Below are 57,671 nucleotides of genomic sequence, written 5' to 3' on the forward strand. Positions count from 1 at the left end.
ATCGTGGAGGGTGAGAGAACATGATGGTTCCACCGTTGTCCGAGCGGCCCGTCACTGAGGAGGACGAGGAGCAGTTCCGCCGCGAATCCATGCCGCGCAAATACACGCTGCGTCAGCGGTGGGCCGACTATCGAGCCGAGGCGAGAGCCAACCGCCCCAAGGACGTAAAGGCCAGGGTGCGGGCCTGGCTGCACGTTGAGCCGTTCTATTGGGGGATGCGCGTCACCTACGTTGTGCTTGTCGTTGGAGCAGTCTTCGCCGTCTACATCAACGGCGTCGCAGAGGGGTGGTGGCACGCGTGGGGTGAGAAACCCACCGTCGCAGCCACAACGACGCCCGCCGCCAGGCCCGCACCATCCGCGTCGAGTCCCACCGAGGCAGCCATGTCGGGCGGCTACCAGATCGGACCCGACGGCATCCTCGTGCGCCCCGCCGAACACGCCGCATCCACCTACACCAAACCAAAACTACCCGAAGAAGCCAAAGAAAACACCGAACGAGGAGCAGAACTCGCAGCCGAGTACTACCACGCGCTGATGGGATACTCCTGGAACACGGGCGACACTTCAGCACTTTTGGGCATTTCAGATCCCGACTCAACTTTTGCAACCTCTTACGCCGATGACGTTGCCGAGCTGTACTCGAACGGCTGGGCTTACGGGAGTGAATCAGAAATCTCTCACATCGTTCGTGTTGAACCCATTCCTGAGAACGGAAACGATGTACGCCCAAACACGATCGCAGTTGTCTTTCAGCTTTCCTCAAGGACTGGGGTCATGTGCCAAGGTCAGAAGATAGTGAAGAGAGATCGAGAGTATCAGTCACTACTAACGCTATATATGACATGGCAAAACGATCATTGGATCGAAACTCAAGGAAGCTTGATCGCTGATGCTAGCAAATAAGTCAATTCACGCTGTGTTCGCAAGCCTCCTGTCTCTATGCATTCTAGTCAATACAACTTCTACTGCTAACGCATTCTTTGATGATGATCTGCCAGATCCATACGCTCAGCGTTCCGATGCATCCGGACGATCAGTAACAACTTATGCGCAATTGATCGAACAGCAGATTGAAAACGCACTCCCGCAAGCTGCAGACTCATCCGTTGGTGACGAGAGGGCCTGGAGCACGGCTCAATCTGCGCATGCCTCAGACCCAGATTCTGATATTGACTGGGAACATTGCGGTTTCGACATTATCGACCCTTCACAGCCATTGAAGTTGCAGGTGGCAGTATGCGCCTATCCACCACCAGAATCTCCTGAATCACCTCTGCCCGAAAAGCTGCCTACAACGAGGGACATTCTCTATTCAGCCGCAGCCGTGATCCACGCTGACGGGGCCGGGTTGTATAAGCGACCGTTGGGGGTCTCCTACACGAACAAGTTCATCCCCACGATTGTCGCGGTCACCAGCCCCACCCAAACACACGTCATCAACCTGCTGGGACGCGACATCACGATCACGCTCACCGCCACGAACTACGAATGGAACTGGGGAGATGGCACCCCCAACCTGGTCACCACCTCCACAGGATCAGTGTGGTCCGAGGGCATGGATTTAAACACCGACCCGAACCTGATCCGCCACTACTACACACCACCCCAAGGCTGGCGCTCCATGTTGGACGGTCCCTACCCCCACGAAGACCGCGACATCACCCTGACCACCACGTGGAGTGGAACCGCCACCAACCCCTTCACCGGAGAAACACAAACCATCAACGGCCTCGTCACCACCACAGAAACAACCGGCAAATTCCCCCTGTCCCACCTGGTCATCAACAACACCGACACCTGGGAAGAAAAACAAGGCCACTAACAGGGCGCTCAAGGGAGGAAAGAATCGTGAGCGACTCGCAGTTTCACCAACGCAATGCGCATCCCTGAATCATCACGGTCATCACCGTCGCCACAGTCATCGCAGCATCCCTGCTTGGGTTCCAGGCATTCAACACCAAGGCGAATGCCGAGGCCAAGGATCGCCCGCAATCAGCACAATCCGACACCTTACAATCCACCGACAGTCAGTCTGTAGACCTACAGCCAAGAGGTACACCATCCCCGGCACAAATACCGATTGAGATCACCAAGCCCACTCCCCCAAGTGCGAACAGCCCGCCAACACCAGAATGTTTCACGTGAAACAATCCCCGCATCAACCTCGTCACCGACGACGACACGGGCATCAATCCGAGAATCACTCCCCCAGATCACCACCGCAGCTATCCCGGCATCCTAAGGCCACCGAACAGCATCACACCACGGTCACGGTTTCACAGCGAGCTCGTAACGCACCCAGCGGCGCTGACCCGTGAACGTCACCAGGCCTCTTGACACGAGGTCGCGCAGCTCCGAGCGCGCTTCCTCAGCGGTCACACCAAAATGCTCCCTATATTCCCCATTGCTCCAGGTACGCCCATGACGCATGTCAACCAGTGCTTCCTTCTGACGCCTATTCAAACCCGTCGCCGCCTCCAGCCCGAGACCGCCAAGCCACGTCAAGTCCCCACCCGGAATCAGCGCAGCATTCGGGAAACGCACCGTGAAGGACACCCGATGCGATCACAGCGCAATCCGCGTCAACCATGGATTCAACCCCGCCACTCACTTCAGTTCATAGAAGCATCTTTCTATCTCATAGAACCCCATTTCTATGACATAGAAGGGGGTTTCTATGTCATAGAGGCCCCTTCATAACTCATAGACGCCCATTTTTGCGCCATAGAACCCCATAGAGGGACATCTTCGATTCATAGAATCAAGCGACACCCCAACCTCGAGGCTACAACGGGAACAGATACCATCCCCATGAACATGTGTTTCACGTGAAACAATCACTCCACGCCTAACAGTCTCACCACTCGCTCGACGGGCAGCACAAGCAATGCCGCACACCACCCGAGCAACCGCATAAGCCCAGGTTCAAGCCCGCTCACCCGCCCACGCCTCGGCTCAAATCGGCCGTCATCCTCGAATTGTTTCACGTAAATCATTCGGCGCCTGCACCTACAGGCACCCCCGCACGCCCGCAAACGCGCAACCACACACCAAGCACGCACTCAACCACGGCGAACAACAAGCGGGGTGCCGCCCCTCGGCAGCACCCCGCTCAATGAGTCACGCGCACCTGCGCCGCGCAACCAACAGCAATACCTCACCCCCGTCTCTCCCGCAGGGTGCGCGCGAGGACCCCATGCCTCGGCGCGAAGACCCAGGCAAGCACGAAGCATGCGGTGAGCACCAGGACGATCGTGGCACCCGTGGGAACGTCCAGCGACCACGACAGGTACAGGCCCACCAGGCCGCCCGACGCCCCCAGGGCCGGCGACAGGATCATCATCGTCCATAGGCGGTCGCACAGGAGCCGCGCGGTCGCCGCGGGGGTCACGAGCAGTGCCAGCACCAGCACGTTACCGATCGTCTGCACGGAAATCACGACGGCCAGGGCCACGGCGACATACAGGGAAAGGTCCGCGAGCAGCACGTGCACGCCCGCCGCCCGCGCGCTCTCGCGGTCCAAGGTCACGGCCACAATGGGTCGGTGCGCCAGGAACAGCATGAGCAGCACGAACAAAGCGCCGCCCATCACCACGGGCACATCCGACGCCGGGATGCCCGTGATCGACCCGAACAGGAAGTCCTGCAGGCTCCCCGCGTACCCGGGTGCCCGCGCGATGATCGCGACACCGAGCGCGAAGGCGCCCACGAAAAGCACGCCGATGACGGAGTCCTCCTTGAGCCGCCGATTCTGTGCCAACAGCGCCACCAGCACGGCGGTCACGACTCCCGCGAGGGCACCGCCGAACACCAGGGATCCTCCGCACACGAACGCGATGGCCAGGCCGGGGAACACGGAGTGCGCGACGGCATCCCCGATGAACGCCATGCCGCGCAGGACGACATGCACGCCGACGCTGCCGCACACGAGCGCCGCGACGACCGCGATGAGCAGCGCGCGCGGCAGGAACGCCAGCGCGGGGTTCGTCAGGTCGCGGAAGAAGTCGTAGGGGCTCAGGAAGTCCGCCGCGGCGACGAGGCCGTGGCCGCCCGCGTGGATCACGGCGCTCATGCGTGCACTCCTAGGGCGTCGAGGATCGGGTTGTCGGGTCGCACGTCGAAGGCGCGGATCCACGGGTCAGCGTCGGCGAGTTCGTCGGGTCGCCCGGACGCGATGATCGTGCGCCGCAGCAGGTAGAGGCGGTCGCAGCCGGCGCGCGCGCCGATGAGGTCGTGCGTCGTCATGAGGAGGGCGCGCCCCCCGTCGGCAAGCGCGCGGAACAGGTCCATGAGCATCTCCTGGGTGGGCATGTCGAGGCCGGTGAAGGGCTCGTCGAGGAGCAGCACGGCGGGCCGGATCGCGAGGGCCCGGGCAACGAGGACGCGCTGGCGCTGCCCACCGGACAGCTCACCAATGGGTCGCTTCGCGAGGTCGCGCATGCCGACGAGGGACAGGGCCTCCTCGACGGCGCGGAAGTGCGGCGTCCGCGCGCGCCCGAGCAGCCCGCGCCGCACGGTGACGGCCTGCAGGACGGCGTCGCGGACACTGATCGGGAAGTCCCACGCGAACTCGTGGCGCTGCGGCACGTAGCCGATCGCGCCGTCGGTCTCGACACTGCCGCTGGAGGGGATGAGCCCCAGGATCGAGCGGATCAGCGTGGTCTTCCCGGCGCCGTTGGGTCCGATCAGTCCGACGAGTTCCCCGGCCTCGACCTCCAGGTCGACGCCCGTCAGGACGCTGCGCCCACCCAGGGACGCCCCCAAAGAGGTGACGCGCAGCTGGCTCACTGCTCCCCTCCCCCATTGCCGAGGCCGTTGCCCTCACCGCTCTCGCCCGCGCCGGGTGCTCCGGCACTCTGGGACGAGGCCGTGGCTGCTTCCTCGTTCCCCTCACCCCGGGTGGCGGGCAGGGGTGAGAGGAGGGAGTCGGCCTCGGCGATGGCGGCGGCCTGTTCGGCGCGGCTGCGGCGCGAGCGTGCAACGACGAGCGCGCCGATCACGAGGAGGGAGAGGGCGACGCTGACGATGATCGCGAGGAAGGCCCAGTCGGGCAAGCCGCCCTCGGGCGAGGACGACGTCGACTCGGAGGAGCCGGGGCCCTGGGAGGTGCCCACAGACGGAACTGCGGAACCAGAACCGGAAGCGGCGGGCGCAGCCATGGCCAGGGCTTCGGACGCGGAAGCGGCGTCGCCCACGGCGAAGCGCAGGGTCGTGGAAGCGGCCACGGCCTCGCCGGCGGTGGTCGTGCCCAGGAAGGTCACGGTCGCCGTGTAGGTACCGGGGGCGGAGAACGCCCAGTTGGCGTGCACGTGCGTGCCCGAGTCGATCCACACGTCGCCGGGGGCGGCACCCGAGTCGGCGAGCAGGAGGGGCTTGCCGAAGGTGCCGGACTGGAGGAACAGCCACGCGCGGCCGGGGCCTCTCACGGGGCCGACGCGCATGGTGAGGCCGCGGTCGATAGTGGCCGTGACGGCGGGATCCTGCGTGTTCCATCCGAGCCATACGACGCTCGGGTTCTGCGTCTGGGGGATGACGTGGACGGGCTTGCCCGCGACGTCGGCCAGGAAGGGGTAGTCGGCGGAGTCGGGCGCGGTCATGATGGCCGCGTCGCTGACCCGCAGGACGGTCTGGTTGGGGTCGCGCCACACGGCACCGCTCTCGGCGTCGTGGCGCAGTCCGGCCCGCCACTGCCCGTCGATCAGTCGGGGACCGAGATCGACGTGTCCGGCGCTGATCTCGCTGGCCTCATTCGACCACTCCTCGTGCGCGGCGACGCTTTGCGCGAGGTCGGGGTCGGGACTCGGGTCAGCAACAGAAGAGGGGGCACCCACGATGAAGAGGAGAGCTGACACGAGCAGGGCACTCAGCGTCATGCCTAGACGGGGCCGTCGGCTAGCCCCGGGGACAGCGACAGGGCCTGGCTGGGCTTCGAGATGAGACGCCCGCCCACTCTGTTCCGTGGGCGGCATGATGGTTTGCCACATGAGGTCGGCGCGGGGCCTGCAGGGCCTGGCCGGGCTTCGAGACGACACGCCGAGCGATGCTCGTGGCGTGGCGGCGAGCGGGCGGGCAGGCCCCGCGTCAGCCGGAAGAGGTAGTCCCGTGGCGAAGAGCCGACGGCCGTCAGCAGACTGGGAAGAAAAGAGTTTCATGGCATCTCCTTGCCGCCCAGGCAGCGTGCCAGTGAGCGGGCGTTGTGTTGCATCATGTCGATGTAGGTGGGTGCTTGGTCGTCGAGGGTGTCGCCGTAGAGGGGGCAGATGTTCACGCCCGCGTCGGTGGCGGCGGTGCGCAGGGTGGAGCGGGTGCGCGCCAGGTTGGGTTCGAGGAACACCGCGGGGATTGAGGAGTCGGACAGGGTGGCTTGGAGTTTGATCCGGTCGGCGATGGAGGGTTCGACGCTGGGGTTGGGTGCGACGAATCCGGCGACGGTGAGTCCGTAGGCGTTCGCCAGGTAGGCGTACGCGTCGTTGGTGGTGACGAGTTTGCGTCGCTCGGATGGGATTGTCGCGATGGTCGAGGCCATGGTGGCGTCGAGTTCGTCGAGGCGCGTCAGGTAGGCGGCGGCGTTGGTCCGGTAGGTGGCCTCGCCGCCCGGGTCGACGGAGATCAGAGAGTCGCGGATGACGCGCACGTAGGCTTGGGCGTTGTGGACGTCGTGCCATAGGTGGGGGTCGATGTCGCCGTGGACGTGCTTGCCAAGGACTGCTTGGGGCAGCATGTACACGTTGGTGCCGAGCTCGCCGATGAATCGGAACGAGGTCTCACCGGGGATGGTCGTGAGCGCGCGGGTGGGCACTTCGATGACGACGTGGTCGAGGTCTGTGCATTCCATGGTGGAGGCGACGACCGACCCGGCGCTGGATGCGCCGACGCAGGGGGCCGAGGCCTCGTCCCCGCTAAGCGCGTCGGCGTCGGAGGCGAGTTCGACGCGCTTGGTGGTGAGGTTGACGGTGATGTCAGCGTGGCCGGCGGAGAGGACGCGGCGTCCTTCGGCGGCGGCGATGTCTTCGGGCGGGGTGCCGACGGCGAAGACGGCGGTGCCTTCCCCGACGGGTGCGGGGGTGGCACCGGGGGTGGTGCGCAGGTTGGCGCGGAAGTGGACGCGGTACACGCCGGGGGCGGTGAACGCCCAGCTCATGTGTTGGTGGGCGTCGGCGGGCAGCTGCGCGGTGTCGGTGTCGTATCCGCCTGCCGCGTTGAAGCCGTCGGAGGAGGCGAAGGCGATCTCGGGCTGCCCGAACGACGTGGTGAGGTACGCGGCGGCCTGGCCGGGCCCATCGATGCCGGTGGTCGTCAGGTCGATCTGCGAGGCGCGGGTGGCTCCCATGTCGGTGCCGTCGCCCCACACGCGCATGCCGAGCCACGGGGTGTCGAGGGCTCGATCTTCGACAAGGGGAAGGATGGTGGCACCGTTTTTGGCGGCCTCTTCGGCGACGGAGACGGAGCGTGAGCCGGCGGGCAGGTTGGAGTCGAGGGCGCGGATGAGGGCGTGTTCTTCGAGCATGAGGTAGTTGGAGAAGGCAATGTCCGCGTAGGCGACGTCGCGGATGGTGCGCAGGGAGGGTTCCCACGAGTGTGGGTCTGCCCCGTTGGGGACCATCTGGGTGACGTGGGCGCGGTCTCCGGCGACGTTGCGGACGAGGTCGGCAAGGATGCCGGTCGTGGCGACGACGCGCAGCTCGCCATCGTGAGCGGGGTCGGGCGCAGGCGCGCACCCGGCGACCCCCGCCGTAAGCGCGAACGTTGCTGCGGCGAGTCCACACCCACTCCCCCGCCACCCACGGGAGGGGTGGCGGGGGAGGAAGGAGAGGATGCCTCGTGAATGAGTGCTCACGAGAACGCTCGCGCGTTTCTGCGTCGGCCGATCGAACTGACCCACACGCAGGCCGCGCCGGTCAGCGCCCACGTGAGCGAGACGACGGCCAGCGGGATGGTGTCGGCGCCGGTGATGGCCAGGGAGAGGTCGCAGTCTTTGCCGGAGGCGGTGCGGCCGACGACCTGGGATGCCATGGGTCGGCTGCTCGTGCCGAGTGCGCCGGTGGCGGTGACTTCGCCGCTGCTGCCGTAGCCGGAGCCGGTCAGGGCCGCACCGGTGGGGGTGACGCGCATGGAGATGGTGAGCGTGTAGGTGCCGGGCGCGGTGAACACCCAGTTCTGGTGGGCGTGCGTGTTGGGGCCGAGCGTGTAGCTGGAGCCGGGCCCATCGAACACGTGCTCGCCGACGCCGGAGCCGAGCGCGCCCGCGTTAAAGACGGCGACACGGCCGGGTCCTTCGACGGCGTCGAGGGTGAATTGGACGCCGCCGGTGGTTCCGGTGACGATCTCTTCGCGCTGGGAGTTCAGGCCCAGCCACGGCACGCCCGCGATTTGGGTGGAAGGGATGAGCCACACGCTGGAGCCGGCGGTGGCAACGAAGCCGAGGTCTGCGGGCGCGGTGATGCGCGCGGCCTCACCGAGTGCGAAAGTCAGGGTTGATGGGTCCACCCACTGCGCGGGCTGCGTACGGTCGTCTTTGATGCGGGCGACGAGGCTTCCGTTTTCGATGGCGGGCCCCAGGTCGAAGTGTCCCTCGGTCGCGTTACCGGATGCACCCTCGCCGACGCTGACGGTCAGCGTGGTGCGCGCGGTGTTGGCGGGAGCTTGGGACGAGGCCGGGGCAGCAGATTCGGTTCCCGTTGCCTCGCGGGTGACGCGGGTGGGGATGCAGCGTTCGCCTGACGACGTGGTGGTGCGAGCGCCCGAGGTCGTGGTGCCTGAGGTGGTGACGCCATAGGTTGTGCCCGCTCCCCCGCTGCTGCCCGCGCCCAGACCTGTGCCCGAGGTCTGGGCGGGGTCGTTCGCTCCAGCGCCGGTGTCGGAAGCGGAGCGGTCTGTGGTGTCCGGGGCCGAATCCCCGTCAGCGCCCGACTGCCCGGCTCCCGACTGGGCATCCGTGGAACCTGGGTCGACGCCGGGTGCGGGGGCTGCGGGGTTGCCATTACCGCCGGGGGTAAGGCCGGCCTCGGCGAGGCACGCGGCTTCGTCAGCCACGTCGATCGTGTAGGTGCGGGTGGGTGCGACGGCGTTGGCGGTGCCGGTGTTGCCGGGGGTCCAGGCGCTGGCTTGGACGGTCAGCGTGTAGCGGCCGGCGCGCGTGAACAGCCAGTTGACGTGCTTGTGGGCGGCGTAGGGCTGGTCGATGTCGTCGCCGCCCGGGGCCAGGTCGTAGCTGCCGTCGGCTGTGACCGCCTTCAGGCCTTCTGCGAAGCTGGATGTGAAGGCGTAGATGCGCCCGTCGGCTGGCCCGGAGTAGGTGATGTGGAAGCGCGCGGCGTCGTATCCGCCGGCGGCGATGCCCAGGGTGTCCCACCCGGGCCACAGGACGGTGGCTTGGTTGTCGCCGGACTGGCCGAGTAGGTACGCGGCGGCGGGCGCGCCGGTCGTCTGGCTGACGGCGTCGGGAATCTGGGTGAGCGTGCTCGCGGGGATCGCGAGGAGGGTCTGCTCGGGTTCGCGCAGGACACCGGAGCCGGTGGCGTCCTCCTTGATGCGCAGGGTGAGCGCACCGGCCGCGTCAGAGGTGAGGTCGAAGATGTCGGCGTGGCCGCGGTTCAGGGTGGCGGTGGTGCCGTCGGGCGGGGTGCGCATGACGTCGCAGGTGGTCACTCCCCCGGTTCCCGAGGCCGTGGCGGCGTCCGTCGCAACCGACTCCAGCGCGATCGAATTCGTCGCGGCCGCTTCTGCGTTGTCGGCGGCCGCATCGGTTGTAACTGTGGTGGCTGCGTTGTCGGCGGCCGCATCGGTTGTAACTGTGGTGGCTGCGTTGTCGGCGGCCGCATCGGTTGTAACTGTGGTGGCTGCGTTGTCGGTGGCTGCGTCGGACGTAACTGTGGTGGCCGCGTCGGTTGTGGCTGCGTTGTCTGCCTGGGTGTTGGAGGCGTCGGAGGCTTCGTGTGCCACTTCCTCGGCTGCTGCTGTTTCGGTGGCGGAGTCGAGTCCAGTGCCTGCCTCGTCGGCGGCGTGCGCTCCTGTTGGTGCAAGGAAGGATGCTGCCGCGAGGCTCATTGCGGCGAGGGCCCGGGCAGCTACGCGGCCCGGGCTCCTGTATGTCGTGGGGTTCATGGGTCCTCTAGATACTGTCTTGAATGAAAATCGTTATCATTCTAGTCCTGGCACGACGCCCCCGCCACCACTCCCACCACAAACACCCCTCAAAATACCTGTTCTGCACAACCAGACCGTCTACGCAGTGACTTGTATCCACTCACCATCGCTCGAAAGCTATGCTGACAGCGTTTTTCCTTTGCAATTGCTTGATTCTCGCTGCGACGGATCTAACTGTCCGAACGATTGATTGCCAAAAAACCGAGGCATAAACTATAGCCGTTAAGCGCCTGACACAGCTGCCAAGCTCGTCCGGCGCTTTTTCTTGTTTGATACGCAGGGTCGCGCTGACGCTACCCGCGTTGGCGCGCTCCACGTACGAGAACCGCCGGGCGATCCCCGGCCTCGTCAAGCAGGGACACAATCACCAATACGATCCCACGAGGAGCCCACTCATGTTCTCCACCATCGACGTCATGGTTGCCCAGGCCCACATCGACCAGCTCAACGAGCTCGCCGACGCGAAGCGTTCGCGCAAGGCCGACCGCCACTGAGCACTTCCGGCTCGGCCGGAGTAGCGCAAGTCCGCCGACCCTTCTGGGCTGCGGACTTTTTGTATCCAGTTGCGACGATGCTCCTGAAAGCTACGGGCAGACCTTTCCTGACGACTTCCCTACTCCCCCATGACCGGCAAGTCCATCGGGCGGATCCGCTCGCTCTCCTTCTGCTTCGTCGCTGTCAGCAGCTAGTTCACCTATCGACACGTCGGCCACTTCCTAGCCCTATCCGCGTCTGCACTGAGCCGGAGAGCCGGGATTGTTTCACGTGAAACAATCCGCGTGCGCGCCCCCGGTTGAGACCAGCCACGGCTAGCCGCGGCTACTCGTCCTCTGAGATGTACCCCTTGGCAACAAGACGCTGGTACTCGCTCACAATAAACATCTCCTCAGGAGACTCAACAATGCAGCTGACCAGAGCATCATTGCCGCCCACACTCACGCCCACGCCCAGCGGGGTAACAAAAGTAGAACGATAACGCTCCTTCTTACTACTACGCTGCTTCGCCTTCCCATACCGGCGCGTCAAAATCTCACAGAAATGCCGATAAATCACCTTCGCCGGCTCCAACGAATACCCCCAAGCCTCCTCAGGCGCAATATCAGTGATCAAAAAACTGAACGTTCCGATCGAGCCACTCCCTTTGGTGAAGTAACAAGGAAACCCTATTGGGTGAACGTCAGAAGTAAAGACGTTGGGCTTCCCTTCCTTCTGTGTCCATCCGAAGCGGTCGCGTAGGGCGTAGCCGTCTTCGGCTGTTTTGGGCCAGGGTGAGTCCACCCACGCCTGGAGTATCTCGATGAAACGATCATCAGACAACACGGTGAACTCAAAGGACATGATCCTCCTCTAGTGACCCTTGATGGCCTGGTCGATGCGGGAAATGTGGGCCGGGTCCAGCACAATCGGCACGGTCTTAAAGTCTATTCTCCCAGCGTTCCCACTGCGGGCAATCACGATATCGGAATGCACCGTGACGCACCCGTCCTTGATGGCCTCCCACAACGCCGGGTTCTCACGCATCTTCTGGTGAAAATCCACGTCCGTGGCCAGGCGATCCCCCACGTAGGCAGCCGACCCCTGCTCAACCTTGCCCCCATCAACCTCATAGGTCCCGACCTTGGCACTCGTGCCGCCCTTGCACTCCCCCACATGCAACTCCCCAGGCCGGTACCCGATCGCGTCCACGCGACCACTACCAGTGCCCGGACCACCTACGCCCCCGGCCAGACCCACGCGGCACCCGGAACACCGGCCGCGCCACCGACAATGTTTCACGTGAAACATGTGACCGTCACCCGGGCCTCGTCGCCCCGTGCGGCCAGGAAAGTGGCACACTTTACCTATACGCATAACGCGACTCCACGCAAAGGATGGCACCCATTGACTCAGCCTTCAACACACGGAGCGACCCCGGCCTCGTCCGGCTCGTCGCGCACGCAGGGCAACCGCCTCGACCCCTGGTACGACGTCTACGCGGACCAAGCCCTGAACCTGCGCGCATCCGAGATCCGCGCCCTCTTCTCGGTCGTCTCCCGCCCCGAGGTCGTTTCCCTCGCGGGCGGCATGCCGAACCTGAAGGATCTCCCCCTCGATAAGCTCGCGGCGTCCGCGGAAAAGCTGATCCGCAACCACGGCGCGCAGGCCATGCAGTACGGCAACGGCCAGGGCTGGGAGGTCCTGCGCGAACACATCACGGAGGTCATGAGCTACGACGGTATCGTCGGTGCCGACCCGGACGACGTCGTGGTAACGACGGGCAGCCAGCAGGCACTCGACCTCGTCACCGAACTCTTCGTGAACCCGGGCGACGTCATCCTCGCCGAGGCCCCCTCGTACGTGGGCGCGCTCGGCGTGTTCCGCGCGCGCCAGGCGGACGTCGTGCACGTGCCGATGGATGAGCACGGCATCATTCCCGAGGCCTTGGCTGAGACAATCCGCAACGTGCGGGCGTCGGGTCGGACGATCAAGTTCATCTACATCATCCCGAACTACCACAACCCGGCGGGTGTGACCCTGTCGGCGGAGCGCCGCCCGATCATCGCGGAGATCTGCCTGCGCGAGCACGTCCTCATCGTCGAAGACAACCCGTATGGCCTGCTCGGCTTCCACAGTGATCCCCTGCCGGCCATCGCCTCGTACAGCCCGGAGGGGGTCGTGTACCTGGGTTCGTTCTCGAAGATGTTCGCGCCGGGCTTCCGCATCGGCTGGGCGTACGCGCCGCATGCGATCCGCGCGAAGCTGGTCCTGGCGCTCGAGTCGGCGATCCTGTGCCCGTCGATGGTGGGTCAGATGGCGATCGCGGATTATTTGGGCAGCTACGACTGGTACGGGCAGGTGAAGACGTTCCGCTCGATGTACGCGGAGCGCGCTCACGCAATGCTGACGGCGCTTGAGGAGTTCATGCCGTCGTGCTCGTGGACGGTGCCAGACGGTGGCTTCTACACGTGGGTGACTCTGCCTGAGGGTTTGGATGCGAAGGCAATGCTGCCGCGCGCGGTGCGCGCCCAGGTCGCTTACGTGTCGGGTACGGCGTTCTTCTACGACGGGCAGGGGTCGAATCACATGCGCTTGTCGTTCTGTTACCCCACCCCGGAAAGAATCCGCGAGGGCGTGCGCCGCCTCTCGACGGTCGTCAACGCTGAGAAGGAAATGGTTGACATGTTCGGCACTGCTTCAACGGATGAGGCCGGGGCTGGGTCGGCTCGTTAAGGTTGCGAAGGAGTAACAACACTATGGCTACGAAGGTTCTGATTATTTCGGGCGGGTTGACGCATGAGCGTGATGTGTCGGTGCGTTCGGGTCGTCGCGTCGCGAATATTCTGGCGCAGGCCGGTTACGAGGTTGTCATTTCGGATGTGGATGCGTCGCTGGCGGGGGCGATCGAGTCGTTCGCTCCTGACGTGATTTGGCCTCTCGTGCATGGGTCGATTGGCGAGGACGGCTCGTTGCAGTCGTTCCTGGAATCGGTGGGGATCCCCTTTGTGGGTTCGTCGTCGGTGCAGTCGATGTTGGCGTCGAATAAGCCGACGGCGAAGGCTCTGCTGGGTTCAGCGGGGCTGGCGACGCCGGGTTGGGTGACGCTGCCGCAGGCGATTTTCCGCCAGCTGGGTGCATCGAATGTGCTGTCTGCGCTGGAGGGGTCGGTGTTGTTCCCGGTTGTCATTAAGCCGACGGATGGCGGTTCGGCGCTGGGTATTTCGACGGCGCATGATGCGAAGCAGTTGCGTCGTTCGATGGTGGATGCGTTTGCGTACGGCCAGCGCCTGATGGTTGAACAGCGTATCGAGGGCCGCGATGTGGCCGTATCGGTCGTGGATCTGGAGGGTGGGCCGGTGGCTCTGCCCCCGGTTGAGATTGCGACGGATGATGGCCGTTACGATTACGATGCGCGGTACACGACGGATGAGTCGGAGTATTTTGTGCCGGCGCGTTTCTCTCCCGAGGCCTTGGCTGACATGCAGGCCGCGGCTGTTGAGGCGCACACGACGCTGGGTCTGCGGGACTTGTCGCGCATGGATTTTGTGGTGGATGAGGATGGGACGTGCTGGTTTATTGACGCCAATGTTGCGCCCGGTATGACGGATACGTCGCTTCTCCCCCAGGCGGCGGATGCGCTCGAGGATTCGTCGTTCGCACAGCTGTGCGCCGACATCGTTGATTTCGTGGCGGGTGGTCGCGTGGCTGATGGGTCCGCGGATGATGCTGCCGAGTCGGCCGATTCGTCGGAGGAGTCAGAACACTCCGCTGACGCCCCCGTCGAGGGCGAGTAGCGACACTGCTCCCCTGCGAAACGCACCGGGCCCGGGAGGACTGCTGTCCTCCCGGGCCCTTCGTGTCTCCGAGAACGAGCCGCGTTGGATCTCTGGCGGTATCTCAACCGTCTACGTGGGGAACGCTGCGGCGACTACAGTGCCGGGGTGTCGGCAGGGCCTGGCCGGGCTTTGAGATCGACCGTCCAAGTGGAGGATGCCGCGGGGTCTGACTGTTTTTCACAACCATCCAAGTGGAGGTCGCCGCGGGGCCTGCAGGGCCTGGCCGGGCTTCGAGACGACGCGCCGAGCCGAAGGCTCGCGGCGCGGACGGCGAGCGGGCGGGCAGGCCCCGCGGCGACCGAAACTCACACAGCTGGCTGGACCCGAAGGTACCCCAAGCACGGATGAGCAGCACACATTCGCTCGTCACGCGCAACAAAATGCGAAAGCGCGCCTCAGAACAGGAAGCCGAGTTCCTTGAGGCGTGCCTCGGCCTGTTCGGGTCCTGTCCACAAGATTCCTTTGACGCCCATCAGTTCAGCGGCGCGAACATTTTCGCGACGGTCGTCGATGAAGGCAACGTCTTCGACGGGAGTTCCGAGGCGGTGGAGTACGTCGCGGTAGATGCCGCGGGAGGGCTTGCAGATGCCGTAGTCGCAGGAGAAGGCGAAGAAGTCGAAGAGGCTCCCCCATTCGGAGCGGCGGATTGCTTTTGCAATGGGGTACGGGGCGTTGGAGAGGATACCGACGCGTATGCCCTGGTGTCGCAGGAAGCGGACGAGGCTGAGGGTGGATTCGTTTGCATCGGCCATACGTGAGGAATCGAGTTCCACGAGGGCTTTGAGTAGGTCTGCGGGTGGTTCGTCCTGTCCGCAGTCGCCGGCGATACGGTCCCAAAAGTCCCGATCAGACAGACCGGCGTCGTAGTCGCCGCGGTGTGTCCACATTGCTTGGTCGACGAGTGTTGTGAGGCCTCGCGATTCGTCTCCGAGCATGCGGGCGATGACAGCGGGATCGGGGTGAGAGTCAACGAGGACTCCCCCGACATCGAAAAGCACGGTGCGCGAACTGCCTGGGGCATGCATGCCTTTCGCTCCTTCTAGTACTGCGAGGATCCGACGCCGGATCCTTAAGAGTAGTTTAAGCGTAGTTTGAGCCACAGATTAGGCCGGAAAATGTATAATTGGAAACATACTTCGGCTGATCTGCTGAGACGTGTACAAAGCTGACTCAGTGGAGAATAAGGTCTGCGATTCGCTGGAGGTCGTCTGCTCCTGCGAATTCGATGACGATTCGACCCTTCTTTTGGCCTTCCGTGATGGAGACGCGCGTGTCGTACGCGTCGGACAGGGCCGTCACGACGCTCTCTCCCAGTGCAGACAGGGGTTCTTGCTTGCGGGCGCGCGGGCGTGGGGTGGCCTTGACCTTGCCGACTCGGACGATCTCTTCAGTGGTGCGCACTGAGAGGCCTTCCGCGACGATGCGCTCCGAGAGTCGTTCCATGTCTTCTGCTGTGTCGAGGGACAGCAGGGCGCGGGCGTGGCCCGCGGTGATGACTTGTGCGGCCACCTTCTTCTGGACGGTCGGGGGGAGCTTGAGTAGGCGCAGGGTGTTGGCAATCTGCGGGCGCGAGCGGGCGATTCGCTTGGCGAGTTCTTCCTGAGTCGCACCGAAATCGGCCATGAGCTGCTGGTATGCGCTCGCTTCTTCCAGCGGGTTGAGCTGGGCCCGGTGGAGGTTCTCGAGGAGCGCGTCGCGGAGTAGATCCCCGTCGTCGGTCTCTCGGATGATCGCTGGAATCGTGGTCTCGCCGGCGAGCTCGGAGGCACGCAGGCGGCGCTCGCCCATGATCAGTTCGTAACGCGCGTCGGGCTTGTCGGCGAGGTACTCCTGGAGCTTCTCGGAACGGCCGGTGGCGGGAATGTTGCGAACGACGACGGGCTGGAGAACACCGACCTCCTTAATGGAGGCGGACAGTTCCTTCAGGTCATCCTCGTCGAAGACCTCACGAGGCTGCTTCGCATTGGGGACGATCTGATCGATAGCAATTTCGGCGAAGGACGCCCCGGGCACGGGCAGAAGCTCATTCTCCTCAGATGTTTCACGTGAAACATCTGGAATAGACTGAGCGACGGTTTCGACGGGCACAACACGCGGGGTAGAACCACTCTGGTCGGGGGCTGAGCCATTGATCCCGGAGCCAAGAGGATTAGATGCATTCACCGTGCGGCGTGCCGCGCCAATGTCCAGGGTAGGCATTGCGTGGCGCTTCTTGTTCGACGAGGCCGTGGCGCGCTTAGGCTGGAGGAGATCCTTTGCGGATCCTCCCCTACCGCTGGCGGCAGGGCCTTCGGGGAAGAAGACGTCGAGTGGACGTGCAGGAAGGGCGGGGGGTGTCGGTGGCTTCTGCTCACCTGCCTGAGGGATGAGAGCGCCAAGACCGCGACCGAGGCCGGTGTGCTTGCGAGCACCCTTGTGGCCCTCAGTCTTCGGTGTTGCATCCGCCATTGCATAACTCCTTCAATTGCGTGCGTTTATTGTTTCACGTGAAACAATGCATTGCGCTCAGGTGATGAGCGGCTTTGATCACTTTGTTGAACTTATGGTCGCGAATCGTGATGACTACGTTCCAAACTGCGGAGAACCCAGGCTGCGGGCCAATGTTTCACGTGAAACACTGTTTTACAATGCGGCGGCAAGCCGATCGCACAGCTCGAGGGCGGCCTTTCGGTATGCGATAGCACCAACGTTGCGCGGATCGTACGTAATGGCGGTCTGTGCGTAGCTGGGGGCTTCGGAAATGCGAACGCTGCGGGGAATCACCGTCTCGAACGTGTGATGCGGGAAGTGCGCACGCACCTCAGATTCGACCTCCTCGGACAGGCGGGTGCGCTTGTCGGACATGGTGAGGAGCATTCCCGACACGCGCAGGCCGGGATTCATGCTCGCACCGACGCGCTCGACCGTATTCCAGAGCTGGCTCAGGCCCTCGAGAGCGTAGTACTCGGCCTGAATGGGGATCAGAACCTCGTCGGCAGCCACCATGACATTCAGCGTCACGAGGCCGAGCGAGGGCGGGCAATCAATGAGGATAATGTCAATCTCATGATGCGCCGCCACGTACCGGCTGAGCGCAGCCTTCAGGCGACTCTCACGCCCGGGCACGTCAACCAGTTCAATCTCGGCACCCGATAGGTCGATTGTCGCCGGGCACACGAGGATGCCCTCGACATCGGGACACGGCTGGACAACATCCTCCAGCTCCGCTCCCCCGATCATCACGTCATACGTCGATGGTGTGCCCACGGGGTGCGCGACGCCAAGCGCGCTGGATGCGTTGCCCTGCGCGTCCGCGTCGATAACAAGCACCGACAGACCACCCATTGCAAGGCCAGCAGCCAGGTTGACGGCCGAGGTCGTCTTACCGACGCCGCCCTTCTGGTTGGCGATTGCAATGATGCGCGTGGACGCCGGCTTGCGATACTCAGCGTTTGCGAGCATACGCAAATCGGCGATGTTGCGTTCAATCTGAGAGGACAGAGGGGCGTTTTCTGCTGTCACGTGACACCTTCCTAGCTACTGCCTCTAGTCTACGGGCCACCGCCGACACTAACAGTATCGAAAGCCCGCGATGCATGAATACACACAGGAATCACGACACATTGCATCGAACACCAAAAAAATGTTCTGTAGGATCGATTCTCCTGGCCGCGTCGGTCGATCACACAAGCTTCAAAATGACGCAACGGCACCACAAAAACATGCAGAAGAAAGGCTCACTCACAATAAAGTGATGGCCGCCACATTGCAATGTGGCGGCCATCACTTTCAGCAAAACCTACTTGATACGGGTGCAGACCACCACGTACGTCGACTCTTCCTCCATGATCGAGGGAACCTCGTGTATCTCGGCACGCAGGTGGTGACGGCGTAGCTCAGCCGAGGCCTCGTCCACCTCAATTGGAGCGCGACGCCCCTTGAGCGCTACGAGCGAACCACCCGGCGCGATGAGCTTGGACGTCATGCGCACGAGCTTGCTCATATTCGCCACGGCACGGGCAGTGACCACGTCGGCCTTGCCCTTGCCTCGCAGCTCCTCGGCACGCGCCTGATGCACGGTCACGTTATCCAGGCCCAGGCCCTCGACGACCTCTTCAAGCCACTCCACGCGGCGTGCCATGGGCTCCGCGAGGTGAATGTGCAGGTCAGGCCGACACGCGGCGATCACAATGCCAGGCAAACCGGAGCCGGAGCCAACGTCCAGAACCTCGCGCCCCTCCTTGCGGGGCATGAAGTCGAGGACGGCGGCGGAGTTGACGATGTGACGCGACCAGATGCGTTCCATGTCGCGCGGACCGAGCAGGCCGCGCAGCTCGCCCTCCTCCTCGAGCATGCGCGCGTATTCCGCGACGTCGGAAAAAGCGGGGCCGAAGAAGTCACGGACTGCCTGCGTGGGTTCTTCTGGGACGAAGGGGTCGCCCACCTGGCGACCCCTTCCCGTCCCGTTCGGGTTCTCACTCACCGTCGGAAACCTCGGGCAGGATGACGACACGGCGGTGGGGTTCGACGCCCTCGGACTCGGAGGTCAGGCCCTCCTCGGCGACGACGTCATGGCAGACCTTGCGCTCGAAGGGGTTCATGGCGTCGAGCTTGACAGCCTCACCGGTGGAGCGCACGCGGGCGATGGCCTCGCGAGTGATGTCCCGCAGCTCTTCCTTGCGCTCGGCGCGGAAGCCGGCAATGTCGAGCATGAGGCGAGAGCGCTCGCCGGTCTCGGTCTGGACGGCCAGGCGGGTCAGTTCCTGGAGCGCGTCCAGGACCTCGCCATCCTCGCCGACGAGGCGCTCGAGAGCCTCGGGATCGTCGGCGACGATCTCGACGGATGCGCGACCGTTCTCGACGTCGATCTCGATGTCGCCGTCAAGGTCAGCGATGTCGAGCAGTTCTTCCAGGTAGTCGGCGGCGAGTTCGCCTTCTTCTTCGAGGCGGGTGAGCTTGCCTGCATTGTCGTCACTCATGACGGGTCCTCCATGATGGGAAATGGGGTCTTGCTGAGATCCAGGGTACCCGCTCGGGTTCCGGGACCGTGAATTGTCGATCAGTGCTTCTTGCCGGAGTGGCGGCGGGCCTTGCGGCGCTCAACGCGGCGGCGCTCAATCTCCTCGGCGCTCAGGGAGCTGTTTGTGCTGTCCTTCGTGTCCTGGGCAGGGGTCGACTCGGACGAGGTCTTAGTGGCCTCGCGCTCGAGAGTGCGGCGTTCGCGGACCTGCTTCTGGAGCTCGGCACGCTGGGCGGAGGCTTCCTGCTTAGCAAGGCGCTTTTCGACGGCGAGGGTCAAGCCGTGCATCCACTGCTCGTCGGGCAGGGTCGTCCACTTCTGGGAGGCGAGGTTGCGGTAGACGGTGATGATTTCGCCGGTGGTCATGGAGGCCGGGAAGTCGGAGGCGACGTGCTGTTTCTTAGCCTTGGAGCGCACCGCGACGAGCGTGCGCTCGTTGAGTTCGTCGACGCGTGGGTCGGTGGACTCGGTGCCCAGGGCAGCACGCTCACGGTCATAGTTCTGGAAGAAGGGCTTAGCCCACTCCTGGTAAGCGGACTCACGCGAGGAGAGCAGGTCGGCGTAGGCCGGGGAGCCGGGAGTCGGCATGACCTTGACGGTCCAGAACGACTGGCCGAGGGCCCAGAAGGAGGCGGTCACCGTGTAGATGACGACGCCCATCTGGAAGAAGACACCGGAGAAGATGAACATCAGCGGCATCACGTACATCATGGAGCGCTGCGACTGAGCTATCGGGTTGTTACCCAGGTCGGGCATGTTGCGCTGGAAGGACAGGCGCATCGAGAAGAACTGCAGGGCCACCATGAGGATAATCGCGGTGACGAAGACGCCGACGATGAGCGGATCCCCCGTGGATTCGCGCAAGGTGCGCGACAGCGGAACACCGAAGACGGTCGAGTTCACAATCTCGGTGGACACGGACTCGGTGAGCGGGCCGAGGTGGTCAGCGGCCTCGCTTCGGTACGTGTAGGTGCCGGCGGAGATGGAGGAGACGGCGATGATCGCGCGGTACATACCGAACAGGACGGGCATCTGAACGAGCATCGGCAGGCAGGAGGCGAAGGGCGAAACCTTGTGCTTGCGCTGGAGGGCCTGGGTCTCTTCCATCATCTTCTGACGGCTGACCTGGTCCTTCTTGCCCTTGTACTTGTCCTGAATCTTGCGCATCTCAGGCTGGATGGCCTGCATGGCGCGCGAGGATCGGATCTGCTTGAGGAACAGCGGGATGATGGCGATGCGCACCAGGATGGTGAGCAGCACGATGGACAGGACCCACGCGATGCCGGAGCCGGAGGACATTCCAACGAGCACCAGGAGGTCATGGATCCACACCCACAGCCACGAGATGGCCCACGCGAAGGGGTGGAGAATTGCGTCGAACATAGTTTTCGCTTTCGCCGTGGCGCTTGGGCGCCGCTGTTTCGTTGTTCCTTACATTCCGAGGCCGTGGCCGGTTACTCGGTCAAGTCATGTTCCGGGTCCAGTCCCATGGGGGCGGGTCGTTCCCAGTTGTCGTGGCCTGCCCAGTCATCGGGTGGGACCCAGGCCTCTGGTTTCCAGCGCCCACGCGCGGGCACGTGGTCTACGCCCCCGTGGCTCCACGGGTTGCACCGCAGCAGGCGCCAGGCCCCGAGGATCAGTCCCTTGATGGGGCCGTGAACGCGGATTGCTTGCAGCGCGTAGGCGGAGCAGCTGGGCGCGTAGCGGCACCGGGGACCGAAGGCCGGGGAGATGTATCGCTGGTAGGCGATGATGGGCGCGGAGGCGAGTGCGACAAACACTCGCCTCACGACTGTGATCGCGCGTTCCACTTGCGCCACGCTCGCTCCATCACGCGGTCAAGATGTGTACCGAGTTCCTTGGAGGGCACGCCGAGGGCCTTGGAGGATGCCCTCACGACGAGCCTGGTTCCTTCGGGTAGGTCGGCGACGCGTTCGCGCATGAGGTGGCGCAGCTGCCGCTTGACGCGATTGCGCCCGTTGGCGCGCTTGATTTCCCGCTTGGGTACGACGAAACCGACGAGGCGACTGTTACGCTCCTCGTCGGCTCGGACGTGGACGACAACCAGTGGATCTCCTGCGCGCGCTCCGTGTCGGATCGCGGCGGTGAAATCCGCTGGGTCAACCATGCGGTGCGCGCGCGGCAGCACCGGGGTGTCTCAGGCGGACAGCTTGGCACGGCCCTTGCGACGGCGGGCAGCCAGAATGGCGCGGCCGGCGCGGGTCGACATGCGCAGACGGAAGCCGTGCGTCTTCGAACGACGACGGTTGTTGGGCTGGAAGGTCCGCTTGGTGGTCACGGCAATTCTCCTCGGCGGGGAGTGGTCTCCCACTCGTTAATCGGTTGGGCTACCGGCCCGATCAGGGCACGATAGCGGGGACACACGCCCGAAATGGGCGCAAACAATTTCCAAGACTAAGCGGATGTGGGCGGGGAGTCAACGGGGCGAAATTACACACCGCGTCACACACAGTTTCCACAGCTGTGGAAATCGCTGTGGAGCAACCTCTTCCACAGCGGTGGATGACGACAGTTATCCACAAGCTGTGTGTCAATTTGCTTTCCGCGTCACTCTGCGCCCCCAAAGTTGTAACTACATACATGTGATTCTGTGATAGTTCTCCACAGCTCCATCCCCAACCTGTGTATAAGCCTGTGTGCGGACTACACTTTGAACATGTCATAAGGTCACGTACATCACCCTTAAGTCGTGACTGAATTCACCGTATATTGTGTTCGGAGATAGTCGTGGAGCCAGATTCCCTCACACGCGCGTGGGCTGTCGCCCTCGACGCAGTTCCCACCGACGAACTGGGTCCCGTTGCGACGTCGATGCTGCGCTCCGCGCGCCCGCTCGGCGATATCGAAGGGACGATCCTCCTGGCCGTCCCTAACGGCTTCACGAAGCAGTGGATCGAAGATAAGGCGCAAAACAAGCTGACGACCGCCCTGTCCGTGAACCTCGGACGCCCCGTACGCATCGCCATCACGGTCGATCCGTCCCTGGAACTCGTGGAAACGAAGGAAGAGGAGGAGGAAGAAGAAGAACCCCCCGCTCCCGCGCCGGTTCCTCCGACCCCCACCCCGGCCTCGTACCACGAGAAGAAAAAGAAGGGACAGCGTTCCCCCGTCGCGGCAGACTCCCGCGCCGACGCAGTTCCCACGCACCTGAACCCAAAGTTCACCTTCGATACCTTCGTTATCGGCCCGTCGAATCGTTTCGCGCACGCCGCCGCGCTGGCCGCGTCGGAGTCGCCAGGCAACGCCTTCAACCCTCTCTTTATCTACGGCGACTCCGGGCTGGGTAAGACGCACCTGCTGCAGGCCATCGGCCACAACGCGCTGTCGATGATGCCGCACCTGAAGGTCCGCTACGTCAACTCCGAAGAGTTCACAAACGAGTTCATCAACGCGATTCGCCTCAACAAGACGGATAACTCGCAGGTCGAGGCCTTCCACCGCCGCTACCGCGAACTCGACATCCTCCTTATCGACGACATCCAGTTCATCGGCAACAAGGAGCAGACGGTCGAAGGCTTCTTCCATACATTTAATGCGCTGCACAGCGCGAACAAGCAAATTGTCCTGACCTCCGACCTGCCTCCCGCGCAGCTCAAGGGTTTCGAGGACCGCATGCGCTCGCGTTTCTCCTCGGGCTTGCTCGTCGACGTTCAGCCGCCGGACCTGGAGACCCGCATCGCGATCTTGCACAAGAAAGCGGATGCTGAAGGCTTCGAGGTGACTCCTGAAGTCTTCGAATACGTGGCCTCGCGCATCTCCTCCAACATTCGTGAGCTGGAGGGCGCGCTCGTGCGCATCGGCGCGTGGGCGTCCCTCTACAAGGAGCGCATCGACCTGAATCTGGCGCAGATGATGCTCAAGGATTTCGTGTCCAACCCGGACGATAACGAGGTTACGGTCAGCCTCATCATGAGCCAGTGCGCCGTCTACTTCGGCGTGACCATCGAGCAGATGGGGTCCTCCGAACGCAGCCACACCGTCGTCGAAGCCCGCCAGATCGCCATGTATCTGTGCCGTGAACTCACCGATCTGTCACTACCCAAGATCGGTCAGGCCTTCGGCCGTGATCACACGACGGTCATGCACGCGAACAAGAAGATTTCGAAGCTCATGAAGGAGAAACGCGAAACCTTCAACCATGTGTCCGAGCTTACAAATCGCATCAAGCAAAAGGCCAGGGAAGCATAAAACCCGCGCGGGCGCTGACGAAAGTCGGCGCCCGCGCACCGTTCACAGGATATGTGGACAGCGCGTGGATGAACGAACAAACCCTGTGGAGAAAACGAGGCCCTCTGTGAATGACGAAAACTTGTAATTTCAGCCGTCCACACGTCCACGTGCACAGTACACAGATCCATCCACGTAATTACACCAATGTAATTTCAAGATTTTTCAACGAAAAAATGAGTTATCCACAGAACTCACAACCCTTATGATGAAAGGAGAGTCGAAAAGAAAATTTTTTTCACAGGTCTCCGCCCAACAACAGCGCTGACGCGTCGTGACCAGCGCGAGTGCCAAGCAAGAATCGCGCCCCACGTGGGCACACTTGTGGGTAAAGTAGTGATCAATTCGTTTTGCGTTTTGGAGGCAGCTATGAAGTTCACCGTCGCCCGCGATGTTCTGGCCGAAGCCGTGTCGTGGACCGCCCGCGCGCTCCCCGTGCGTCCGGCCTCTCCGATTCTGGCCGGCGTGCGCATCAAGGCTGAGGGCGACGAACTGACCCTGTCCTCCTTCGACTACGAGGTCTCCGCGAACTCGCACATCCCCGCCACAGTCGACGAGGCCGGCGAGGTCCTGGTCTCTGGCCGTCTCCTGGCTGACATCTCCAAGTCGCTGCCCTCCAAGCCGGTCTCCGTCGAGCTGGACGGCCAGAAGGTGAACCTGGTCTGCGGCTCCTCGCACTTCACGCTGGCAGTCATGCCGTTGGACGAATACCCACTGCTGCCCGCCCAGCCCAAGGGCATCGGTGCCATCGACTCATCCACGCTGTCCCAGGCTGTCTCCCAGGTGTCCATCGCAGCGTCCCGCGACGACACGCTGCCCCTGCTGACGGGCGTACGCATCGAAATCAACGGCCCGGCGATTACGCTGCTGGCCACCGACCGTTACCGCCTGGCCATGCGTGAACTCGACTGGGAACCCGCCGACACCTCGATCGAAGAGGTCGCCCTGGTTAAGGCCCGCATTCTCCAGGACGTCGCCAAGTCGATGACCTCGGGTGCCAAGGTTGAGGTCGGCCTGTCCAGCGAATCTCAGCCCGGTGCCTCGTCCCTCATCGGATTCACCGCCCAGGGCCGCCGCACCACTTCCACGCTCATGGACGGCGACTACCCCGCTGTGCGCCGCCTTTTCCCCGAATCCACGCCGATCCAGGCCGTCGTCGACCGTCACGCGCTGCTCGAGGCCGTCAAGCGTATGTCGCTGGTCGCCGAGCGCAAGACCTCCGTGCGCCTGGCCTTCACCGACGGCCAGCTGGTTCTCGAAGCCGGTCAGGGCGACAACGCTCAGGCTTCCGAAGCCATCGAGGCAACCCTGCACGGCGACGATATTTCGACCGCGTTCAACCCGCAGTTCCTCATCGACGGCCTTCAGGTCCTGGACACCGACTACGTGCGCTTCGGCTTCACGCACCCGACGAAGCCGGCCGTCATCACCGGTCAGAAGAAGGCCGACGAGGGCGAGATCGCGCAGTTCCGTTACCTGCTGATGCCCATTCGTTTCGGCGTCTGACGTGCGGGTCTCCCACCTGGCCCTCGACGACTTCCGTTCCTGGAAGCACGGGGTCGTCGAGCTGCCCGCGGGACCCACAGTCCTCGTGGGCGCGAACGGCCAGGGCAAGACCAACCTCATTGAGGCGCTCGCCTACCTGTCCACCTTCTCGTCGCACAGGGTTGGCGCGGAGGGTGCGCTCGTGCGGATCCCCATCGACGAGGCCGAGGCCGCCCCGGGCGGAGCCGTCATCCGCGCGCGGGTCGTGGCCTCAGGCCGCGAGCAGGTCATCGAGCTGGAAATCGTGCGCGGCAAGGCGAATCGGGCGCGCATTAACCGTACGCAGGTGAGGCCCCGCGAGATCCTGGGCATCGTGCGAACGGTCGTGTTCGCGCCCGAGGACCTCTCGCTCGTGCGCGGTGACCCGTCGGTCCGCCGTTCCTTCCTGGACGATCTGGCCACGCAGCTCTCCCCCATCCACGCCTCCGTGCGCTCCGACTTCGACCGGGTCGCGCGCCAGCGCGCCGCACTCATGAAGGCCGCCCAGGCCTCGATCCGCCGCGGCCAATCCCCCGACCTATCGACGTTAGAAGTGTGGGATCAGCAGTTCGCCGCCCTGTCCGCGCGCATCACGGCCACGCGAGCGTCCATTGCGGCTTCGCTCACCGAGCCGGCCGCGCGCGCCTATGACGACGTCGCCGATTCGCCGCGCCACCTGTGCCTCGCCTTCGACGCCTCTGTCGACCGCATCATCGGTACGGATCCCGATAACCCGGCCAGCGCCGACCTCACCGACGTGGACGCGCAAACCCAGCGTCTGCTCGCAGCGCTCGCGCTCGTTCGTGAGAAGGAAACCGAGCGCGGTGTCAACCTCGTCGGCGCGCACCGCGACGACCTAACCCTCAGCCTCGGCACCATGCCCGTCAAAGGCTACGCCTCCCACGGCGAATCCTGGTCTGTCGCCCTCGCCCTGCGTCTCGGGTCCTTCGAACTACTCAGCGACGATGGCGACACCCCGATCCTCATCCTCGACGATGTCTTCGCCGAACTCGACTCCTCACGCCGGTCGGGCCTGGCAGCCCTGGCCTCGAAGGCCGAACAGATCATTGTCACCTGCGCGGTCGCCGCCGACCTGCCACCCTCCCTCGACCACCACGCCCTCCACGTGCGCCTCGACCCCGAGCGCGGCACCGTCATCGACGCCTCCGATCATGTCTGAACGCGACGAATTCACCGCCACCTCGCCGATCACCGCCGTCGAGGACCACGAAGGAGCGGGAGGCCTCGGCCCCGACGAAGACCCCGGCGAATTCGTCGTCCGCGCCCTCGAACGCGCCCAGCGCGTCGCCCGCAACCACGGATATATCCGCTCCACCCTGCCCTCCTGGGGCCTCGACGAAACACGCCCCAGGCGCACCCTCGATGGATCCAGCGAATACGCGGCCATCGAAACCGACGGACTCGGTCGCCTCGCCGCGGACGGCACCGACGGCATCCAGGCTCGCGCCGCCGCCCGCGCCGCCGCCTACGGACACGTGAACGGAGTGCCCGCCCCGGCCTCGTCCGCCGAGGATGACCCCGAGGGCGACCTCGCCGCGCTGCGCCAAGCCCTGGCGGGAACCGAAGACTCGTGGAGCCGATCCCCCGGCATGGCCGCCATGCGCCCGCGCTACCGACGGGCCGACTCGCTGGGTGCAATCCTGGCGCGCACGATCAAGATACGCGAATGGGATACCCCCACCAAAATGGGGTCCGTCATGGCGAAATGGCGGGACATCGTGGGTCCCAACAACGCGGACCACACGTTCATTGAGACCTTTGATGGACACAAACTCATCGTGCGTGCCGACTCCACTGCCAGAGCCAAACAGCTCCAGCTCATGCTGCCCAGCGTCGAGCGGCGCATCGCCGAGGAAGTAGGATCCGGCGTCGTCGAACAGCTGATCATCCTGGGTCCCGTCGCCCCCTCCTGGAAGAAAGGTCCCTACGTCGTTCGAGGCCGAGGCCCCCGGGCGGACTACGGATAGGCCTTGTCGCCGGGCGATCAGGTTGTCATAGGCTCGTCGGAGAGATCATCCAACGGTGAAACAACGATGAGCAAACCACACCGACCGACCAGTACTTAGTCGACCTTTCGAAGAACCTTGGGCACGTCGACATGACGAGCTCGGATAATGTGAAGAAAGAGCACCAGTGGATGTGGTGCCCCGCTTCGTTTGATGGTTGATAGTCGTCGCAATGGTTGAGAAAATGTGATATGTAACATCAACCCACCCCTTGAGTGTGAATGATAAGAAAGATATTCTAATAGATTATGTTAATTCGTTCACATTCTGGGACTCGCGCCCCCGCGACGAGTGGGTTTCGGGGTCGAGCGAAATGACGGAACCTGCGCGGAATCGCAAGCAAAACCTTGATTAACTGGCGGCGGTGTATAAAAACCACTCCCCATTTCAGTCAGATTTTGCTACGCTTCCAAATATCATCCCGCACATTGGTGCGCTTTCTATGAGGAGTCACTATGAGTAACCCGTACGCTCCCGGGGGCCAGGATCCCTGGAACCAGGGAAATGACCAGGGTGGTTACCCTGGTTCGCCGCAGCCATACGGCCAGGCTGACCCTAACGCCTATTCGCAGGGCGGCTACGTGGATCAGACCCAGCAGATGCCCGCTGGTTACATGGACCAGTACGGTGCACAGGCGCAGTACGGTGCACAGGCGCAGTACGGGGCGGGAATGCCGGGAATGCCGGGAATGCCGGGTATGCAGCCCGAGGACCCCAAGTCGAAGCTTCCGCTGATCATCGGCGGCATCGCGGGCGTTCTCGTGCTCATCCTCATCGGCGTCGGCGCATACTTCTTCCTCAGTGGCGACGAAGAAGAGGATCCGGATTCGGACTCCACCTCCACCAGTGCGACGGCCGACCCGACGACCAGCGCGCCGAACCCGACAACTAGCGCGCCGAACCCGAAGCCGACGACGTCTGCTACCGGCTCTGCCCCGACCGCTGCGCCGAACCCCGGCGGCTACCACGCGAACGGCCAGTACTCGGTCGACTACTCCTCCGGTCTCCACATCGAGATCACGAAGATCGAGAAGGGCCCCGCCGACAAGGAAGGTTCCGACACGCTCGTCGTCACCTACTCGATGACGAACAACTCCAGCGAGGAGCAGTCCGCGCTGCTCAACACGCCCTCGCTGAAGCAGAAGGGTATCGACATGAACCCTGCTTACTACGCTAAGGGCAAGGAACCCGCTGGCTACGACAACTTCGCCATCGTGCGCGTCCCCGTCGGCCAGACCAAGACCTTCCAGAAGGCCTACAAGATGCCCTACCCGAACGATCCCGTCACCTTCAAGACGCTCGACTGGGACGACTTTAATGCCAGCATCCCGGACTGGACTTGGCAGCCGTGACCTTCGCTCGTCAATAGGCTGAGGTGAGCCATTCGGCACCCACCACGGCGTGCTGATCTTTACCCTTACCGACACTGCGCATGCGCGCGAACGGGCCGCCCTCCCACCTGGGAGGGCGGCCCCGTGTTGTCGCGTCGCAGTAGCGCTCGCAATGCGACTGATCACAGTGTTGTTTTCGTTGCAATCTCGCAGTTTGTAAAGTAACCTTCTGGGTCTGTCAGTCCCTGGTGCAAGCCCCATTTTTGGTAGAATCTACAAGGTTAAACATCTATTTTTCGCGCAATGCGAGGGGAGCCACGTGGCTGACAACGAGAAGACCGCCGAAGGCGAGCAGTCCTACGGCGCATCGGACATCACCGTCCTCGAAGGCCTGGAAGCCGTCCGCAAGCGTCCGGGCATGTACATCGGCTCGACCGGCGAACGCGGCCTGCACCACCTCGTCTACGAGGTCGTCGACAACTCCGTCGACGAGGCCCTGGCCGGCTACGCGGACCACATCGAGGTCACCATCCAGGCAGACGGCGGCATCAAAGTCGTCGACAACGGCCGAGGCATCCCCGTCGACGAGCACCCCACCGAGCACAAGCCCACCGTCGAGGTCGTCATGACGATCCTCCACGCCGGCGGCAAGTTCGGCGGCGGCGGATACGCCGTCTCTGGCGGCCTGCACGGCGTCGGCATCTCCGTCGTCAACGCCCTGTCCACCCGTGTGAACACCGAAATCCGCCGCCAGGGCTACGTGTGGCGCATGTCGTTCGCAAACGGCGGCACCCCCATCACCCCCCTCGAACGCGGCGAAGCAACCGACGAAACCGGCACCACGCAGGTCTTCTACCCGGCCCCCGAGATCTTCGAAACCGTCGAATTCGACTTCGAGACCCTGCGTCAGCGCTTCCAGCAGATGGCGTTCCTCAACAAGGGCCTGCGCATCACCCTGACCGACGAGCGTGAGTCCGCCACCGACGAAGGCGACGAGATCGCAGGCGGCGAGGAGACCTCGGACAAGAAGACCAAGGGCCACCGCACCGTCACCTACTGCTACGAGCACGGCCTGCGCGACTACGTCGAATACCTCGATTCCGCCAAGAAGTCCGACACGATCAACAACGAGATCATCGACTTCGAAGCCGACAACGATGAAGGCACCATGAGCGTGGAAATCGCCATGCAGTGGACCACCGCCTACTCCTCCTCCGTCCACACCTTTGCCAACACCATCAACACCACCGAGGGCGGCATGCACGAGGAGGGCTTCCGTACTGCGCTGACCTCCCTCGTCAACCGCTACGGCCGCGACAAGGGCATCATCCGCGACAAGGACGACAACCTCACCGGTGACGACGTCCGCGAAGGCTTGACTGCCGTCATCTCGATCAAGCTCACCGAACCTCAGTTCGAAGGTCAGACAAAGACCAAGCTCGGCAACACCGAGGCCCGCACCTTCGTCGCCCAACAGGTGTATTCCAAGCTCACCGACTGGTTCGACGCCCACCCCGCCGACGCTAAGGCCATCATCGCCAAGGGTCAGGCCGCCCAGGCCGCCCGCGTCGCCGCTCGCAAGGCGCGTGAGGCCACGCGCCGCAAGGGCGTCCTCGAATCCGCCTCCATGCCCGGCAAGCTGCGCGACTGTTCCTCGCGCACGCCCTCCGAATGTGAAATCTTTATCGTCGAGGGTGACTCCGCAGGCGGCTCCGCCGTCGGCGGCCGCGACCCCGAGCGCCAGGCCATCCTGCCGATCCGCGGCAAGATCCTCAACGTCGAAAAGGCGCGCCTGGACCGAGCCCTGTCCTCGGACACGATCCGCTCCCTCATCACTGCCTTCGGGACCGGCATCGGCGAAGACTTCGACATCTCGAAGCTCCGCTACGGCAAGATTGTCATCATGGCGGACGCCGACGTCGACGGCCAGCACATTGCCACGCTGCTGCTGACCCTCCTCTTCCGCTACATGCGTCCCCTCATCGAGGGTGGCCACACCTTCATCGCGATGCCTCCGCTATACCGCATCAAGTGGACCAACGCCGAACATGAATTTGCCTACTCCGACAAGGAGCGAGACGAATTGCTCGCCGCCGGCGCCGCCGCGAACCGCCGCCTGCCCAAGGAGGGCGGCATCCAGCGCTACAAGGGCCTCGGCGAAATGAACGACCATGAACTGTGGGAGACCACCATGGATCCGGAACACCGAATCCTCAAGCAGGTCACCCTCGACGAGGCCGCAGACGCCGACGAAACCTTCACGATCCTCATGGGCGACGACGTCGACCGACGCCGCACGTTCATCCAGCGCAACGCAACAGACGTGCGCTTCCTCGACATCTGACATCACCCGCGACCAGCCCAGCCCCGGCCTCGTACCGGGCGGGTCTGATCGAGCAGAAACAACGTAAGGAAAAACGTGAGCGACGAGCAGACTACTGACGCGCGGCACATCTCGGACACCGAGCGCATTCGCCAGGTCGACCTGCAAAAGGAGATGCAGCGCTCCTACCTCGACTACGCGATGAGCGTCATCGTCGGACGCGCTCTACCCGACGTACGCGACGGCCTCAAGCCCGTCCACCGTCGCGTCCTGTACGCCATGTACGACGGCGGATACCGCCCCACCTCCTCGTTCTCCAAGTCCTCCCGCGTCGTCGGCGAGGTCATGGGTAACTACCACCCCCACGGTGACGCTGCGATCTACGACGCCCTCGCGCGCCTCGTGCAGCCCTGGTCGCTGCGCTACCCCCTCGTCGCCGGCCAGGGCAACTTCGGTACCCCCGGCAACCTGGGCCCTGCGGCCCCCCGTTACACCGAGTGCAAGATGGCACCCCTGGCCATGGAAATGGTCCGCGACATCGACGAAGAATGCGTCGATTTCCAGGACAACTACGACGGCCGCAACCAGGAACCCACCATCCTGCCCGCCCGTTTCCCCAACCTGCTGGCCAACGGATCCGAAGGCATCGCCGTCGGCATGGCCACGCGCATCCCGCCGCACAACTTGCGCGAACTCGCGCGCGGCGTCCAGTGGGCGCTCGACAACCCCGAGGCCTCGCGCGAAGAACTCCTCGAAGCACTCCTCAAGCTGATCCCCGGACCCGACTTCCCCACCGGCGCCACCATCCTCGGCCACAAGGGCATCGAAGACGCCTACCGCACCGGCCGGGGGTCTATCACGCAGCGCGCCGTCGTGAACGTTGAGGAAATCCAGGGCCGCCAGTGCCTCGTCGTCACCGAGCTACCCTACCAGGTCAACCCCGACAACCTGGCCGATAAGATCGCCCAGCTCGTGCGCGACGGAGCAATCGGCGGCATCGCCGACATCCGCGACGAAACCTCCGGTCGTACCGGCCAGCGCCTCGTCATCGTCCTCAAGCGCGACGCCGTCGCCAAAGTCGTCCTCAACAACCTCTACAAGCGCACCAGCCTGCAAGAGAACTTCTCCGCCAACATGCTCGCGCTCGTCGACGGCGTTCCTCGCACCCTGTCCATCGACGGCTTCATCCGCCACTGGATCACCCACCAGATGGACGTCATCGTGCGCCGCACGCGCTTCCGCCTGCGCAAGGCCCTCGAACGCCTGCACATCCTCGAAGGCTACCTGAAGGCCCTCGACGCCCTCGACGAGGTCATCGCCCTCATTCGCCGCTCCCCCACCGTCGACGAGGCCCGCGCCGGCCTGATCGAACTACTCGACGTGGACGCCATCCAAGCCGACGCGATCCTGGCCCTCCAGCTGCGTCGCCTGGCCGCCCTCGAGCGTCAAAAGATCATGGACGAGTACGCCGAACTCAAGGCCCGCGTCGACGACCTCAACGACATCCTCGCCAAGCCCGAGCGCCAGCGCGCCATCATCTCCACCGAACTGTCCGACATCGTCGACAAGTTCGGCGACGAGCGCCGCACCCGTATCCTCCCCTTCGACGGGGAAATGTCGATGGAAGACCTCATCCCCGAAGAGGACGTCGTCGTCACCATCACCCGTGACGGCTTTGCCAAGCGCACCCGTACGGACAACTACCGCTCCCAAAAGCGCGGCGGCAAGGGCGTGCGCGGCACCCAGCTGCGCGGCGACGACGTGGTCGAACACTTCTTCGTCACGACCACGCACAACTGGCTGCTGTTCTTCACTAACCTCGGCCGCGTCTACCGCGCCAAGGCCTACGAGATCCCCGAAGGCGGCCGCGACGCCAAGGGCCAGCACGTCGCCAACCTGCTGGCATTCCAGCCCGATGAGCACATCGCGCAGGTTCTCGCGATCCGCACCTACGAGGACGCCGACTACCTCGTCCTGGCCACTAAGCGCGGCCTGGTGAAGAAGACCCCGCTGAGCCTGTACAACTCGCCCCGCTCCGGCGGCATCATCGCCATCAACCTGCGCGAGGACGAAGACGGCAAGCCCGACGAACTGGTCTCCGCGCAGACCATCATGGCCGACGAGGACCTCATCCTCGTCTCCCGCGACGGCCAGGCCGTGCGCTTCACCGCCACCGACGAGCAGCTGCGCTCTATGGGCCGCTCCACGTCCGGCGTGCGCGGCATGAAGTTCCGCGGCGACGATGAACTCCTCAGCATGGAGGTTCCGCGCGAGGACACCGATCTGCTGATCGTCACCGAATCCGGCTACGCCAAGCGCACCCCCGTCGACGAATACCCGACCAAGTCGCGTGGCACCCTCGGCGTGCGCGTCGGTAAGCTCGTCGACGAACGCGGCGGGCTCGTCGGTGCCCTCGTCGTGCGCCCCGACGAAGACGTCATGGTCATCACCGAATCCGGCAAACTCGTCCAAGTCAACGCCTCCGACGTTCGACCCACCACCCGCAACACTATGGGCGTCATCTTTGCCCGACCGGACGAAGGCGACCGCATTATCGCGATCACCCGTAACCCCGACTCCGGCGACGATTCCAGTGATGACTCTGGTGATGAGGTCGTGGTCGATTCCGCGCAGACCGCCTCCACAGAGGATCTCCCCCAGGAGAACACCCTCGCCGAGACGGATGCGCCCACCGAGGGCGGCAACACAGCCGACGACACCGATAAGTAAACGACAATCACGGGACGAGGCCTGCCCTCGTCCCGTGATCAACATTCCAAAGCGGCGCGGACCCTGCGCCGGGGCCCGGCGATACGGTAGCCTGGCTGTAGGAAGTGCGACCTGGAAGGAACCCCATGAGTGACCACGTCACGAGCGCCCGCACAGACGCTCCCCGCCGAGTTGACCTGGCGATCGCGCGCATCGACGCGTGGACCGTCATGAAGGTATCTTTCCTTCTGTCAGTCGCCCTGGGCATCGCGCTCGTCATCGCCACCATCGTCCTGTGGCTCATGGTCGACGCCATGCACGTCTTCAGTCAGATCGAAGAATTCCTCCAGACCGTCGGTGCTGGTCGCTTCGTCGACCTCCTCGACTACGCGCGCCTGCCCCGCGTCATCTCTTACGCGACCATCGTCGCCGTCATCAACGTCATTCTGCTCACCGCCCTGTCGACGCTGGGTGCCATGCTCTACAACGTTGTCGCGTCCCTGGTGGGCGGCATCAAGGTGTCTCTCATGGACGAGTGAGAACATCATGCGCAAGGGGTCGGCTAATGTCGGCCCCTTTTGCTATGCCCGTGTGCGTGTGCGTGTGCGTGTTAGCCGCTACTAGGTGGGTTAACGTGCGCATTGGGGGGCAATGGTGCGAGCCGATCCGAGGCAGCCGAAAGCCACTCGCAGAGGCCTCTCAGCGGTCTTGGACGACCCGAATCGGCCGGACCCTCAGTAGGAGATCGACGAGGCCCCCGAGCGCAGCCCCCGAGCGCGACGGGTTCCTTGAGTCGCACAGAAGTGAAGATCCGTCGATCAGCCACGTGTACGGGTTGTGGCTCAGCGGACCCCGCCAGAGCGATGCAATGATCGAAGCGCCTGTGGGCAGCGGAAACAGGGGACTCACCCAGGATTCGGCCGGCGTATAGACGCTCGTCAGAGGTGCGATGCCGGAAAAGAAACCGTCATCGATGACGGATTCGGGGAAGCCGACGGGATCGAAGGAAAACACGTGCTGGAGCGTCGGTACGCTCGTCGCGGCGGCCGCATACAGGGCCAAGTTCCCGCCCTTGGAGTGGCCGATGACGGTGATCGGTCCGGGAGTGCATCGGGCCACATATCGCAGGTAGCGCGCCGCCCACAGCTGAGCAATCGTCGGAAAATCCAGGCCGAAGTGCGCATCCTCCGCCCAGCCGACCGCAGTGCCATCGGTGCCGCGGAACGCCACGTAGCTCGCCCCGGCCTCGTCGATGAACGTGACCGCGCCGAACTGTGCGAGCGGCTGCACGCCGATCCGCGTGACGGCGTCGCGCACCCGCATGTCTCGAAACCGCGGACTCGCGCCGACTGCGCCCAGCAGGGAGCGCAGAAGCACACGGTTACGTTCGGTGAGCATCGCGTGATCGTAGAGGGCGCGGATGGACGAGGCCTGGGCGACCTCGCGCAGGAGGCATCCCCGGGCGGAGCGGGGGCCGGCCAGAGTATGGAAGTCCGCGTACGACAGTGTGGCGAGGATGAGGGCATCGGCTGGCGTAAGGTCTGTGCGCAGCGGCGTCGTTGCCCTGCGAACATAGTCGATAATCGTGGTCACGAGGGTTCTCTTTTCTGCTCCGCGCCCCTGCGCGGCGGGCGCGTGGCGGACGTCACCAACTCTCGATTTTACTGAAGGGCTCGATGCTGTGTACTATATCCGAGTGTCCGCAAGGGTGCCGGTTGGGCCTATAGCTCAGTAGGTTAGAGCGCAGTCCTGATAAGACTGAGGTCGGTGGTTCGAGCCCACCTAGGCCCACCATCCGCAGGCGAATTTGAGCGGAGGATCATCATGAAGAAGCTGGTCACATGTTGCGTGGCTGTCGGATCCGTCGTTGCCGTTGGTATCGTCGTTCGACAAATTCTCCTTGATCTTTCTGACAATGCCGATCTGTGGATGTCCGTGACGGACGTCGTGGAGGACTGAGCTTCTCCTACGGGGCTATGGCGCAATTGGTAGCGCACCTGCTTTGCAAGCAGGGGGTTACGGGTTCGAGTCCCGTTAGCTCCACTTTTCACCCGCAACCTCATGGTTGCGGGTTTTCTCGTATGTGAGCTTCCGCAATTTGTTGGTGATGGCCTCATATGTCAGCTTATCGGAGGCTGTGTGCCGTTATTTATCCGACCAGTTGGTCATGTATGTGGATAACGTCAATCATTAGTGATTACTTCTGGGACTAACGACCCTGAACTGGTATTCCGGCAATATGCATCCACAGACCTGTACACACGTGTGGATAAGTCTTTCGCACAATCGGTCAGATGTTCGAGATCTGGCCCAATAGACCTGTAGATACGAGCGGATTTGCGATAGTTACGACCATTTCACACGTGCTCTGCAACCGCTAAAATTAGCCTGATTCATCCTTTATCCACACAACAGGAGAACGCTGTGTACATCAACGACACATGGTGAAAGGCCTCGAGGCCGACCCAGATGCTTGCCATGTTGGTGACGACTACTCTCGTCATTCTTGGCGTGACATCACTGCCCACATACGCGGCCGCCCCCACCCTCAAACTTGCAATCAATGCCGACGAGGACTCCTACCTGTCAGGCGTCGAACAACGATACGTCGTCGAGTTTTCCTGCGCCTCCACCACTGAGGGCTGCCTGAACTCGGTCGTGACCATCACGCTGCCGCACACGATCACTCCCGCAGGTAACTCCAACCCCGACTCGGCTCCCGACGGCGTCAACGCCACGGCCACCGCCGGTAACAAGGTCGTTACTCTCGAGATCAAGCGCCCTACGTGGTCCGGCTATCAGACCAAGGGTGGTACCACTATCCAGATGCGCGATAAGGTCGGCATCTCCATGAGCCTCGGCACCCACAAGAACGAGGCCTACATCTCCGCGACTGAACCCTAGTACGCGCTGACCTTCAAGTCGACGACCATCTGATTCTACGGCTCCATCGACGATAGCTTCGCGGTCTACGACATGCGCCGCCGCCAGGGCTGAGCCTGATTCAGCCTGAGCCTCGACGAGGTCGTGGCTGAGTGAGGGGCGGGTACTTCGGTACCCGCCCCTTTGGCGTGCCCGGGTGGTCGTGTGGGTGTTGCTTGTGGCGCTGCTGGTGTTGCCGGGCGCCTTCGGGCCCGGCCGCCCGCGAGATCGACCACTCCGAGCGAAGCTCGCGTGTGGCGATCTCGAAGCCCGCCCGGGCCCTCCGGCGCCCTTTGTACCAGCGGCGCCTGCAGTTCTGACGTGTGGGTTGGCGCGTCGGCTCGTTGTCCGGCCAGGCCCTGCCGCCGTCCACGGACACCGCGGCCATGCCTTCCAGGGCCTCTGCGGACCTTTTGGAACCGAGGCGGGTGTGATCCATGTCGGGGTGTGATCGGGCCTCACAGACGCATACAGAAGCGCCCGGGGCCGTAGCCCCGGGCGCACCAGCAGCAATCAGATGTGACCTCAGCGAACCCAACGCAACGCGTTCGGTCGCAGCATGAACGGCGACAGGATCAGCGTGGAACCCAGGCCGACACCGAAACCGCCCAGCACGTCCGTCACCCAGTGGACACCCAGGTACAGACGCGTCACGCAGATAAACGCGATGAAGACGACCGCGGCGACCCACAGCAGGTGACGAATCTGGCGCCCGACGCGCGTCATCGTCATCACCATCACGAGGGAGACCACCAGCGCCGTGACGACCGTCGCGTGACCCGACGGGAAGGAATAGCCGTCCTCAGTGATCAAGCGGTACGCCTCTTCGGGGCGGGGACGCTCGTACAGGTGCTTAATCACGAAGCTATTCGCAGCCGAGAGCACAACCGACGACAGGACGTAGAGCGCGTGCACGACCTTCTTGATGAACCACCAGACGGCGGCCGCGACCAACAGCGCCAAGACGATAGCGCGCTTCGGATCAAACAGCCAGGACGCGCCCGTCATGAACGTATTCATCGCGGGAGAGCGTGACTCGATGAAGTTGGACCACACGGCGGTGTCGATCGGCAGGGGATTTGCAATGAAATCACCGGCGATAGCAACCGCCACGACGAGAAGAGCCCCGACGATAACGGGGGGTGACAGGAGTCGACGAACAAACATATGAAAATCCTACCGTAGTGTCAGTCGTTTGCGCCGTACTCGTAGACCCAGCGCCCGGCCCTACGCGAGAAGCGCGAATGCTCCCGCATCTGCCCGGTTTCACCGGTCGATGCGTCCCGCCACGAGGCCACGAACGTCACGGCGCCCTCCTCGTCGGAAGGACCCCCGGCCTCGGCCCCCAGGATCTGCAGACCCGTCCACTGCGTCCCCTCCACCCAGTAGGGGGGAGCGGGGCGCGTGCGCGGGTGCCACGTGCGGAACAGATAGTCCTCGTCGCGCAGCGCGAATGCCGTGTAGCGCGACCGCATGAGCGCCTCAGCGGTCGGAGCTGCCTCGCCATCCAGGTATCGCCCGCAGCACTGCGCCAGCATCGCTCCCGACCCGCATGGGCAGATACGAGGACGGAGAGAGCCAGCGCCGGACGCGCCGGTTGGAGTGGGGGAGATCACGCCTGGTCGCCCAGGGACGCCAGCCAGCGCTCCGCGTCCAGGGCGGCGCGGCAGCCGGAGCCAGCCGCCGTGATGGCCTGACGGTACGTGTGGTCCACGGCATCGCCGCACGCGAACACGCCCGCCACGGACGTGCGCGTCGACGGCTCGTCGACCGTAATGTAGCCGGCCTCGTCGAGGGCGACCTGGTCACGCAGGAAGCCCGTGCGGGGCAGGTGGCCGATCGCGACGAAGACGCCGTCCACGGCGATTTCACGGGTGGATCCGTCCACTGTGGACGCCAGGCGCAGGCCGGTCACGGCCTCGTCACCCAGGACTTCGGAGACGGTCGCGTTCCACTCGAAGGAGATCTTCGGGTTGTTCAGGGCGCGCTCAGCCATGACGCGCGAGGCGCGCAGGGCGTCGCGGCGGTGCACGACGACGACCTCGGACGCGAAGTTCGTCAGGAAGGTCGCCTGCTCCATCGCGGAGTCGCCGCCGCCGATGACGGCCAGGCGACGATCCTTGAAGAAGAAGCCGTCGCAGGTCGCGCAGTAGGAGACTCCGCGGCCGGAGAATTCCTCCTCGCCGGGCACGTTCATGTGGCGGTACTCCGAGCCGGTGGCCAGGATGACGGCGCGCGCATAGAAGACCTCGTCCTCGGTTGCCACGGCTTTCACGTCGCCCTCGAAGTTGACGGCGACGACGTCCTCGTAGCGAACGTCCGCGCCGAACTTTTCGGCCTGCTCGCGCATGTTGTCCATGAGCTCGGGACCCTGGATGCCCTCCGGGAAACCGGGGAAATTCTCGACCTCGGTCGTGTTCATGAGCGCGCCACCCGCGGCCAGCTGACCGGCCAGCACGATGGGGGCCAGGCCCGCGCGCGCCGTGTAGACCGCAGCCGTGTAACCGGCGGGGCCCGAGCCGACGATAACGACGTCGTGGACGGTGGTGCCCTCGGGGACCTCGGCCGAGGGGATCGAGGCGTCGACGGGAGCGGCGGCCTCGGTAGGTTCGGCCGTTACGAGGCCCGGAATCGTCACGAAAGACATGTACCCTCCTTCAGGGTTACTGGACGGTGAGCTCGGAGATCCACGCCCAGTTGCGTCCGTCCTGGCCCTTGGGCATCGAGCGGAACTGCAGCGCAATCGAGTCGGTCTCGACGGGCTGGGGCAGTGTAATCGTCGTCGTCGGGGACAACGACGAGGTGGCCAGTTCTGTTCCCTCGCGCGGCTTCGTCGGATCGGTGATGTTACGCACGACGAGCTCGCCGCCGGAGGTGGCTGAATCCATGTGCAGGGTCACCGAGGACACGGTGGCCTTCTGCTGCAGCTTGACGACGATGGTCACGGAGGTGTCGTCGCGGAACTGATTGTTATCGAACCAGCGCGAACTCCACGACGTCGACGGGTTCGAGTCGATCATGTTGATCGCGCGGTCCGGGTGGTCGCCGTCGTCGTTGTTCCACGACAGGACCTGCACGGAGGAGATCACGGGCGTCACGGAGGGCGCGGGCGGGGGAGTGGTCGTCAGGTTTGGCGCGGGAGTGTTGTCAGACTGCACCTGCGTGGTAGCCTCGCGCAGCGACTGTGCCAGATTGAGGTCGGTGACCGGGCGGGTCGCCATCCACGGACCCCAGATCGCGCCGAAGAGGAACACGATGACACCAAAGATCAGCGCGGGCTTCGTCGGGTCGATGAGCTGATCGGAGCTCTCGGGTGTCTTCTTCTCATCTGACGAGGTCGGGGCAGCCTCAGTGGCCTGCTGCTCGGCTTGGGCGGCTGCCCGGGCGGCCACAGCGGCGGTGATCGGGGGGATCACTGCCGTGGCGTCAGCGGGGGCGTGCATACCGTCAGGGATCTTCGCAGAGGCGGGCGGCTCGGGTGCGAGCGGCTGGATGCGCGGGATCTGGTGGGTTGAGGGCGCATCGGTAAGCGGCTCCGGGTGCGGGAAGTCCGTCTGGAAGACGGCACCCTCGCGTTCGTAGCCGCTGGCGGTGGACTTGGGTGGCGTGGGAGCGACCGGGAAGGCGGTGGCGGGAACCTCGGCCGCGTCCGCGGCCTTGTCACTCACCGGCTTGACGCCGACCTCAGCCGAGGTCTCGGGGATCGGCTGCGCGCTGGCGGCATCCGTCGCTTCAGCGACGGCATCGACAGCGGGCGCGACCACTGCCTCGATGAAACCCGGGTTCACGGCAGGAGCCTGCGTCGCGGGTGCGATGGCCGGAGCTACGACGGGCGCGGGGGTCGGCAGAGCATCTGGAATTGGCGGAACGGAGGCGTCTTCCGAGGCAGGGGAGGGACTCGCCGGAGGCGCAGGGATCGGCGAGGGGTCAACGACCTCGTCGAACGACGGCATCTTCTTCTCGTCGCCGGTCGGTTCAGGCGTGGGGGCCATCGATTCCTCCGTCTGGTCGGATGCGTTTGACACCATTATCGCAGCTCCGTCAGCGGTCGGCGTAGAAGACGCTGCCAGGATGTTCACCACAGAGGTGGGGACGCGCAAGCGGGTCAGGAGGGGACGCATCATCGTCGCGGATTCGTGTGGAGAAACGAAGCGCAGGAATACCAGGTACACGACGCCGGTGATCGTCGAGACGATGGCGAGCTTGACAGCGGCGATACCCATGCGTGCCAGGGTCGAGGAAGTATCCGTGTGGATGCCCATCAGGGACAGGACACCGAATCCGACGATACCTGCCACGATGGCGGCCACCAGGAACGACACGTAGGAGCGCAGCAGGCCCACTCGATCCACGTAGCGGTTCTCGCGGGAGACCCACACGACGGCGATGATGCCCTGCGTGAGACGGCAGACCGTCTCGCCCAGGGACGCAGCAATAACCCACCAGCGCGCGCCGGTCACCGCGTACAGGGACCAGCCCACGATTACCTGGATGATCGTGGGGCCAATACCCATGAGGAACACGGGCTTGACGTCCTCGTAGGCGAAGAAGACGCGCTGGCTCATGAGGACCATGCCCGTGGAGGCGACGCCGGGCATCAGCGAAGTCAGGACGAGGGCGTAGGCTGTCACAGCCTCGGGATCCCCGCCCTTGGCGGCCATCGCGATCTCCATCATGGGCACCGAGCCGGCCATGAGCATGGCCGCGGCCACGAGGGTCAGCGACGTGATTGTGCGGACGCCCAGATGGTAGCTGTCGGCCACCGCCCGGTCGTCGCCGTCGGCGACGGCACCGGCCATGCGCGTGAAGATTGCGGTCGTCAGGGACACGGTGATGAGCGACTGGGGGACCATGAAGATCATGAACGCCGTCGAATAAGCGAGGATGCCGACGACGCCGCCCTGGGTACCGTTGCGGCCGATGAAGCCGTCGGCCATCGCGGCCAGGTTGTTGGTCGACAGGACGCCGACCTGCGAGACGCCAAGGGTCGCGAACGTCCAGCCGGCCACGCGCGGCATTGAGCCGAAGGAGGTGCCGCGGAAGTGGAAGTCCAGCCTGAAAGAGATGCCCGCGCGACGCATCGGCCACAGCAGACACAGGGCCTGGCAGATGACGCCGAGGGTCGCCGAGCCAGCCAAGACCCAGAACTGGGCTGAGGTGATGTCGCCTGCGGGGATACCGCCGTTGGGGGCACCGCCCCAGATACCCAGGAACAGGGCGAGGCCGGCGATGCCCACGACGTTGTTGACGACGGGTGCCCACATGTAGGGGCCGAAGATTTCGCGGGCGTTGAGGAGTTCGCCGAGCAGGTTATACAGGCCGTAGAAGAAGAGCTGCGGCAGACACAGAAGCGCGAAGAGGATCGCGAGGTTACGGATGTCCTCGGTGTAGCCGGCGGCCGTGATGATGACGAGCAGGGGCGCGAGCACCATCGTGATGAAGGTGACGACGAACAGGACCGTGCCAGCGAGCGTCAGCAGGCGGTTCACGTAGGTGTCACCGTCGTTACGTCGCTTGATCGCGCCGACGATCTGGGGAACTAGCACCGCGTCGAAGATGCCCGAGGCAAGCAGGTTGAACACGGTGTTGGGCAGCGTGTTGGCGGTCTGGAAGGCCGCGCCCACGCCGCCTGCGGTGGCGCCGACTGCGGCGATCAGCATCGCGTTTCGGATAAAGCCGAGGATGCGCGACACCATGGTTCCCGACGCCATCAGCGCCGATGCCCTCAGGATCGATCGGCCTGGCGTTTTCGAGCTCATGGGGTCTCCTTCGTCGTGGCGGTCTTCGAGTCAGTGTTCTCGTCTGCGGTGTCCGAGGCCTTCTCTGGGTCCTCGGGGTGTGTCTCGGGGGCGGATGCCCCCTGGGGTGCCTCGGTTGAGCCGACGGGTTCGTCGGTACTCCCGGAAGCAGTGGAGGCCTCGGCCTTACGCCTGGATCGCCCGCGGATCGAACGCGTGATGCCGACGAGGAACAGGAGGCCGAAGAGCGCGGCGATAACCGCGGTGATTGCGTCTTCCCAGCCGGCGCGCATGCGCACGAAAACGGTTTGTGAGTCGTCCAGGATGTGGCCGTCGGGGGTTGTGACCTTGTAGGTGACTTCGATGTCGCCACTGCCGATCGCGCCGACGGGCACTTCGACCGTGGTGGCACCGCGCGCGGCCAGCAGCTGGGATTGTGCGGGGGTGGCACGCAGTCGCGGGTCGTCGGGGATGAGGGTGACGTCGACGCGTACCGGCCAGTCCAGGTTGTTGCGGATCAGGACGGGGAAGTTCGCGGACTTGTTGATGAGGTTGACCGCCGAGGAGGGTTCGACGGTCACCGAGGATAGCATGGTCGTCACTTGGCTGGTCATGGCGGTCGCGGAGTCCAGCTGCTCGGAGGGGGTGCGCCCGGCAGTCAATGCTGGAAGGACCTGGGGCGTGACCGAGTCGAAGACCGCGTCGGGGTCGTCCGTTGCGTTCGCCAGTGGAATGAGCAGCGTCAGCGAGGTCGACATCTCGGTGATGGCGGTTGCCGTGTCGTCGGCGAGGGTGCCCGTGCCGACGGTGGCGCGCTCGACGTCTGTGGGTTCGCTGGTGGCCATGTCCGTGAAGCTCGTGGCGGTGACCCAGCGCGGGGAGAAGAGCGCGCTGGCACGGCTGGAGAGGCGGTCGTTGATGGTGGTTCCGCGCGCTGCCGTCGCGAACAGGGTGCGCGAGGTGGAGGGGCGTTCGCGTGTGATGATCGCCGTGATGGCGGTGAGGGCCTGCTCGGCGTCGAGCGCGTCGCCGCCGGAAGCATTCCACGACAGGATCGAGGAGATGTCTGCCTGCTGGGCGAGGATGTGCGCGCCCGTCCCGTTTGTCGAGGTCTCACCGGTCGTCGGGTTGACGTTGACGCGCGCCATGGAGGTGAAGGGGACCTCGTCAGTGGGGGTCAGTGCCGAGGCCGGGGCGATGGCGATCTGGTCGGCCGCAGCGAAGTTCGACAGGAAGGTTGTGCCGAAGGTTGCATCATCGGGCCAGCCGACGTTGCGCAGGATCGTGGGACCCGAGTCGGGCTTGGAAGTCATGGTTCCGCTCGGACCGGTCGCGGAGGGCGTCGGGTTCGGCGTCGCGGATGCCGACGGCGAGGCCGTGGGGGATGTCGACGGGGTCGCGGAGGGACTCGGAGCGTCGGGATTGTGGGCGTGACTCGGCGCGACCCAGCCGGCCGCGCGCGGCGTGCCCGGGAAAGCGTCGATGGATTCGGAGGCCAGGCCCCAGAAGCCGGTGTTGCCGGACAGCGCGAGGGCCCCGAGATCCGCATCGGCGTCGGGCAGGGCGATGATCTCGGAGGCAGTCGACATGAACGAGGACACGAAGGCCTCGGCCTGGAGGTCGCGCGAGCGCTGTGCCGGGTCGGTCGCGGTGGGCGCGGGCGTCGGTGCGGCGGAGGCGGACGGACTCGGCGAGGCCGTGGGGGCGTCGGACTGCCCCGACTGCCCCGACTGTCCCTCCGACTGTGCCTCATCGTCGGTCACAGACACGGACGCGGATGGGGAGGGGCTGTGCTTGGTCGTGGGCTGGGGGCCGCGAGGGATCAGGAGAGGATCGACGGCGAGGGTGACGCCCGAGGTCCCGGCCAGGGTCAGGACCGCGGAACGCTCGGCCTGGGTTGACGCGGCGTTTCCTGAGGTCCAGGGAACTACCGCCGACACGCGGGAGGGGGAGACCTGCGCGCCGGAGTCCCACACGAGGATCGTGCGGTCCTTGCCGGAGAAGTCGCCGGAGGTCGCAGTGACGGTCGTGACGCGAGGCCCCCACTCCTCGGTGTCGGTCAGCGGCAGGGAGGAGGTGGGGATACGAATCTCAAAAGGCGTGGTCACGCTGCGGCGTACGTCGGTCAGCGTCGAGGAAGCGGCATGCGTGGCGTCGGGTTCGTCCTCGCTGAGCTGTGTCGTCATCGACGAGATGGAGATGGGTGTCTCGTTAGCGACGAACACCTCGACGGAGACGGAGGCCAGCGTCGTCGGCGAATCGTTGCGGATCGTGCCAGAAATAACGACTTCTTCCTCGGTCGTAATGATCCGAGGCGACAGAGAGTCAATCGATACCGAGAGTCCCGAATCTGCGGACACAGTGCCCATCACGGAGGGGCGCGACTGATCCTGCGCGGACGTCGCCGAATGTACGGGAATTGCCCCGGCCTCGCGAATGAAGAGACCGAGCGGAACCATCAGCGCCGCGCACAGGGCGGCGACCCACCTGCCGCGCCTAGCCACGGCTATCCCGATACAGCAGGTCGAGGGCGATGCGCACGATGCGGCGTTCATTGGGGTAGGCCAGCTGACGCGACACGTCGCGCAGGGGAACCCATGCGGCGGCCTCGGCCTCGTGATCAGGATCTCCATCAACGGTGATCGTACCGGATTCGTAGTCCATTAGGTAGTGGTGAACGACCTTGTGGACGCGGCGGTCGTTGCCGGAAAACCAGTAGTCGATCGACGCCAGGTGGCGGATGATACGCCCGTGGATGCCGGTTTCCTCGGCGACCTCGCGCAGCGCCGCCTGCTGCGGGGTCTCGGAGCCCTCCAGGTGACCCTTGGGCAGGCACCACTCGATACGCCCCGCTCGATTGCGTCGCGCGATAAGCGCTGCATAGGGAATTCCGTCACGCACGTCCACGACAATACCGCCTGCGCTGGTTTCCGCGGAAATCGGCAAGTGAGAGCGGCCCGCGCGCATGGAAGCAGACCGACGCGGGGGTCTAGGAGCCCCGGATCGGCGGTCAACTGAACGTGCAGGCATGACTCTACTTTAGCCGGTGGGCGGCCCCCGGTAGTCGGCTAGGGCGCTTTCCTGGCATGCTTAGAGGCGATGAGTACCCAGTCAGCTTCCCCGATCAAGGGCCCCGTGACCGCGCAAAATGCCGGAACGACGGACATTCCTACCCTCATGGCCAACGCCACGAAGACATTCGCGGCACTTCCGCCCGCAATTATGGAACTCGGCACGATTTTTGACGAGGCCGGGGAGGAACTCGCGCTCGTCGGTGGACCGGTGCGCGATGCTTTCCTGGGTGTGACTCCGCACGACTTTGACATGACGACTTCCGCGCGTCCCGAGCGCACCGAGGAACTGCTGGCCCAGTGGGGCAATGCGACGTGGGACATCGGCAAGGAGTTCGGCACGATCGGCGGGCGCCGCGGCGACGTGGTCGTTGAAGTGACGACGTATCGCACCGACGAGTACGAGATCGGGTCGCGCAAGCCCGAGGTGACCTTCGGCGACACACTCGAAGGTGATCTGACGCGCCGCGACTTTACAGTCAACGCGATGGCGATGCGCCTGCCGCAGATGGCCCTGGTCGACCCCTGCGGCGGTCTGACGGACCTCGCGGACGGCAACCTGCGCACCCCCGTGTCCGCCGAGCAGTCCTTCGACGACGACCCGCTGCGCATTATGCGCGCCGCGCGCTTTAGCGCCCAGCTGGGCCTTGACGTGGACCTGAACGTCATGAACGCCATGGAAACCATGGCCTCGCGCCTGGAGATCGTGTCCGCTGAGCGCATCCGCGCTGAGCTTGAGCGCCTCATCATCTCGCCCTACCCGCGCCGCGGCATCGAGCTGATGGTGCACACGGGCGTCGCCGATATCGTCTTGCCCGAGGTCGCCGCACTGGTCTCCACGGTTGACGAGCACAAGCGCCACAAGGACGTCTACGAACACACCCTCACTGTCGTCGAGCAGGCCATGGACCTGGAGACCGGCCCGGACGGCCCCGTGCCCGCCCCCGATTTCGTCCTGCGCTTTGCGGCACTCATGCACGACGTGGGCAAGCCGGCGACCCGCCGCTTCGAGAAGAACGGCACCGTGTCCTTCCACCACCACGAGATCGTGGGCGCGAAGATGACGCGCAAGCGCATGAAGGCCCTGCACTTCGACAAGGCGACAATCGAGGCCGTGTCCACGCTGGTCGCGCTGCACCTGCGCTTCCACGGCTACGGCGAGGCCGCATGGTCCGACTCCGCTGTGCGCCGCTACGTGGCCGACGCGGGCGACCTGCTCGAACGCCTCCACCGCCTCACGCGCGCCGACTGCACGACCCGCAACCGTCGCAAGGCCAACTTCCTGTCGTCGGCCTACGACGACCTCGAGGCCCGCATCGCCGCCCTGCGCGAACAGGAGGAACTCGACGCGATCCGCCCCGACCTCGACGGTGACCAGATCATGGACATCCTGGGGCTTCGCCCCTCGCGCGCCGTCAAGATCGCCCGCGACTACCTGCTGGAGCTGCGCATGGAGCGCGGACCGCTGGGCGAGGAGGCAGCCCGCGAGGCGCTCCTAGAGTGGTGGGCCTCCGACGACGTGCGCGCCCTGGCCGAGGAATACCAGGCGCAGCAAGCCCGCTGGGAAGCAAAGGTCGCCGAAAAGAAGGCCCGCAAGGCCGCCGCGAAGGCCGCCCGACAGGCCCAGGACTAGACTCGCAGACCCCGCGCACAGCCCCGCCGAAACGTAAGCGCGCCGGTGAGTGCGGCGGTGAGCGGCCTCGTCAGTGGAGCGGGCGCGACCATCCTCACGCCCGCGAGCGGTGCACCCCCACCTGCCACGGACGTACTCTGGTGATAACTGACCTATACGTTAGGAGAGTCACCGCATGAGCACGTTTACCCCCGAGAAGGCCTCCGCCGACATCGGCGTGTACGGCCTGGGAGTCATGGGCGCGAACCTCGCCCGTAACCTGGCTCGCAACGGCTACGCGACCGCCGTCTTTAACCGCACGCCCGCGCGCACCGACAAGCTCATGGCCGAGCACGGGGACGAGGCCACCTTCGTGCCCGCCTCCACGCTCGAGGACTTCGTCGCATCGCTTCGCACCCCCCGCGTCGCGATCATGATGGTCCAGGCCGGCCCCTCGACGGACGCCGTCATGGGCCAGCTCGCCGACCTCATGGACGAGGGCGACATCATCGTCGACTGCGGTAACTCCCTGTTCACCGACACGATCCGCCGCGAGAAGTGGGCCGCCGAGCGTGGCCTGCACTTCGTCGGCGCGGGCGTCTCCGGCGGCGAGGAGGGTGCCCTGTGGGGTCCCTCCATCATGCCCGGCGGCACCCCGGCCTCGTACGACCGCCTCGGCCCCATGTTCGAGGCCATCGCCGGCACCTACGACGGCGTGCCCTGCTGCACGTACATCGGCGCGAACGGCGCCGGCCACTTCGTGAAAATGGTGCATAACGGCATCGAGTACGCGGACATGCAGGTCATCGCCGAGGCCTACACCCTCCTGCGCGAGGGCCTGGGCGCGACACCAGCCGAGATCGCCGACATTTTCGCCGCCTGGAACGAGGGCGAGCTCAACTCCTACCTCATGGAGATCACCGTCGAGGTCCTGCGCCAGGTGGACGCCGAGACCGGCAAGCCCCTCGTCGACCTCATCATGGACGCTGCCTCACAGAAGGGCACCGGCAAGTGGACGGTCCAGACCGCCCTCGACCTGGCCGTCCCCGTCACCGCGATCGGCGAGGCGACCTTCGCGCGCGGCGCATCCTCCGAGCCCGCCCAGCGCGCAGCCGGGCAGACGCTCGCGGGCAACGCCTCCGCGCTCGTCATCGAATCGGACGAGGCCCGGGCTGCGTTCATCGAGGACGTGCGCCAGGCGCTCTTCACCTCCAAGATCGTCGCCTACTCGCAGGGCTTCGACGAGATCGAGGCCGGGGCTGCCGAGTACGAGTGGGGCATCGACAAGGGTGCCCTGGCTCGCATCTGGCGCGCGGGCTGCATCATCCGCGCCGCCTTCCTCGACGACATCACCCGCGCCTACGAGGCCGATCCGGATCTGCCGCTGCTGCTGGCCGCCGAGCCGTTTGCGACCCGCTTCCAGGAGTGCACGCCCGCGCTGCGCCGCGTCGTGTCCCAGGCAGCCCTCGCCGGCGTTCCGATCCCCGTGTTCGCCTCGTCCCTGGCCTACTTCGACCAGATTCGCGCGACGCGCCTGCCCGCCGCCCTCATCCAGGGTCAGCGCGACTTCTTCGGCTCCCACACCTACCACCGGGTAGACAAGGAGGGTGTGTTCCACACCCTGTGGGCAGTCGATGGTCGTCCCGAGGAACAGTGGTCCTGATCAGGGGGTACTGACGGAAAACATCCGGGGGTGGGTACGCTATCACACGCACCCACCCCAACGTGTTTGTGCCCATTCCATGGGGAACTTTCAGGAAACCCGGCTAACCTAGAGGTACAACAATCCGCTGAAAGGGCGAACACGTGGCGACTAGCAACGGACAGAACAACGGGAACGGCAACGTCGAACCGGGCAGCCAGAGCGCGTCCGGGCAGGAACACCTGCCCCCGCGTCGCCCGTCGCATTCTGCGCATGCCTCCGGCTCATCGACGAAGGCCGCCACGGCCTCGCCGAGCGATAAGAAGAGTCCTAAGAAGAAGCGTTTCCGATGGGCCAAGCGCATCGGCTTCGGAATACTGACCATCTTCCTGGGTTTTTTCATCGTCGGCATGGCCGTGTTCCTGTACCTGTACAACACACTCAGTGTGCCTGCGCCGGCTGACCTGGCACTCGCGCAGAAGACGACCGTCTACTACGCGGACGGCACGACCGAGATGGGTAGCCTCGGCGAGATCAACAGGCAGATCGTCGACACGACCAAAATACCCGACTACGTGTCCAAGGCGATCGTCGCTTCCGAGGACCGCACGTTCTACACGAACTCCGGCGTTGACGTTAAGGGTATCCTCCGAGCGCTCGTCAATAATCTGCGGGGCGGAGCGCGGCAGGGCGCATCGACCCTCACCCAGCAGTACGTTGAGCGATACTTCGTCGGTAAGACCACGGATACCTACGGTGGCAAGCTCAAGGAATCCGTGCTCGCGCTCAAGATCAACCGTGAGAAGTCCAAGGACGAGGTCATTGGGGCCTACATGAACACGATCTACTTCGGTCGTGGTGCCTACGGCATCGACGCTGCCGCGCAGGCCTACTTCGGCCATGGTGCAGCCGACCTGACCCTGTCCGAGGCCGCGCTGATTGCCGCGGTCATTCCCGCGCCCTCCGCGTGGGACCCCGCCATCAGCCCCGGGAAGGCGAGGGAGCGCTGGGAGCGTGACCTGAACCTCATGTTGGAGGACGGCTGGATCACGCAGGCCCAGAGGGATGCGGCGGTCTTCCCCGAGACGATTGACCCCGACACGCTCAACAGCGAGTCCATGTCCGGCACTAACGGCTACCTGATGGCCCAGGTTAAGTCCGAGCTGCTGGCCTCCGGCCAGTTCGATGAGGACAAGATCAGCCAGGGCGGCCTGCGCATCACCTCCACGATCGTCAAGGACTACCAGGATCAGGCCGTCGAGGCCGCCGAGTCCATGAACCAGGTCCGCGGCTGGGACCCCAAGTACCAGCACGTCGCACTGTCCTCCATGGACCCGGCCACTGGTGAGATCTTCGCCGAGTACGCGGGTCCGGATTTCGAGGAGCGTCAGCAGAACGCGGTCACGCAGGACATCGCGATGGCGGGTTCGTCTTTCAAGCCCTTCGCCCTGCTGGCCAATGCGCGCCTGGGAGGCTCGGTGTACGACATCTATTCGGGTAAGTCACCGCAGTACTTCGAAGGCCTGGACACGGCCGTCACGAACGATGGTGGCTATTCCTTCGACAACGTGACGCTGGTGCGTGCAACCGAGTATTCGATGAATACGGCCTACGTGGCACTCAACGACGACGTGGGGCCTAAGAACACTCTCCAGGCTGCGGTCGACGCGGGTATTCCCGAGGATACGTTTGGCCTGACCGATGAACTTCTGAACGTCCTGGGGTCAGCGTCCCCGCACAACATCGACCTGGCGACCGCTTACTCGACGATCGCGAACGGCGGCGAGCGCGTCAGCGCACACATCGTCAAGAAGGTCGAGGATTCCCGCAACAAGCTGCTCTTCAGCGGCGACGTGGATCCAGTCCGCGTGTTCGATGTCGAAGAGGTGTCGTCCATCATGCCGGCCCTCGAGGCCGTCACGAAGGGCGACGGTACCGCGAACAATATCGACCCGGCGATTGATCGCCTGGTGACCGCCGGCAAGACCGGTACGTCCTCCGACCAGCTGTCCGCACAGTTCATTGGTTTCGTACCCGGCATGGTCACGGCCGTGTCCATGTACCAGTCGGATGAACTCGGTAACTCGGTGCCCCTGGACGACGTTGGTGGCCTCGACCATTTCCATGGCGGCGACTGGCCGGTGGACGTGTGGATCAAGTACATGAAGCCCGTGACGAAGAATCTGTCGGGCAGCGACTTCACCTGGAAGGTCGAGTCGAACCGCCCGGGTCAGAACTACTCGCCCATCCCGCTCCCCACCAGCACGATCGAGACCCCGCAGTCTTCGAACGAGCCTGAGAACAACCCGATTCAGTCGGGAGTTCCCTCCGATGAGCCGACCAGGGATTCCAACAACGGAAACGGAAACGGCAACGGGAACGGCAACGGGAACGGGAACGGGAACGGGAACGGGAACGGCAACGGCAACGGCAACGGCAACGGCAACGGCGGCAACGGCGGCGGCAACGGCGGCGGCAACGGCGGCGGTGGAAACCACGGTGGCGGCAACGGTGGAAACAACGGTGGCGGCAACGGTGGAAACAACGGTGGCGGCAACGGCGGAAACAACGGCGGCACTAACGGTGGCGGCAACGGTGGAAACAACGGCGGCGGCAACGGTGGAAACAACGGCGGCGCTAACGGTGGAAACAACGGCGGCGGCAACATTCGATGAGACTGCTACTGCCGCGTAGGTAGTCCCATAGTGCGGGTCCCGAGGAGTTCCTCGGGACCCGCACTCGTACCTGTCGGACGCCTGTGGGACGCTCCTGAGCGCCCCTCGTGAACCGCCGATGCCTCTACGGGTATCCGCATGCGTGTCAGGCGCTCAGCGTGTGTTCTGGGGCTACATTCGCGGATAGGAAACGACGGTGCGGATAGGTTACGAGCATGCGGATAGGCCGACAACCTATCCGCGAAGCCACAACCTATCCATGAGTGAACAACGTATCCGCATGAGTGTTCAACGGGACCCAGCATGCGAGTGCACGGCAATGCCGCCCGCCCCGCGCGCGACAAACAACGCAACAAACAAAGGGTTGGCCCCCGCTCGTTCGAGCGGGGGCCAACCCTTCAGTCATTCAACCGATGCGTGAAGCCTTCACTTCTTGGCGATGACGCGGACGCGCAGGTTCGCGGACACCTCGGCGTGCAGGCCGACGGTCACCGTGTAGTCGCCGGCAGCCTTGATGGGCGAGGCGATGATGACGCGACGACGGTCGATGGTCTGGCCCAGCTGCTCCTTGACCGCGTCGGCGATCGCAGCAGCGGAGATAGCGCCGAAGAGGCGGCCGGAGTTGCCGACCTTCGCGGTGATCTCAACGACACCGGCCTGCAGCGTGTCGCGCACGACGCGGGCGTCGTCGATCGTGGCGATCTCGTGACGGCGGCGGGCAGCGGCGATCTGGTCGATCTGCTTCTGGGCACCAGCGGTCCACTTGGTGGCGAAGCCACGGGGGACCAGGTAGTTGCGGGCGTAGCCAGCCTTGACCTCGACGACCTCGCCGGCGTGGCCGAGCTTCGGAACGTCGTGGGTGAGGATCAGTTTCGTGGTAGCCATATCAGCTGTGTCCTTCCCTTATCAGCGGCCGGTCGTGGAGTAGGGCAGCAGAGCCATCTCACGCGCGTTCTTGACGGCGCGAGCGATCTTGCGCTGCTCCTGCGTGGAAACACCGGTCACGCGGCGGGCGCGGATCTTGCCGCGGTCCGAGATGAACTTACGCAGCAGAGCGGTGTCCTTGTAGTCGATCTTCTCGATCTTGGCCGACTTCAGCGGGTTGGCCTTCTTCTTGATGGGCTTGTTGCGAAGTTGGGGCTTCGCCATGATGGTCTCCTAGTGAATCCGGGCGGGCAATCCCGCCCCAAGCGTTGTGTCTTCGACGTGGCGCTATCCGGCAACGGGGCCGGGGCGCGCGACTTTAGAACGGGGGCTCGTCACCGAAGGACGTGGAGCCGCCGGAAGGGGTGGTGCGCCACGGGTCCTCGGGGGAGCCGCCGGTCGGGGCGCCGTAGTTGGCGCCACCCTGGGCACCGTAGTTGGTGCCGCCCTGGCCGTATCCACCCTGCTGGCCACCGCCGTAACCGCCGCCTTGGGAGGCTGCCTGCTGGTAGCCGCCCTGCTGCTGGCCGCGGTTGTCGGACTGGTAGCCGCCGCCACCGGAGGGGGCGGTGCGGGTGACCTGCGCGCGTGCGCGGCGCAGGGAGGGGCCGACCTCGTCGACCTGCAGCTCAACGACCGTGCGACGTTCACCCTGCTGGGTGTCGTACGAGCGCTGGGTGAGGCGACCCTGAACGATGACGCGCATGCCCTTGCGCAGCGACTCGGCGACGTTCTCTGCGGTATCGCGCCACACGGAGCAGCGCATGAAGAGGGTGTCGCCGTCGCGCCACTCACCGGCGTTACGGTCGTAGGTTCGGGGGGTGGAGGCCACCGTGAAATCGGCGACCGCGGCACCGGACTGCGTCCACCGCAGTTCGGGGTCGGCGGTCAGGTTACCGATGACGGTAATGACGGTATCTCCGGCCATGTCGGCTCCTCGGGCTTAGGGGTGGTGTCGGCTCAGTGAGCGTCGGGGCGCAGGAGCTTCGTACGGAGAATGGTCTCGTCGATGCCCATGCGGCGGTTGATCTCGAGAGCGACCTCGGGGGTCGTGGTCATGTCGATGACGACGTAGATGCCCTCAGAACGCTTGAGGATTTCGTAAGCAAGGCGACGCTTGCCCCAGATGTCAACGTTCTCGACGGAGCCGCCATTGGCAGCCACGGGTGCCAGGTACTTCTCCATCGTGGGGGCGACGGTGCGCTCGTCGATCGAAGGATCGAGGATCACCATCAGTTCGTAGTTACGCACGTTGGTTCCCACCTCCTATGGTCTCTGCGGTCACGGACGGTCCGTGACAGGAGGGCGTTGCGTATGGCCCCTGGGAGGGGCCTGCTGGGCCGTCCACGGGTGCGGACAGTCCAGCTGCTTATTTTACACGGGCGGGTGCCTGTTCGCCAGGGCGTTTCCGGTCACGATTGGGTCCTCAGTACGAGGCCGTGGCCGCTCAAGCGGTGCCGCTGAGCGCGCCGATGCCTCGGTCGGGGACGAGGCCTGGGCCGCCTCCGCTGGACACCCGCAGCAGTGCGAATCGGGCGCGAGGGACGAAGCCCACCCAGGCCTCGTCGAAGATCAGAGTTCAGAGCGTGCGCGCCGCGTACCCGTTGGTGAAGGCCCGCATGCCTGTGTACACCGCGGAGTAGGCGAGCCAGACGAGCGCAAGGGCGAGCGCGGGGGAGCTGGCGAGTACGGAAGAATGGGCGATAAGCCACAGGACGGGCGCGTACACGGCGAGGTTGAGGAGGGAGGCTGCGGCCAGGTAACGCCCGTGGCCCGCCCCGATGAGGATACCGTCAAGGAGGAATACGTAGCCGGCGACGGGCTGGAAGAATGCACTGACGATGATCGCGGTGGTCGCGTAGTCGATGACTGTCAAGTCGGTTGTGAAGATGCGGCTCATCCACGGTGCGGTGAGGGCGAGCACCACGCCAACGACCGCGCCAAAGCCGAGCCCCCAGCGGCTCAGGGTGCGGAGGAGTGGCTGCATGGCGCCGCGCCGGCCCGTGCCCGACGCGAAGCCGGCCAGTGCTTGAGCGGCAATCGCGAGGGCATCGAGGACGTAGGCAGCGAAGCTCCACAGGGTCCACACGATCTGGTGCGCGGCCAGGGCCTGGGTGGAGATCGACGTGACGGCGCTCAGGGTCGCGAGGAGAGCGACGCGCAGCGCGATTGTTCGGATGAGGAGAGGGGTCCCCTCGGCGGCCGAGGCGAAAAGTCCGTACGTGGAGGGCTTGAGGCTCACACCCTCGCGGCGGGCGGATCGAGCGACGATCCCACCGAGAAAGAGCGCCATGAGCGTCTGCGTGAGCGCCGTACCCAGACCCGACCCGGCGACCCCCAGCCCGAGCGGGTACATGAGCACCCAGTTCGCCACCGCATTGAAGGCCGCGCCCACGGAGGCCGCAATCAGCGGAGTACGCGTGTCCTGGAACCCGCGCAGGGTACCCGTGGCCGCCAGGACGACGAACATGCCGATCAGGCCCGGCGCTGAAAAACGCAGGTAGGCCAGGGCGTGCGGCAAGGTCGCAGCGTCAGCACCTAGCCAGGTGAGCAGGGGAGAAGCAAAGACGGCCAGGAGGATCGCGGCAACCGCGCCGATGCCTCCAGCCAGCCACATGGCCTCGACCCCGGAGCGCAGCGCCAGGTCACGCCGACCCGCCCCCAGGTGACGCCCCGTCAGGGACGTCGTCGAATAGGCCAGGAAGATAAAAAGCCCAACCGCCGTGTTCAAGACGGTGGAAGCGACGCCGAGGCCCGCCAGCTGCGGCGTGCCCAGGTGACCGACCATCGTGGAGTCGATGATCGTGAACAGCGGCTCGGCGATGAGCGCGCCCAGCGACGGCAAGGCCAGCGCGAGGATCTTGCCCGTCGTGATCGTCGGCATCGACGAGGCCGGGGTGGCCTCATCCGGGTCACCCGACATCTGGTTCACCCAGTCACGATTACTGCTCATTACACGCTCCACTTCTTATCCACAACATGTGCACAGGCCTGTGGATAACTGTGCACATGGAAATTCTAGACGCCCCAATGAATCACAATGATGTGACTGTGATGAGCATATCTGCCCTGACAGGGCGGTCATTACTCTTTGTACACAGGGACAATCGGCGTTGCGCACAGGTTATCCACAATATGTGCACATGCCCGTGCACAGCGCCGGTCGCGCGATTGCCGACGACGCGTTAGTCTTCGCCTGACGGCTCTGTATCCACAGGCTCACCGGGCGCGAGCAACCCCGAGAACCCGGCCCAGGCCTCGTCACCGCACACCCACAGCCCCGAGAGGATCACGATGCCCGACGACCAGTTCGACCGCGTCCCCCCGCAGGACATCGACGCGGAGATGAGCGTCCTCGGGTCCATGATGCTGACGACCGAGGCCGCCAACGTCGTCTCCGAAATGCTGCGCGGCCAGGACTTCTACCAGCCCAGCCACGAGACCATCTTCGACACCATCGTCGAACTCAACGGCCGCGCAGAACCCGCCGACGCGATCACCGTCGCCGGCGAACTCAAGCGCGCAGGCGTCCTCTCAAAGGTGGGCGGCGCCGCCTACCTGCACACCCTCATCGCCTCCGTCCCCACCGCCGCCAACGCCGCCTACTACGCGCGCATCGTGCGCGAACGCGCCATCATGCGCCGCCTCGTCACCGCGGGCACGCGCGTCGTCCAGCTCGGCTACGCGGACGCCGGCGGCGACGTCGACGAAATCGTCGACCAGGCCCAGGCCGAGGTCTACGCCGTCTCCGACGGACGCGAAACCAGCGACTACGTATCCATGAACCAGATGAGCTCAGACGTCCTCAACACGCTCGAAGACATCGAGAAGAACAAAGGCAAACTCAACGGCGTACCCACAGGCTTCACCGACCTCGACGAACTCACCCAGGGCCTGCACGGCGGCCAAATGATCATCGTCGCCGCCCGACCCGCCATGGGCAAGTCCACGCTCGCCCTGGACTTCTGCCGCTCCGCCTCCATGAAGCACGGCATCACCTCGCTGATCTTCTCACTGGAAATGAGCTCGCAGGAAATCGCAATGCGAATGCTCTCCGCCGAATCCGGCGTGCGCTTATCCAAGATGCAGGCCGGCAAGATGAGCGACGTCGACTGGCGCAAGGTCGCCGAAACCACCTCACGCATGAGCGAAGCCCCCCTATTCGTCGACGACTCCGCGAACATCACCATCTCCGAAATCCGCTCGAAGTGCCGCCGCCTCAAGCAACAGGAAAACCTCGGCCTCGTCGTCATCGACTACCTCCAGCTCATGACAAGCGGCCGCCAAGTCGAGTCGCGCCAGCAGGAAGTCTCCGCGATGTCGCGAAACCTCAAGCTCCTGGCCAAGGACCTCGACATCCCAGTCATCGCAGTCTCACAGCTGAACCGAAACTCCGAGGGCCGCACCGACCGCAAACCCATGATGAGCGACCTGCGTGAATCCGGCTCACTCGAACAGGACGCCGACATCATTATCCTGCTGCACCGCCCCGACTACTACAACAAGGAAGACCGCCCCGGCGAAGCCGACATCATCGTCGCCAAGCACCGCGCGGGCGCGACCGCGACCGTCATCGCCCTCTTCCAGGGCGACATGGCGCGCTTCGTCAACTACACGGGACGCCCAGAACCCGGCGTCGGCGGAGAGTAAGGGGCGGCTTGCCCGCTTGCTGGATCGGGCTGTTTGGTGTGCTCCGCCGGTGTTCCGGGCGCCTTCGGGCCCGGCCGCCTGATCTCCGACCGCCGCGGGGCCTGCCCGCCCGCTCGCCGTCCGCGCCGCGAGCTTCGCTCGGCGCGTCGTCTCGAAGCCCGGCCAGGCCCTGCAGGCCCCGCGGCGGTCTCCAATCGGGCGGTACTTGGTGTGCATGTACTTGGCCTGGCCCTGCTGCCACCCACGGGCATCGCAGCCCTGTCCTCCGGCGCCCTCCACACCAGTGGGACCAGGCACTGAAGGCCGCGCGGAGGCCTCCAATCGGGCGGTACTTGGTGCCGCCGGGTGGTCCGCCCAGGCGTTGCCTCAGTCTCGGTGCGCCGCGCGCGCCAGGCGCTTAGCTCGTACGGAAGAGAGCAGCCAGTCGGCGCTCAGGCACGCCAGCGCCACCCACACGACGCCCATCGCGATCCAACGGAACGTCGGCACGGTCTCGTGGAAGATGAACACGGCGACGAGGAGCTGCAGGGTAGGTCCCAGGTACTGTAGGAAACCCATCGTCCCCAGAGTCAGGCCTCGCGCCGCCGAAGCAAACATGATGAGCGGGATCATCGTCAGCGCACCCGCGCCCACCAGGAGGGCCAGGTGAAGGGGCCAGGACACCCCGGCCTCGTCGGAAGAAGCGATCACGTGGAAGGACGTGGCGGACGTGGCCGCCAGATACGCGTAGTAGCCGAGCAAGAAGGGGGAGACTGCCGCCGTCTCGATCACCATGCCCGCCAGTGGATCAACCCGCCCGGCGACATTCTTTTTCA

47 protein-coding genes and 2 tRNA genes (1 of these 49 running past the window's edge) are annotated in these 57,671 nt (G+C 64.5%); 20 read left to right on the forward strand and 29 right to left on the reverse strand.

Annotated elements, in window-relative coordinates; all coding sequences use genetic code 11:
- Positions 1–20: 20 nt before the first annotated feature.
- Together QZ149_RS03155 and QZ149_RS03160 are read left to right on the forward strand one after the other, a co-directional pair.
- The gene (locus QZ149_RS03155) at positions 21–905 is read left to right on the forward strand and encodes a DUF6318 family protein (RefSeq protein ID WP_291449844.1); all 885 of its coding nucleotides are present in this window, start codon (positions 21–23) and stop codon (positions 903–905) included.
- A 421-nt stretch (positions 906–1,326) separates the two neighbouring features.
- Positions 1,327–1,824 carry a hypothetical protein gene (locus tag QZ149_RS03160; protein ID WP_232204187.1) on the forward strand — a complete coding sequence of 166 codons (498 nt, stop codon included), beginning with the start codon at positions 1,327–1,329 and terminating at the stop codon, positions 1,822–1,824.
- Between the two features lie 1,335 nt (positions 1,825–3,159).
- Here the strand turns inward: QZ149_RS03160 and QZ149_RS03165 are convergent.
- The 7 genes from QZ149_RS03165 to QZ149_RS03195 all read right to left on the reverse strand — a co-directional run bounded on the left by QZ149_RS03165 (position 3,160) and on the right by QZ149_RS03195 (position 11,798).
- Complete coding sequence (locus tag QZ149_RS03165; protein WP_291449845.1) at positions 3,160–4,074, reverse strand: anchored repeat-type ABC transporter permease subunit; 915 nt, start codon at positions 4,072–4,074, stop codon at positions 3,160–3,162.
- Positions 4,071–4,790: an anchored repeat-type ABC transporter ATP-binding subunit gene (locus QZ149_RS03170; RefSeq protein WP_291449846.1), complete on the reverse strand. Its 720-nt coding sequence runs from the start codon at positions 4,788–4,790 to the stop codon at positions 4,071–4,073. Before QZ149_RS03170 ends, QZ149_RS03165 begins: the two co-directional genes overlap by 4 nt.
- On the reverse strand, positions 4,787–5,875 hold the full coding sequence (locus QZ149_RS03175; protein ID WP_291449847.1) for a choice-of-anchor M domain-containing protein: 1,089 nt from the start codon (positions 5,873–5,875) through the stop codon (positions 4,787–4,789). Before QZ149_RS03175 ends, QZ149_RS03170 begins: the two co-directional genes overlap by 4 nt.
- 275 nt (positions 5,876–6,150) lie before the next feature.
- Positions 6,151–7,818 (reverse strand): anchored repeat ABC transporter, substrate-binding protein, encoded by a 1,668-nt coding sequence (locus QZ149_RS03180; RefSeq protein WP_366488144.1) that lies wholly within the window; start codon positions 7,816–7,818, stop codon positions 6,151–6,153.
- A gap of 17 nt (positions 7,819–7,835) precedes the next feature.
- Positions 7,836–10,106 (reverse strand): TIGR03773 family transporter-associated surface protein, encoded by a 2,271-nt coding sequence (locus QZ149_RS03185; RefSeq protein WP_291449849.1) that lies wholly within the window; start codon positions 10,104–10,106, stop codon positions 7,836–7,838.
- Positions 10,107–10,967: 861 nt separating this feature from the next.
- Entirely contained in the window at positions 10,968–11,486 is a 519-nt protein-coding gene (locus tag QZ149_RS03190; protein ID WP_291449850.1) for a DUF6301 family protein, read from the reverse strand.
- A gap of 9 nt (positions 11,487–11,495) precedes the next feature.
- The gene (locus QZ149_RS03195) at positions 11,496–11,798 is read right to left on the reverse strand and encodes a hypothetical protein (RefSeq protein ID WP_291449851.1); all 303 of its coding nucleotides are present in this window, start codon (positions 11,796–11,798) and stop codon (positions 11,496–11,498) included.
- A 231-nt stretch (positions 11,799–12,029) separates the two neighbouring features.
- On the opposite strand from QZ149_RS03195, the gene QZ149_RS03200 reads away from it, so the two are divergent.
- Positions 12,030–13,358 (forward strand): PLP-dependent aminotransferase family protein, encoded by a 1,329-nt coding sequence (locus QZ149_RS03200; protein WP_009647655.1) that lies wholly within the window; start codon positions 12,030–12,032, stop codon positions 13,356–13,358.
- A 23-nt stretch (positions 13,359–13,381) separates the two neighbouring features.
- Positions 13,382–14,419 carry a D-alanine--D-alanine ligase gene (locus QZ149_RS03205; protein ID WP_291449852.1) on the forward strand — a complete coding sequence of 346 codons (1,038 nt, stop codon included), beginning with the start codon at positions 13,382–13,384 and terminating at the stop codon, positions 14,417–14,419.
- Positions 14,420–14,856: 437 nt separating this feature from the next.
- Here QZ149_RS03205 and QZ149_RS03210 read toward each other — a convergent pair whose 3' ends face one another.
- The 9 genes from QZ149_RS03210 to rpmH form a co-directional block, all read right to left on the reverse strand.
- A complete protein-coding gene (locus QZ149_RS03210; RefSeq protein WP_291449853.1) occupies positions 14,857–15,486 on the reverse strand; it encodes an HAD family phosphatase in 630 nt (209 codons plus the stop codon).
- A 145-nt stretch (positions 15,487–15,631) separates the two neighbouring features.
- Positions 15,632–16,909 carry a ParB/RepB/Spo0J family partition protein gene (locus QZ149_RS03215; protein ID WP_291449854.1) on the reverse strand — a complete coding sequence of 426 codons (1,278 nt, stop codon included), beginning with the start codon at positions 16,907–16,909 and terminating at the stop codon, positions 15,632–15,634.
- A gap of 174 nt (positions 16,910–17,083) precedes the next feature.
- Complete coding sequence (locus QZ149_RS03220) at positions 17,084–17,962, reverse strand: AAA family ATPase (RefSeq protein ID WP_291449855.1); 879 nt, start codon at positions 17,960–17,962, stop codon at positions 17,084–17,086.
- A gap of 277 nt (positions 17,963–18,239) precedes the next feature.
- Positions 18,240–18,923, reverse strand: coding sequence for a 16S rRNA (guanine(527)-N(7))-methyltransferase RsmG (rsmG, locus tag QZ149_RS03225; protein WP_291449856.1), 684 nt, complete (start codon positions 18,921–18,923; stop codon positions 18,240–18,242).
- A complete protein-coding gene (locus QZ149_RS03230; RefSeq protein WP_291449857.1) occupies positions 18,916–19,419 on the reverse strand; it encodes a R3H domain-containing nucleic acid-binding protein in 504 nt (167 codons plus the stop codon). The genes rsmG and QZ149_RS03230 overlap by 8 nt, the downstream gene beginning before the upstream one ends.
- Positions 19,420–19,499: 80 nt before the next feature.
- Entirely contained in the window at positions 19,500–20,843 is a 1,344-nt protein-coding gene (yidC, locus tag QZ149_RS03235) for a membrane protein insertase YidC (protein WP_291449858.1), read from the reverse strand.
- A gap of 71 nt (positions 20,844–20,914) precedes the next feature.
- The gene (gene yidD, locus QZ149_RS03240) at positions 20,915–21,280 is read right to left on the reverse strand and encodes a membrane protein insertion efficiency factor YidD (protein WP_291449859.1); all 366 of its coding nucleotides are present in this window, start codon (positions 21,278–21,280) and stop codon (positions 20,915–20,917) included.
- Positions 21,247–21,609: a ribonuclease P protein component gene (rnpA, locus tag QZ149_RS03245; RefSeq protein ID WP_009648468.1), complete on the reverse strand. Its 363-nt coding sequence runs from the start codon at positions 21,607–21,609 to the stop codon at positions 21,247–21,249. The genes yidD and rnpA overlap by 34 nt, the downstream gene beginning before the upstream one ends.
- 9 nt (positions 21,610–21,618) lie before the next feature.
- Complete coding sequence (gene rpmH / locus QZ149_RS03250; protein ID WP_003791379.1) at positions 21,619–21,759, reverse strand: 50S ribosomal protein L34; 141 nt, start codon at positions 21,757–21,759, stop codon at positions 21,619–21,621.
- Positions 21,760–22,208: 449 nt separating this feature from the next.
- On the opposite strand from rpmH, the gene dnaA reads away from it, so the two are divergent.
- The 8 genes from dnaA to QZ149_RS03290 all read left to right on the forward strand — a co-directional run bounded on the left by dnaA (position 22,209) and on the right by QZ149_RS03290 (position 34,161).
- Positions 22,209–23,669: a chromosomal replication initiator protein DnaA gene (gene dnaA / locus QZ149_RS03255; RefSeq protein WP_291449860.1), complete on the forward strand. Its 1,461-nt coding sequence runs from the start codon at positions 22,209–22,211 to the stop codon at positions 23,667–23,669.
- Between the two features lie 408 nt (positions 23,670–24,077).
- Positions 24,078–25,214: a DNA polymerase III subunit beta gene (dnaN, locus tag QZ149_RS03260; RefSeq protein ID WP_009648474.1), complete on the forward strand. Its 1,137-nt coding sequence runs from the start codon at positions 24,078–24,080 to the stop codon at positions 25,212–25,214.
- Position 25,215: 1 nt separating this feature from the next.
- Entirely contained in the window at positions 25,216–26,412 is a 1,197-nt protein-coding gene (gene recF, locus QZ149_RS03265; RefSeq protein WP_291449861.1) for a DNA replication/repair protein RecF, read from the forward strand.
- Positions 26,405–27,220, forward strand: coding sequence for a DciA family protein (locus QZ149_RS03270; RefSeq protein WP_291449862.1), 816 nt, complete (start codon positions 26,405–26,407; stop codon positions 27,218–27,220). The genes recF and QZ149_RS03270 overlap by 8 nt, the downstream gene beginning before the upstream one ends.
- Before the next feature lie 494 nt (positions 27,221–27,714).
- Positions 27,715–28,611: a DUF5067 domain-containing protein gene (locus QZ149_RS03275; protein WP_291449863.1), complete on the forward strand. Its 897-nt coding sequence runs from the start codon at positions 27,715–27,717 to the stop codon at positions 28,609–28,611.
- Between the two features lie 298 nt (positions 28,612–28,909).
- Entirely contained in the window at positions 28,910–30,934 is a 2,025-nt protein-coding gene (gyrB, locus tag QZ149_RS03280) for a DNA topoisomerase (ATP-hydrolyzing) subunit B (RefSeq protein ID WP_291449864.1), read from the forward strand.
- A 75-nt stretch (positions 30,935–31,009) separates the two neighbouring features.
- The gene (gene gyrA, locus QZ149_RS03285; protein ID WP_291449865.1) at positions 31,010–33,643 is read left to right on the forward strand and encodes a DNA gyrase subunit A; all 2,634 of its coding nucleotides are present in this window, start codon (positions 31,010–31,012) and stop codon (positions 33,641–33,643) included.
- A 125-nt stretch (positions 33,644–33,768) separates the two neighbouring features.
- Entirely contained in the window at positions 33,769–34,161 is a 393-nt protein-coding gene (locus QZ149_RS03290; protein WP_009648470.1) for a DUF3566 domain-containing protein, read from the forward strand.
- 160 nt (positions 34,162–34,321) lie between these two features.
- Here QZ149_RS03290 and QZ149_RS03295 read toward each other — a convergent pair whose 3' ends face one another.
- Complete coding sequence (locus QZ149_RS03295; protein ID WP_291449866.1) at positions 34,322–35,215, reverse strand: Mbeg1-like protein; 894 nt, start codon at positions 35,213–35,215, stop codon at positions 34,322–34,324.
- A gap of 124 nt (positions 35,216–35,339) precedes the next feature.
- On the opposite strand from QZ149_RS03295, the gene QZ149_RS03300 reads away from it, so the two are divergent.
- The 4 genes from QZ149_RS03300 (at position 35,340) to QZ149_RS03315 (ending at position 36,526) form a co-directional block, all read left to right on the forward strand.
- Positions 35,340–35,416 (forward strand) — tRNA-Ile (locus QZ149_RS03300).
- A gap of 30 nt (positions 35,417–35,446) precedes the next feature.
- Positions 35,447–35,581, forward strand: coding sequence for a DLW-39 family protein (locus QZ149_RS03305; RefSeq protein WP_291449867.1), 135 nt, complete (start codon positions 35,447–35,449; stop codon positions 35,579–35,581).
- A gap of 11 nt (positions 35,582–35,592) precedes the next feature.
- A tRNA-Ala gene (locus QZ149_RS03310) sits at positions 35,593–35,665 on the forward strand.
- Positions 35,666–36,091: 426 nt separating this feature from the next.
- Entirely contained in the window at positions 36,092–36,526 is a 435-nt protein-coding gene (locus tag QZ149_RS03315) for a hypothetical protein (protein WP_291449868.1), read from the forward strand.
- Positions 36,527–37,069: 543 nt separating this feature from the next.
- On the opposite strand, the gene QZ149_RS03320 is transcribed toward QZ149_RS03315, so the two are convergent.
- The 6 genes from QZ149_RS03320 to QZ149_RS03345 form a co-directional block, all read right to left on the reverse strand.
- Positions 37,070–37,711, reverse strand: a complete 642-nt coding sequence (locus QZ149_RS03320) for a phosphatase PAP2 family protein (RefSeq protein WP_291449869.1) — start codon at positions 37,709–37,711, stop codon at positions 37,070–37,072.
- Positions 37,712–37,731: 20 nt separating this feature from the next.
- Positions 37,732–38,082 (reverse strand): YchJ family metal-binding protein, encoded by a 351-nt coding sequence (locus tag QZ149_RS03325; protein ID WP_291449889.1) that lies wholly within the window; start codon positions 38,080–38,082, stop codon positions 37,732–37,734.
- Between the two features lie 74 nt (positions 38,083–38,156).
- Complete coding sequence (gene trxB / locus QZ149_RS03330) at positions 38,157–39,191, reverse strand: thioredoxin-disulfide reductase (RefSeq protein ID WP_291449870.1); 1,035 nt, start codon at positions 39,189–39,191, stop codon at positions 38,157–38,159.
- A 16-nt stretch (positions 39,192–39,207) separates the two neighbouring features.
- Positions 39,208–42,303 carry a lipid II flippase MurJ gene (locus QZ149_RS03335; RefSeq protein WP_291449871.1) on the reverse strand — a complete coding sequence of 1,032 codons (3,096 nt, stop codon included), beginning with the start codon at positions 42,301–42,303 and terminating at the stop codon, positions 39,208–39,210.
- Positions 42,300–44,786 carry a DUF6049 family protein gene (locus QZ149_RS03340; RefSeq protein ID WP_291449872.1) on the reverse strand — a complete coding sequence of 829 codons (2,487 nt, stop codon included), beginning with the start codon at positions 44,784–44,786 and terminating at the stop codon, positions 42,300–42,302. The genes QZ149_RS03335 and QZ149_RS03340 overlap by 4 nt, the downstream gene beginning before the upstream one ends.
- Positions 44,779–45,249 carry an NUDIX hydrolase gene (locus QZ149_RS03345; RefSeq protein WP_291449890.1) on the reverse strand — a complete coding sequence of 157 codons (471 nt, stop codon included), beginning with the start codon at positions 45,247–45,249 and terminating at the stop codon, positions 44,779–44,781. The genes QZ149_RS03340 and QZ149_RS03345 overlap by 8 nt, the downstream gene beginning before the upstream one ends.
- 210 nt (positions 45,250–45,459) lie before the next feature.
- Here QZ149_RS03345 and QZ149_RS03350 point away from each other — a divergent pair, with 210 nt between their 5' ends.
- From QZ149_RS03350 to QZ149_RS03360, 3 genes are all read left to right on the forward strand, one after another.
- Positions 45,460–46,986 (forward strand): CCA tRNA nucleotidyltransferase, encoded by a 1,527-nt coding sequence (locus QZ149_RS03350; RefSeq protein ID WP_291449891.1) that lies wholly within the window; start codon positions 45,460–45,462, stop codon positions 46,984–46,986.
- Positions 46,987–47,161: 175 nt separating this feature from the next.
- A complete protein-coding gene (gene gndA / locus QZ149_RS03355) occupies positions 47,162–48,628 on the forward strand; it encodes an NADP-dependent phosphogluconate dehydrogenase (RefSeq protein WP_291449873.1) in 1,467 nt (488 codons plus the stop codon).
- A gap of 143 nt (positions 48,629–48,771) precedes the next feature.
- Positions 48,772–51,282, forward strand: coding sequence for a transglycosylase domain-containing protein (locus QZ149_RS03360; protein WP_291449874.1), 2,511 nt, complete (start codon positions 48,772–48,774; stop codon positions 51,280–51,282).
- A 426-nt stretch (positions 51,283–51,708) separates the two neighbouring features.
- On the opposite strand, the gene rplI is transcribed toward QZ149_RS03360, so the two are convergent.
- The 5 genes from rplI to QZ149_RS03385 all read right to left on the reverse strand — a co-directional run bounded on the left by rplI (position 51,709) and on the right by QZ149_RS03385 (position 55,159).
- Positions 51,709–52,167, reverse strand: coding sequence for a 50S ribosomal protein L9 (gene rplI, locus QZ149_RS03365; protein WP_291449875.1), 459 nt, complete (start codon positions 52,165–52,167; stop codon positions 51,709–51,711).
- 21 nt (positions 52,168–52,188) lie between these two features.
- Positions 52,189–52,431, reverse strand: a complete 243-nt coding sequence (gene rpsR, locus QZ149_RS03370; protein ID WP_003791435.1) for a 30S ribosomal protein S18 — start codon at positions 52,429–52,431, stop codon at positions 52,189–52,191.
- A gap of 94 nt (positions 52,432–52,525) precedes the next feature.
- The gene (locus QZ149_RS03375) at positions 52,526–53,134 is read right to left on the reverse strand and encodes a single-stranded DNA-binding protein (RefSeq protein WP_291449876.1); all 609 of its coding nucleotides are present in this window, start codon (positions 53,132–53,134) and stop codon (positions 52,526–52,528) included.
- Positions 53,135–53,166: 32 nt separating this feature from the next.
- Entirely contained in the window at positions 53,167–53,457 is a 291-nt protein-coding gene (rpsF, locus tag QZ149_RS03380; RefSeq protein ID WP_291449877.1) for a 30S ribosomal protein S6, read from the reverse strand.
- Between the two features lie 328 nt (positions 53,458–53,785).
- Positions 53,786–55,159, reverse strand: coding sequence for an MATE family efflux transporter (locus QZ149_RS03385; RefSeq protein WP_291449878.1), 1,374 nt, complete (start codon positions 55,157–55,159; stop codon positions 53,786–53,788).
- A gap of 341 nt (positions 55,160–55,500) precedes the next feature.
- Between QZ149_RS03385 and dnaB the strand changes: the two genes are divergently transcribed.
- Positions 55,501–56,856 carry a replicative DNA helicase gene (gene dnaB / locus QZ149_RS03390; protein WP_291449879.1) on the forward strand — a complete coding sequence of 452 codons (1,356 nt, stop codon included), beginning with the start codon at positions 55,501–55,503 and terminating at the stop codon, positions 56,854–56,856.
- Between the two features lie 366 nt (positions 56,857–57,222).
- Here the strand turns inward: dnaB and rarD are convergent, their stop codons facing one another.
- Positions 57,223–57,671, reverse strand: partial view of an EamA family transporter RarD gene (gene rarD, locus QZ149_RS03395; protein WP_291449880.1) — the 3' end only. Its footprint extends 502 nt past the window's final position; only the last 449 of its 951 coding nucleotides appear in the window; its start codon lies beyond the right edge, outside the window — the gene reads right to left on this strand; its stop codon occupies positions 57,223–57,225.

The sequence above is a fragment of the Actinomyces sp. ICM47 genome (assembly GCF_905369875.1).
Taxonomy (GTDB): domain Bacteria; phylum Actinomycetota; class Actinomycetes; order Actinomycetales; family Actinomycetaceae; genus Pauljensenia.

Coding starts and splice junctions, on each gene's coding strand:
- QZ149_RS03155 (WP_291449844.1), top strand. CDS start 21: ATGATGGTTCCACCGTTGTCCGAGCGGCCCGTCACTGAGGAGGACGAG.
- QZ149_RS03165 (WP_291449845.1), bottom strand. CDS start 4,074: ATGAGCGCCGTGATCCACGCGGGCGGCCACGGCCTCGTCGCCGCGGCG.
- QZ149_RS03175 (WP_291449847.1), bottom strand. CDS start 5,875: ATGACGCTGAGTGCCCTGCTCGTGTCAGCTCTCCTCTTCATCGTGGGT.
- QZ149_RS03185 (WP_291449849.1), bottom strand. CDS start 10,106: ATGAACCCCACGACATACAGGAGCCCGGGCCGCGTAGCTGCCCGGGCC.
- QZ149_RS03190 (WP_291449850.1), bottom strand. CDS start 11,486: ATGTCCTTTGAGTTCACCGTGTTGTCTGATGATCGTTTCATCGAGATA.
- QZ149_RS03205 (WP_291449852.1), top strand. CDS start 13,382: ATGGCTACGAAGGTTCTGATTATTTCGGGCGGGTTGACGCATGAGCGT.
- QZ149_RS03210 (WP_291449853.1), bottom strand. CDS start 15,486: ATGCATGCCCCAGGCAGTTCGCGCACCGTGCTTTTCGATGTCGGGGGA.
- QZ149_RS03215 (WP_291449854.1), bottom strand. CDS start 16,909: ATGGCGGATGCAACACCGAAGACTGAGGGCCACAAGGGTGCTCGCAAG.
- QZ149_RS03230 (WP_291449857.1), bottom strand. CDS start 19,419: ATGAGTGACGACAATGCAGGCAAGCTCACCCGCCTCGAAGAAGAAGGC.
- yidC (WP_291449858.1), bottom strand. CDS start 20,843: ATGTTCGACGCAATTCTCCACCCCTTCGCGTGGGCCATCTCGTGGCTG.
- dnaN (WP_009648474.1), top strand. CDS start 24,078: ATGAAGTTCACCGTCGCCCGCGATGTTCTGGCCGAAGCCGTGTCGTGG.
- QZ149_RS03270 (WP_291449862.1), top strand. CDS start 26,405: ATGTCTGAACGCGACGAATTCACCGCCACCTCGCCGATCACCGCCGTC.
- QZ149_RS03275 (WP_291449863.1), top strand. CDS start 27,715: ATGAGTAACCCGTACGCTCCCGGGGGCCAGGATCCCTGGAACCAGGGA.
- QZ149_RS03290 (WP_009648470.1), top strand. CDS start 33,769: ATGAGTGACCACGTCACGAGCGCCCGCACAGACGCTCCCCGCCGAGTT.
- QZ149_RS03305 (WP_291449867.1), top strand. CDS start 35,447: ATGAAGAAGCTGGTCACATGTTGCGTGGCTGTCGGATCCGTCGTTGCC.
- QZ149_RS03315 (WP_291449868.1), top strand. CDS start 36,092: ATGCTTGCCATGTTGGTGACGACTACTCTCGTCATTCTTGGCGTGACA.
- QZ149_RS03320 (WP_291449869.1), bottom strand. CDS start 37,711: ATGTTTGTTCGTCGACTCCTGTCACCCCCCGTTATCGTCGGGGCTCTT.
- QZ149_RS03325 (WP_291449889.1), bottom strand. CDS start 38,082: ATGCTGGCGCAGTGCTGCGGGCGATACCTGGATGGCGAGGCAGCTCCG.
- trxB (WP_291449870.1), bottom strand. CDS start 39,191: ATGTCTTTCGTGACGATTCCGGGCCTCGTAACGGCCGAACCTACCGAG.
- QZ149_RS03335 (WP_291449871.1), bottom strand. CDS start 42,303: ATGAGCTCGAAAACGCCAGGCCGATCGATCCTGAGGGCATCGGCGCTG.
- QZ149_RS03345 (WP_291449890.1), bottom strand. CDS start 45,249: ATGCGCGCGGGCCGCTCTCACTTGCCGATTTCCGCGGAAACCAGCGCA.
- QZ149_RS03350 (WP_291449891.1), top strand. CDS start 45,460: ATGGCCAACGCCACGAAGACATTCGCGGCACTTCCGCCCGCAATTATG.
- gndA (WP_291449873.1), top strand. CDS start 47,162: ATGAGCACGTTTACCCCCGAGAAGGCCTCCGCCGACATCGGCGTGTAC.
- rplI (WP_291449875.1), bottom strand. CDS start 52,167: ATGGCTACCACGAAACTGATCCTCACCCACGACGTTCCGAAGCTCGGC.
- rpsR (WP_003791435.1), bottom strand. CDS start 52,431: ATGGCGAAGCCCCAACTTCGCAACAAGCCCATCAAGAAGAAGGCCAAC.
- QZ149_RS03375 (WP_291449876.1), bottom strand. CDS start 53,134: ATGGCCGGAGATACCGTCATTACCGTCATCGGTAACCTGACCGCCGAC.
- QZ149_RS03385 (WP_291449878.1), bottom strand. CDS start 55,159: ATGAGCAGTAATCGTGACTGGGTGAACCAGATGTCGGGTGACCCGGAT.
- dnaB (WP_291449879.1), top strand. CDS start 55,501: ATGCCCGACGACCAGTTCGACCGCGTCCCCCCGCAGGACATCGACGCG.